54 protein-coding genes and 1 pseudogene (2 of these 55 running past the window's edge) are annotated in these 57,671 nt (G+C 35.0%); 29 read left to right on the top strand and 26 right to left on the bottom strand.

The features are described 5' to 3' along the window. Positions 1–130, bottom strand: partial view of an ATP-binding protein gene (locus AC0J6S_RS09655; RefSeq protein ID WP_474953614.1) — the 5' end (the start) only. The gene continues 1,994 nt to the left of window position 1, outside the view; the window shows 130 of its 2,124 coding nt (coding positions 1–130); its start codon is at positions 128–130; the stop codon falls past the left edge of the window. A gap of 546 nt (positions 131–676) precedes the next feature. Here AC0J6S_RS09655 and hemG point away from each other — a divergent pair. After that, a complete protein-coding gene (gene hemG / locus AC0J6S_RS09650) occupies positions 677–1,216 on the top strand; it encodes a menaquinone-dependent protoporphyrinogen IX dehydrogenase (protein WP_474953613.1) in 540 nt (179 codons plus the stop codon). Between the two features lie 54 nt (positions 1,217–1,270). Then, positions 1,271–1,762 (top strand): nuclear transport factor 2 family protein, encoded by a 492-nt coding sequence (locus tag AC0J6S_RS09645; protein WP_474953612.1) that lies wholly within the window; start codon positions 1,271–1,273, stop codon positions 1,760–1,762. 59 nt (positions 1,763–1,821) lie between these two features. Here AC0J6S_RS09645 and AC0J6S_RS09640 read toward each other — a convergent pair whose 3' ends face one another. From AC0J6S_RS09640 to AC0J6S_RS09620, 5 genes are all read right to left on the bottom strand, one after another. Further along, complete coding sequence (locus tag AC0J6S_RS09640) at positions 1,822–3,363, bottom strand: acyl-CoA carboxylase subunit beta (protein WP_474953611.1); 1,542 nt, start codon at positions 3,361–3,363, stop codon at positions 1,822–1,824. A 120-nt stretch (positions 3,364–3,483) separates the two neighbouring features. Continuing rightward, positions 3,484–4,923, bottom strand: a complete 1,440-nt coding sequence (gene accC, locus AC0J6S_RS09635; protein WP_474953610.1) for an acetyl-CoA carboxylase biotin carboxylase subunit — start codon at positions 4,921–4,923, stop codon at positions 3,484–3,486. Positions 4,924–5,028: 105 nt separating this feature from the next. Next, positions 5,029–5,514, bottom strand: coding sequence for an acyl-CoA carboxylase biotin carboxyl carrier protein subunit (locus AC0J6S_RS09630; protein WP_474953609.1), 486 nt, complete (start codon positions 5,512–5,514; stop codon positions 5,029–5,031). A gap of 100 nt (positions 5,515–5,614) precedes the next feature. Further along, entirely contained in the window at positions 5,615–7,816 is a 2,202-nt protein-coding gene (locus AC0J6S_RS09625) for a B12-binding domain-containing radical SAM protein (RefSeq protein ID WP_474953608.1), read from the bottom strand. A 103-nt stretch (positions 7,817–7,919) separates the two neighbouring features. Then, positions 7,920–9,203 (bottom strand): MFS transporter, encoded by a 1,284-nt coding sequence (locus AC0J6S_RS09620; RefSeq protein WP_474953607.1) that lies wholly within the window; start codon positions 9,201–9,203, stop codon positions 7,920–7,922. 103 nt (positions 9,204–9,306) lie between these two features. Here AC0J6S_RS09620 and bshC point away from each other — a divergent pair. Both bshC and AC0J6S_RS09610 read left to right on the top strand, forming a co-directional pair. Further along, positions 9,307–10,909 (top strand): annotated as a pseudogene (bshC, locus tag AC0J6S_RS09615) (bacillithiol biosynthesis cysteine-adding enzyme BshC). Positions 10,910–10,995: 86 nt separating this feature from the next. Next, positions 10,996–11,415, top strand: coding sequence for a nucleoside-diphosphate kinase (locus AC0J6S_RS09610; protein ID WP_474953606.1), 420 nt, complete (start codon positions 10,996–10,998; stop codon positions 11,413–11,415). Positions 11,416–11,507: 92 nt separating this feature from the next. Here AC0J6S_RS09610 and AC0J6S_RS09605 read toward each other — a convergent pair whose 3' ends face one another. The 3 genes from AC0J6S_RS09605 to AC0J6S_RS09595 are packed head-to-tail and all read right to left on the bottom strand — an operon-like array spanning position 11,508 to position 12,731. Then, positions 11,508–11,978 (bottom strand): hypothetical protein, encoded by a 471-nt coding sequence (locus AC0J6S_RS09605; protein WP_474953605.1) that lies wholly within the window; start codon positions 11,976–11,978, stop codon positions 11,508–11,510. A 35-nt stretch (positions 11,979–12,013) separates the two neighbouring features. Next, complete coding sequence (locus AC0J6S_RS09600) at positions 12,014–12,310, bottom strand: DciA family protein (protein ID WP_035673647.1); 297 nt, start codon at positions 12,308–12,310, stop codon at positions 12,014–12,016. Next, a complete protein-coding gene (locus tag AC0J6S_RS09595; RefSeq protein ID WP_474953604.1) occupies positions 12,291–12,731 on the bottom strand; it encodes a hypothetical protein in 441 nt (146 codons plus the stop codon). The genes AC0J6S_RS09600 and AC0J6S_RS09595 overlap by 20 nt, the downstream gene beginning before the upstream one ends. 285 nt (positions 12,732–13,016) lie before the next feature. Between AC0J6S_RS09595 and AC0J6S_RS09590 the strand changes: the two genes are divergently transcribed. Further along, a complete protein-coding gene (locus AC0J6S_RS09590; RefSeq protein ID WP_474953603.1) occupies positions 13,017–14,096 on the top strand; it encodes a serine hydrolase domain-containing protein in 1,080 nt (359 codons plus the stop codon). A gap of 187 nt (positions 14,097–14,283) precedes the next feature. On the opposite strand, the gene ftsY is transcribed toward AC0J6S_RS09590, so the two are convergent. From ftsY to AC0J6S_RS09535, 11 genes are all read right to left on the bottom strand, one after another. Continuing rightward, positions 14,284–15,237 (bottom strand): signal recognition particle-docking protein FtsY, encoded by a 954-nt coding sequence (gene ftsY, locus AC0J6S_RS09585; RefSeq protein WP_113666225.1) that lies wholly within the window; start codon positions 15,235–15,237, stop codon positions 14,284–14,286. A 127-nt stretch (positions 15,238–15,364) separates the two neighbouring features. Continuing rightward, positions 15,365–15,517, bottom strand: coding sequence for a DUF4295 domain-containing protein (locus AC0J6S_RS09580; RefSeq protein ID WP_072987107.1), 153 nt, complete (start codon positions 15,515–15,517; stop codon positions 15,365–15,367). Positions 15,518–15,594: 77 nt separating this feature from the next. Next, positions 15,595–15,777, bottom strand: a complete 183-nt coding sequence (gene rpmG / locus AC0J6S_RS09575; protein WP_007805817.1) for a 50S ribosomal protein L33 — start codon at positions 15,775–15,777, stop codon at positions 15,595–15,597. Positions 15,778–15,804: 27 nt separating this feature from the next. Continuing rightward, entirely contained in the window at positions 15,805–16,041 is a 237-nt protein-coding gene (gene rpmB / locus AC0J6S_RS09570; protein WP_024980263.1) for a 50S ribosomal protein L28, read from the bottom strand. Between the two features lie 72 nt (positions 16,042–16,113). Further along, positions 16,114–17,367 (bottom strand): CinA family nicotinamide mononucleotide deamidase-related protein, encoded by a 1,254-nt coding sequence (locus AC0J6S_RS09565; protein WP_474953602.1) that lies wholly within the window; start codon positions 17,365–17,367, stop codon positions 16,114–16,116. Positions 17,368–17,589: 222 nt separating this feature from the next. Continuing rightward, positions 17,590–17,934 carry an Hpt domain-containing protein gene (locus AC0J6S_RS09560; RefSeq protein WP_113634357.1) on the bottom strand — a complete coding sequence of 115 codons (345 nt, stop codon included), beginning with the start codon at positions 17,932–17,934 and terminating at the stop codon, positions 17,590–17,592. Positions 17,935–18,431: 497 nt separating this feature from the next. Beyond that, a complete protein-coding gene (locus AC0J6S_RS09555; RefSeq protein WP_474953601.1) occupies positions 18,432–19,499 on the bottom strand; it encodes a Ppx/GppA phosphatase family protein in 1,068 nt (355 codons plus the stop codon). A 454-nt stretch (positions 19,500–19,953) separates the two neighbouring features. Further along, a complete protein-coding gene (locus AC0J6S_RS09550; RefSeq protein ID WP_474953600.1) occupies positions 19,954–20,565 on the bottom strand; it encodes a fumarylacetoacetate hydrolase family protein in 612 nt (203 codons plus the stop codon). 42 nt (positions 20,566–20,607) lie between these two features. Continuing rightward, positions 20,608–21,384: a 3'-5' exonuclease gene (locus AC0J6S_RS09545; protein WP_113666230.1), complete on the bottom strand. Its 777-nt coding sequence runs from the start codon at positions 21,382–21,384 to the stop codon at positions 20,608–20,610. A 145-nt stretch (positions 21,385–21,529) separates the two neighbouring features. After that, positions 21,530–22,831, bottom strand: coding sequence for a dihydrolipoamide acetyltransferase family protein (locus AC0J6S_RS09540; protein WP_474953599.1), 1,302 nt, complete (start codon positions 22,829–22,831; stop codon positions 21,530–21,532). A gap of 83 nt (positions 22,832–22,914) precedes the next feature. Beyond that, positions 22,915–24,090, bottom strand: coding sequence for a glycosyltransferase family 2 protein (locus tag AC0J6S_RS09535; RefSeq protein ID WP_474953598.1), 1,176 nt, complete (start codon positions 24,088–24,090; stop codon positions 22,915–22,917). 225 nt (positions 24,091–24,315) lie between these two features. On the opposite strand from AC0J6S_RS09535, the gene AC0J6S_RS09530 reads away from it, so the two are divergent. The 3 genes from AC0J6S_RS09530 (at position 24,316) to AC0J6S_RS09520 (ending at position 27,976) form a co-directional block, all read left to right on the top strand. Then, positions 24,316–25,284 carry a T9SS C-terminal target domain-containing protein gene (locus tag AC0J6S_RS09530; protein WP_474953597.1) on the top strand — a complete coding sequence of 323 codons (969 nt, stop codon included), beginning with the start codon at positions 24,316–24,318 and terminating at the stop codon, positions 25,282–25,284. Positions 25,285–25,364: 80 nt separating this feature from the next. Then, on the top strand, positions 25,365–27,227 hold the full coding sequence (locus tag AC0J6S_RS09525; RefSeq protein WP_474953596.1) for an ABC-F family ATP-binding cassette domain-containing protein: 1,863 nt from the start codon (positions 25,365–25,367) through the stop codon (positions 27,225–27,227). A 197-nt stretch (positions 27,228–27,424) separates the two neighbouring features. Next, positions 27,425–27,976, top strand: coding sequence for a hypothetical protein (locus AC0J6S_RS09520; protein ID WP_474953595.1), 552 nt, complete (start codon positions 27,425–27,427; stop codon positions 27,974–27,976). A 182-nt stretch (positions 27,977–28,158) separates the two neighbouring features. Here AC0J6S_RS09520 and AC0J6S_RS09515 read toward each other — a convergent pair whose 3' ends face one another. Then, positions 28,159–29,706, bottom strand: coding sequence for an SDR family NAD(P)-dependent oxidoreductase (locus tag AC0J6S_RS09515; protein WP_474953594.1), 1,548 nt, complete (start codon positions 29,704–29,706; stop codon positions 28,159–28,161). A gap of 176 nt (positions 29,707–29,882) precedes the next feature. Between AC0J6S_RS09515 and AC0J6S_RS09510 the strand changes: the two genes are divergently transcribed. Then, positions 29,883–30,674 (top strand): O-methyltransferase, encoded by a 792-nt coding sequence (locus AC0J6S_RS09510; protein WP_474953593.1) that lies wholly within the window; start codon positions 29,883–29,885, stop codon positions 30,672–30,674. 58 nt (positions 30,675–30,732) lie between these two features. Here AC0J6S_RS09510 and AC0J6S_RS09505 read toward each other — a convergent pair whose 3' ends face one another. Next, positions 30,733–31,401 (bottom strand): hypothetical protein, encoded by a 669-nt coding sequence (locus AC0J6S_RS09505; RefSeq protein ID WP_474953592.1) that lies wholly within the window; start codon positions 31,399–31,401, stop codon positions 30,733–30,735. Between the two features lie 359 nt (positions 31,402–31,760). Between AC0J6S_RS09505 and AC0J6S_RS09500 the strand changes: the two genes are divergently transcribed. The 13 genes from AC0J6S_RS09500 (at position 31,761) to AC0J6S_RS09440 (ending at position 43,640) form a co-directional block, all read left to right on the top strand. Further along, a complete protein-coding gene (locus AC0J6S_RS09500) occupies positions 31,761–32,447 on the top strand; it encodes an ABC transporter ATP-binding protein (protein ID WP_474953591.1) in 687 nt (228 codons plus the stop codon). Positions 32,448–32,612: 165 nt separating this feature from the next. Continuing rightward, positions 32,613–33,470, top strand: a complete 858-nt coding sequence (locus AC0J6S_RS09495; RefSeq protein WP_474953590.1) for an ATP-grasp domain-containing protein — start codon at positions 32,613–32,615, stop codon at positions 33,468–33,470. A 338-nt stretch (positions 33,471–33,808) separates the two neighbouring features. Further along, positions 33,809–34,378, top strand: coding sequence for a cob(I)yrinic acid a,c-diamide adenosyltransferase (locus AC0J6S_RS09490; RefSeq protein WP_474953589.1), 570 nt, complete (start codon positions 33,809–33,811; stop codon positions 34,376–34,378). Positions 34,379–34,540: 162 nt separating this feature from the next. Further along, the gene (locus AC0J6S_RS09485; protein WP_007138072.1) at positions 34,541–34,762 is read left to right on the top strand and encodes a DUF2795 domain-containing protein; all 222 of its coding nucleotides are present in this window, start codon (positions 34,541–34,543) and stop codon (positions 34,760–34,762) included. A gap of 85 nt (positions 34,763–34,847) precedes the next feature. Next, positions 34,848–38,189, top strand: a complete 3,342-nt coding sequence (gene secA / locus AC0J6S_RS09480) for a preprotein translocase subunit SecA (protein ID WP_474953588.1) — start codon at positions 34,848–34,850, stop codon at positions 38,187–38,189. A gap of 559 nt (positions 38,190–38,748) precedes the next feature. Continuing rightward, positions 38,749–39,684: an alpha/beta hydrolase family protein gene (locus AC0J6S_RS09475; RefSeq protein ID WP_474953587.1), complete on the top strand. Its 936-nt coding sequence runs from the start codon at positions 38,749–38,751 to the stop codon at positions 39,682–39,684. Positions 39,685–39,982: 298 nt separating this feature from the next. Next, positions 39,983–40,276, top strand: a complete 294-nt coding sequence (locus tag AC0J6S_RS09470) for a Bor family protein (RefSeq protein ID WP_379858069.1) — start codon at positions 39,983–39,985, stop codon at positions 40,274–40,276. A gap of 51 nt (positions 40,277–40,327) precedes the next feature. After that, positions 40,328–40,531: a hypothetical protein gene (locus tag AC0J6S_RS09465; protein WP_474953586.1), complete on the top strand. Its 204-nt coding sequence runs from the start codon at positions 40,328–40,330 to the stop codon at positions 40,529–40,531. 370 nt (positions 40,532–40,901) lie between these two features. Further along, positions 40,902–41,102 carry a DUF4177 domain-containing protein gene (locus tag AC0J6S_RS09460; protein WP_131909291.1) on the top strand — a complete coding sequence of 67 codons (201 nt, stop codon included), beginning with the start codon at positions 40,902–40,904 and terminating at the stop codon, positions 41,100–41,102. 155 nt (positions 41,103–41,257) lie between these two features. Next, the gene (locus AC0J6S_RS09455; RefSeq protein ID WP_474953585.1) at positions 41,258–41,701 is read left to right on the top strand and encodes an RDD family protein; all 444 of its coding nucleotides are present in this window, start codon (positions 41,258–41,260) and stop codon (positions 41,699–41,701) included. A gap of 162 nt (positions 41,702–41,863) precedes the next feature. Next, positions 41,864–42,298 (top strand): hypothetical protein, encoded by a 435-nt coding sequence (locus AC0J6S_RS09450; RefSeq protein WP_474953584.1) that lies wholly within the window; start codon positions 41,864–41,866, stop codon positions 42,296–42,298. A 118-nt stretch (positions 42,299–42,416) separates the two neighbouring features. Further along, a complete protein-coding gene (locus tag AC0J6S_RS09445) occupies positions 42,417–42,908 on the top strand; it encodes a hypothetical protein (RefSeq protein ID WP_474953583.1) in 492 nt (163 codons plus the stop codon). Between the two features lie 3 nt (positions 42,909–42,911). Further along, positions 42,912–43,640, top strand: coding sequence for an LVIVD repeat-containing protein (locus AC0J6S_RS09440; RefSeq protein WP_474953582.1), 729 nt, complete (start codon positions 42,912–42,914; stop codon positions 43,638–43,640). Between the two features lie 324 nt (positions 43,641–43,964). Here the strand turns inward: AC0J6S_RS09440 and AC0J6S_RS09435 are convergent, their stop codons facing one another. From AC0J6S_RS09435 to AC0J6S_RS09425, 3 genes are all read right to left on the bottom strand, one after another. Continuing rightward, positions 43,965–44,771, bottom strand: a complete 807-nt coding sequence (locus tag AC0J6S_RS09435) for a haloacid dehalogenase type II (RefSeq protein ID WP_474953581.1) — start codon at positions 44,769–44,771, stop codon at positions 43,965–43,967. 62 nt (positions 44,772–44,833) lie between these two features. Further along, on the bottom strand, positions 44,834–45,433 hold the full coding sequence (locus AC0J6S_RS09430) for a TetR/AcrR family transcriptional regulator (protein ID WP_474953580.1): 600 nt from the start codon (positions 45,431–45,433) through the stop codon (positions 44,834–44,836). Between the two features lie 79 nt (positions 45,434–45,512). After that, the gene (locus AC0J6S_RS09425; protein ID WP_474953579.1) at positions 45,513–46,175 is read right to left on the bottom strand and encodes a TrmH family RNA methyltransferase; all 663 of its coding nucleotides are present in this window, start codon (positions 46,173–46,175) and stop codon (positions 45,513–45,515) included. A gap of 217 nt (positions 46,176–46,392) precedes the next feature. Here AC0J6S_RS09425 and AC0J6S_RS09420 point away from each other — a divergent pair, with 217 nt between their 5' ends. The 6 genes from AC0J6S_RS09420 (at position 46,393) to AC0J6S_RS09395 (ending at position 53,756) form a co-directional block, all read left to right on the top strand. Continuing rightward, positions 46,393–47,088 carry an SIR2 family NAD-dependent protein deacylase gene (locus AC0J6S_RS09420; RefSeq protein ID WP_474953578.1) on the top strand — a complete coding sequence of 232 codons (696 nt, stop codon included), beginning with the start codon at positions 46,393–46,395 and terminating at the stop codon, positions 47,086–47,088. 115 nt (positions 47,089–47,203) lie between these two features. Further along, positions 47,204–48,550: an adenylosuccinate lyase gene (gene purB / locus AC0J6S_RS09415; protein WP_474953577.1), complete on the top strand. Its 1,347-nt coding sequence runs from the start codon at positions 47,204–47,206 to the stop codon at positions 48,548–48,550. A 182-nt stretch (positions 48,551–48,732) separates the two neighbouring features. Continuing rightward, on the top strand, positions 48,733–50,973 hold the full coding sequence (locus AC0J6S_RS09410) for a cation:proton antiporter domain-containing protein (protein ID WP_474953576.1): 2,241 nt from the start codon (positions 48,733–48,735) through the stop codon (positions 50,971–50,973). Positions 50,974–51,260: 287 nt separating this feature from the next. Continuing rightward, positions 51,261–51,866, top strand: coding sequence for an NAD(P)H-dependent oxidoreductase (locus AC0J6S_RS09405; protein ID WP_474953575.1), 606 nt, complete (start codon positions 51,261–51,263; stop codon positions 51,864–51,866). A 1-nt stretch (position 51,867) separates the two neighbouring features. Continuing rightward, the gene (locus tag AC0J6S_RS09400) at positions 51,868–52,152 is read left to right on the top strand and encodes a cation:proton antiporter domain-containing protein (RefSeq protein ID WP_474953574.1); all 285 of its coding nucleotides are present in this window, start codon (positions 51,868–51,870) and stop codon (positions 52,150–52,152) included. Positions 52,153–52,193: 41 nt separating this feature from the next. Beyond that, positions 52,194–53,756: a cation:proton antiporter domain-containing protein gene (locus tag AC0J6S_RS09395; protein ID WP_474953573.1), complete on the top strand. Its 1,563-nt coding sequence runs from the start codon at positions 52,194–52,196 to the stop codon at positions 53,754–53,756. Positions 53,757–53,840: 84 nt separating this feature from the next. Here the strand turns inward: AC0J6S_RS09395 and guaB are convergent, their stop codons facing one another. Beyond that, positions 53,841–55,313: an IMP dehydrogenase gene (gene guaB, locus AC0J6S_RS09390; RefSeq protein WP_474953572.1), complete on the bottom strand. Its 1,473-nt coding sequence runs from the start codon at positions 55,311–55,313 to the stop codon at positions 53,841–53,843. A 164-nt stretch (positions 55,314–55,477) separates the two neighbouring features. Between guaB and AC0J6S_RS09385 the strand changes: the two genes are divergently transcribed. Continuing rightward, positions 55,478–57,671, top strand: partial view of a cation-translocating P-type ATPase gene (locus AC0J6S_RS09385; RefSeq protein WP_474953571.1) — the 5' portion only. 320 nt of this gene lie beyond the right edge of the window; only the first 2,194 of its 2,514 coding nucleotides appear in the window; it begins with the start codon at positions 55,478–55,480; its stop codon lies off the right edge, out of view.

Below are 57,671 nucleotides of genomic sequence, written 5' to 3'. Positions count from 1 at the left end.
TATAAAAGCGCTCTTCTTCCTTAAGGGTATAAATATAGAGTGAAGTATATAGTAAAAAAAACAAAACTGTCGTTGAAGCAATCAACAACAATAATTTAAAATAAGTATTTAGGCTACACAATCTGTTCATAAATATTAAACAAGTAAAAAAATATAATCGGAAAATCTTACGTATTGTTTTGTAGGATATATCACTTTTTTTTACAGGCGCAAGATAAACTTTTTTTATCATAAAAAAAGCCAACCGTTCAAACAAATGTAGTTTATCACCAACACGATTAAATATTCAGATATAATATTCCGTAACGTAATTCGCTATACTTTACTTTAAGATTTATCTAGTAGCCGGCATTGAAGTTTTTATCGCATTATTTGTTTTTAAAACTTTGTTTCCTCTCAACATCAATTCCAATTGATAATTATTCCAAAATCTAGAAAAAGCGTTTCTACTACCAACACTAAACTGAAGATTTAAAAGCACATGCAAACAAAATCATTAAATCGTTTCCTGCTTTTGGAAGTTCGTTTTAGCATCTCCGATTTAATTTAAAATTAGTAATTATTCGAAATTAAATTTATAAATTTAATCATCCAAAAAAAACACATTCACCTTTAAATCAAATTGTTATATGTTTAATTATTGGTATTAATTCTATTTAATTTAAAAACAAAAATCATGAAAATACTTATTCTTTATGGTACTACAGAAGGGCAAACCCGAAAAATTGCCCACTTCATCGAAGTTATTTTACAGGATTCCGGAAACCAAGTAACAATTGCTGACACCACTGCCGAACCACCAGCATCAAAAGAGTATGATGCAGTTTTAATTGGTTCTTCCATACACATGCACAAATACCAATCATCCGTAAAGCATTATATTAAAAAACATGTTGCTCATTTAAATCAAATGCCAAGTGCTTTTTTCTCAGTATCGCTTGCTGCGGCATCTGGTCTTGAGGATAAACAACGAGAAGTTGAGAAAATAACAACTCATTTTCTGGAACAAACCCGCTGGAAGCCTTTAATGACTACCCAAGTTGCAGGCGCCTTGAAATACACTGAATATGATTATTTCAAACGCCTCGTCATGAAAATGATTTCTAAAAAAGAGGGTGGTGCAACGGATACCTCACAAGATTATGAATATACTAATTGGGATGAAGTGACAAAATTTACAAATCAATTTTCAAATAAAATATCTAACAAGTCTTAATTTATATATTGTAGCTTTTAAATTCAGTTTTATTTCCTATAAACAAATCACATTATGAAAAAAAAAAATTATCCTCTTTTTTTAATATTATTAATTACTTATTCAGCCTGTTTCGCCCAAAAAAAAGTTTTAAAGGAAACGGAATATAAATACGTTCCAGATAATCTTGAATTATACAACACCATAATTGCAATGGATAGTACTTTTTTTCAAGCATATAACACTTGTAATTTAGACAAACAAGCTACCATATATTCTGACAATATCGAATTTTACCATGATAAAGGAGGCTTAATGACAGTTAAGCAAGACTTAATTGATGGGACTAAAAATAACATTTGTGGTAAAGTGACCCGGGAAGTAGTGAAAGGAAGTATTGAGGTTTATCCCATAAAAGATTTTGGAGCCATTGAAATGGGACTTCATAAATTTCATAACAATACTGACAAAGAAGGAATGTTTTCTAATTCCAGTAAATTTATCATTTTTTGGAAAAACAATAATAATATCTGGACTATCACAAAAGTGGTTAGTTTGCATCAATAGGCATTGCAATACACAAAAAAACCACCTTCATCAGGTGGTTTTTCAATTCTTATAAAATGCTACAAAGGAATATTTCCGTGTTTTCTATTAGGAGTGCTGCTTTCTTTATTTTCGAGCATACTAAACGCTTTTATCAATTTGAGTCTTGTGTCTTGCGGTAAGATTACCTCATCTACAAAACCTCGTTGTGCTGCTGTGTAGGGATTCGCAAACAAATCAGCATATTCCGCTTCCTTTTCTAAGAGTTTTGCTTCATGATCTTCGGCTTCGCTAATTTCTTTTTTAAAGATAATTTCTGAGGCACCTTTGGCTCCCATCACTGCGATTTCAGCAGTTGGCCAAGCAAAATTCATATCGGCACCAATGTGTTTCGAGTTCATTACATCATACGCACCACCATATGCTTTACGGGTAATTACGGTTACTCGCGGCACGGTTGCTTCGCTTAAAGCATATAACAGTTTCGCACCGTGAACGATAATTCCGTTCCACTCTTGATCAGTTCCCGGTAAAAAACCAGGCACATCCACCAAAACTAATAATGGAATATTAAAACAATCGCAAAAACGGGTAAATCGTGCCGCTTTTTTGGAACTGTTCACATCCAGACATCCAGCTAAGATCATCGGTTGGTTGGCTATAATTCCAATGCTTTTTCCTCCCAATCGAGCAAAACCAACTAAGATATTTTCGGCATAATTTTTATGAATTTCATAAAAGGAATCCTCGTCAATAATTCCACCAATCACCTCATGCATATCATATGGCTTGTTTGGATTATCCGGTATGATAGTCGCTAATTTAGTACGAACCTCATCATTCATTTCGTACGGTAAATTATATGCTTTTTCTTTGTTGCTCTGTGGCAAATAGCTCAATAATCTTTTTAAATCTTCCAGACACTCCACATCATTGGTAGAAGTAATATGCGCCACACCCGATTTAGTAGAATGCGTACTCGCACCACCCAATTCCTCCGACGTTACGGTTTCATTGGTTACAGTTTTCACCACATTCGGTCCTGTTACAAACATGTAACTAGTATCTTCCACCATCATTGTAAAATCAGTCATTGCCGGAGAATACACGGCTCCACCGGCGCAGGGTCCCATAATAGCGGAGATTTGCGGAATCACACCTGAAGCTTGTACGTTTCTGTAAAAAATATCAGCGTAACCGCCTAAAGACCGAACCCCTTCCTGAATACGTGCTCCTCCAGAATCATTCAGTCCAATCATGGGCGCTCCCATTTTGACTGCCATATCCATCACTTTACAGATTTTCTCGGCATGAGTTTCGGATAACGAACCTCCAAAAACCGTAAAATCCTGAGCGAAAATATACACCAATCGCCCGTTTATGGTTCCGTATCCCGTGATGACACCATCACCGTAATACAATTCTTTTTCCATTCCAAAATCAGACGTTCGGTGCGTAACCAACATCCCTATTTCTTCAAAAGAACCTTCGTCCATCAAGTAATTGACACGTTCTCTGGCAGTAAGTTTTTTATTCGAATGTTGCTTTGCTATTCTATTTTTACCTCCACCCAAATGAGCTTCTGCAATTTTATCGTTTAAAGTATTTATTTTGTCTTTCATATATGTGTTTTTTTAACCGCCAATTCGCTAATTTTTATTTGAAAACCATTTAAAAATTAATTTTCATTTAAAAAGCTGAACTTAAATTTTCTTAATTTCTTAATGGTCAGAACAACAATTTTAATTTATTAAGCGTACTATTTTTTGATCTTCAAAATATTGTTTCAAAGCTACTTTCGCAGCGATTTCGGCTTCTTGCGCGATTTGGTTTTTTAACATTTCGGCACTATAGAAATTCTTGACAAAATGTGTGTCAAATTTCCCGGAACGAAACGCTTCATGCTCAAAAACAAATTTCCCAAAAGGCAATGTTGTTTGCACACCCTCCACATGATAATCTTCAATGGCCTTAATCATAATTTGGATCGCTTCTTCACGAGTTTCTCCATAAGTGATTAATTTGGCCAACATTGGATCATAATAAATAGGGATGTCCATGCCTTGCTCAAAACCGTTATCCACACGAATTCCTTCGCCAACAGGCAATTGATAAACATCCAAATGACCTACACTTGGTAAAAAATCATTCATCGGATCTTCGGCATACACACGCAATTCCATCGCATGTCCTTTTATTTTCAAGTCTTCTTGTTTGATTGCCAATTCTTCTCCCCTTGCGACTCTGATTTGCAGTTCGACCAAATCGGTTCCGGTAATCCATTCCGTAACGGGATGTTCCACCTGCAAACGTGTATTCATCTCCAGGAAATAGAAGTTATTATTTTCGTCCAATAAAAATTCAACAGTTCCCGCTCCTAAATAATCACAGGATTTAGCCACCAAAACAGCAGCTTCACCCATTTTTTTACGCAATTCAGGCGTTAAAACCGAAGAAGGCGCTTCTTCAATTACTTTTTGGTGACGACGCTGTATGCTGCATTCTCGTTCAAATAAATACAGTACATTGCCATGACTGTCTGCCATAATTTGAATTTCGATATGCCTTGGAGAACCCACATATTTTTCGATAAAAACCGAACCATCTCCAAAAGCAGCGATTGCTTCACTGATTGCGCGATCCATTTGAGATTCGAAATCAGCTTCGCTTTCTACCACTCGCATTCCTTTTCCACCACCACCGGCAGAAGCTTTAATCAGTATTGGAAAACCAACTTCCTTGGCAATGACTTTTGCTTTTTCGACATCCGTAATGGCTTGGTCAAAACCGGGAACCATTGGGATATCGTATTGTTTAACGGAATCTTTGGCCGCTAATTTACTTCCCATGATTTTTATCGCTTTCGACTTTGGACCAATAAAAATGATGTTATTTTTTTCCGCTTCTTCAGCAAAATCAGCATTTTCACTTAAAAATCCATAACCCGGATGAATGGCATCTACGTTTAAAGATTTCGCAACCTCTATGATTTTACTTCCTAACAAATACGATTGACTTGAAGGTGCTTCTCCAATCCAAACGGCTTCATCAGCAAATTTTACGTGCGGTGCATTTCTGTCAGCAGTCGAATAAACTGCAACGGTTTTAATGCCCATTTTCTGTGCGGTTTTCATCACTCTGATAGCGATTTCCCCTCTATTGGCAACTAATATTTTTCTCATATTTTAAATAGATAAAAGAAGTGAGACCGCTTCGCTGATAGAATCAAGATAAATTATATCTGACTATTTTCTTGGTTCTTTCTTCTGACTTCTTACTTTTTCTCGTTACTCGAATTCAATTAACAACTGTCCTTTATCCACGGCGTCTCCCATAGCAACCGAAATGGTTTTGATAACGCCATCGCGGGGCGAAAGGAAACTGTTTTCCATTTTCATCGCTCCCAGAATAATTAAATTATCGTTTTCTTTTACCTCCTGCCCCACCACCACACTGATTTCCAGAATCAATCCGGGCATAGGTGCTTTTATAAAATTGACTTGTTTGGCAAGTCCTGTTTCGAATCCCATTTCTTTAATCAAAATATCCAATGGATTTGAAATGGCAACCGTATAGGTGTTGTTGTTTACCTTGACGGTGTAGTTTTTTTTAAGAAAATCAGAAGTGATGATTTCCGCTTGATAAGGAGTGTTTTCGTGCAATACATGGAATTTATTTGTTTCCATACTCACTGCGTCTAGTTGTGAAACACTTTCCTTTTCCAAATCAAAATGAAAAGTGTCGTTTACATTAACTTTATAACCAATACTCATTTGTTTCTATTTTAGAATCGTAAAAATAAGTAAAAGAAAACGTTTTCGTAAACCAAAAATTAAATTTTATGCTAATTTGTTATAGTTATATGAAATAAATTTATAAGACTAATAATCCAAACTCTCTAAGGGTTTTAATTGGTTTTGAGTACCAAAACAATTCAAAGTCTTCCAAATGTAATTCGAAATCAGCTTTAACTTCTTGAAAAGTGTAGATTTTAACCTTAGAAACGGAGATTTTCAAAAGCATTTCTACTAGCCATTCTCCTTCTTGCTTATTAGTTTGAATATTGAAACTTTCTTTTTTATCATGAAAAGTCACGGTCATCATTTCCCAGGAATTTCCTTTTTTGGATTTGGTGAAATGTTCCACAAATGGTTTTCCGCCTAACCAAACAATTTTTGCTGTAGGCTTGATGTTGAAATCATCGTCTTCTTGTAAAGCGTCAAAAATAAAATCAGGTGAAATTTTAGTCTTTGGAATTTTAAACTCAAACCAATCCTGCAACTCATAATCAAAACAGATTCCGTGCATGAAATTGAACAAGGATTTCTTGAGTCCAAAACTGAATTTATCATGATCGATTCCTGTTGAATCAGTATAATTAATATCGTTATTAGCGAAAGTTCCAATTGCTTCGGTTTCTTTTGTCACACCAAATTTCTCCGGATACAAACCAACTGGACTGTGTGCGGTCATCGCAAATTGATGCCAAAATCCCGATTGCAATACACCAACTTCAAATAATTGACGCACCATTTCGAGACTGTCCACAGTTTCCTGAATAGTTTGTGTGGGATATCCGTACATTAAATACGCATGAACCATAACGCCGGCTTCGGTAAAATTCCGAGTAACTTTTGCAACTTGTTCCACTGTTACGCCTTTGTCAATCAGTTTCAATAAGCGATCCGAAGCCACTTCCAGGCCGCCAGAAACGGCGATACAACCGGAAGCTTTTAGAAGCAAACACAAATCTTTGGTAAAACTTTTTTCAAATCGAATGTTCGTCCACCATGTCACTGCTAATTTTCTTCGAAGAATTTCGAGAGCTAAAGCGCGCATCAAAGCCGGAGGAGCCGCTTCGTCAACAAAATGAAATCCGTTCTCGCCTGTTTGGGCTATCATTTCCTCCATTCGATCGCACAATAAATTGGCAGCAACGGGTTCGTAAATTTTGATATAATCCAAAGAAATATCACAAAACGTACATTTTCCCCAGTAGCAACCGTGTGCCATGGTCAGTTTGTTCCAGCGACCATCACTCCACATTCGGTGCATTGGATTTACAATTTCGATAACCGAAATGTATTTGTCCAAAAGTAAATCTGAATAATCCGGCGTTCCCACTTGTGATTGTTTGTAATCGTGTTTTAGGGAATTATTTTTGTAAACGACTTTTCCTTCTTCCAGAAGAAAGGTTCGTTTATATAACTTCTCGACTTCGCTCGATGTGCTAGCATTTATCAATTCTTCAATTGGTGCTTCGCCATCATCTAACGTGATAAAATCGAAAAATTCAAAAACGCGAGCATCCGAAAGCGAGCGCAGTTCCGTATTCGGAAAACCGCCACCCATCGAAATCTTAATGTTTGGATAATGCTTTTTGACCCATTGAGCCGAACGAAAAGCAGAATATAAATTCCCGGGAAACGGAACAGAAATCAAGAAAAATGTAGGTTGAACGGTTTCAATTCTTTCTTTTAGAATCGAAAGTAGAACGGTATCAATGTACGTTGACTCTTGTTGTAGAGCTTCGTACAATTCGTCAAAAGAATTGGCTGAACGTCCCAAACGTTCGGCATAGCGACTGAAACCAAAATTAGCATCGACACATTCCACAATAAAATCGGAGATATCTTCGAGATATAAAGTCGCCAAATGTTTTGCTTTGTCCTGTGTTCCCATGGTTCCAAAAGCCCAATCTAATTCTTCTAATTGTGCAAACCGAGAAGCTTCAGGCAAAAAATCTTCCTGACATATTTGAAGCGCCAATGTTGGATTTTTCCCTTGCAAAAAAGCAATTACGGGATTAATGGTTTTTAGGTATTCATCTTGCAAAGCGTAAATACGTTTCGAGTTATCAGAGATTTCTACAACGGTAAATTTTAAACTTGCGGCTTTAAACAAATTTTCAAGTCCTTCTTTCGAAAACAATTTCAAAATTACTTCGATACCCAAATCCGCCTGAACAGACTCAATGTTTTTAGTATTCAGAAACCCTTTGATATATGCAGTTGCCGGATACGGTGTATTCAGTTGGGTAAAAGGCGGCGTGATTACGAATAATTTGGTTTTCAAAAGAAATAAGTTTGGTGCAAAAATAAGGGATAATTCTAGTTATTTTCACAAAACTTCAACTGGAAATTAAAATCTGTTTATAAATAATAATTTTATAGAAAAATCAAAATTTATGTTCTTTTTTGCTGACCATCAACAATGAAAATAAAGAGATACAGGCTGCCGTACTCAAGTAAAATCCAACATAGGTCAAACTATAATGCGTAGCTAACCAAATCGCAATCATGGGTGCAAAAGCGGCTCCAATTATTCCTGCCATGTTAAATGCTAAAGAAGTACCCGAATAACGCACTGATGTAGGAAACAGTTCCGATAAAAAAGTTCCTAAAGGGCCATAAGTAAATCCCATCAAAGCCATTCCAAAACACAAAAACAAAGTCACAAGTACTGAACTGCCGGAATTCAAGAAAAAAGAAAATGCAAAACCAAAAACAGCAATCGCTATTGTTGCATAAATAAGCATTTTTCTTCTGCCAATACGATCCGCAATTAAAGCTGAAACAGGAATGAAAAGTGCAAAAAACAGTACCGAAAACAATTGTTTCAATAGAAAATCTCTTTTGGAATAACCCAAATCAGAAGTTGCCCAGCTAAGTGTAAAAACCGTCATTAGATAAAAAACCAAAAAAGTAGTAATCGCCGCAAATGTGCCAAAAATCAATTGGCTTTTATAAAATTTGAGTAAAGTCAAAAATGGGATTTTAACTTCTTCATTCTCTTTTTTAGCGTTTTCAAAAGCAGGAGTTTCGGTAATCTTTAATCGGATATAAAAACCTACGACAACCAATAATGAACTCGCTATAAACGGAATCCTCCAGCCATAATCGAGAAAATCTTCGGAGGTCATTGTATCGGTCAAAATCAAGAAAGTACCACCCGAAAGCAATAAACCTATTGGCGCTCCAAGTTGTGGAAACATTCCGTACCAAGCTCTTTCATTGGGTGGAGCATTTTCGATAGCCAATAATACCGCTCCACCCCATTCACCACCCAAACCAACTCCTTGACCAAAGCGACACAACATCAATAATAAAGGAGCTGCAATACCAATACTGGCATAACTTGGTAAAAAACCAATACAAACTGTTGAAATCCCCATCGTTAATAACGCTATCACTAAGGTGGTTTTACGTCCAATTTTATCTCCATAATGACCAAAGACCGCAGAACCTAAAGGCCTGGAAAGAAAAGCGATTGAAAATGTCGCTAGGGATAACAAAACGGAATTAGTACTATCTGTTGAAGGAAAAAACAATTGAGGAAAAACTAAAACTGCAGCATTAGCATAAATATAAAAATCAAAAAATTCTATAGTTGTTCCAATTAAACTGCCAAAAAGAACATGTTTTAATGAGTTTTCATTCGATTGTTTTAAATTATCTTTCATAAAATTGTTAATTTTTTTCATAAAAATGACACTATTTTTCGAAAGTAACAAATATTATAGTTCCAATTATTATTGGTAAATTAGCAACATATAAAACTTTATTATGCCAACCGACTGTATCAGCTATCAGAATTCAGGATATTTCTCTTCTTTGATGAACGATTATTTAGATCAAAAAAACAACAAACATACAATCCTTATACAACCGATTTCCAACACTTGAGAACTTTGAAGCACAAATCCAAGAAAAGCAAGTAAACTTCAATGAGAACGCTACTCATAAAAGACAAATATTAGTTTCCACGTTAGAAAAACAATATTCAAAAGTTGAAACTTCAGTTTTGACCAAACAAAATATTGACGCTTTAAATAACCCGAATACATTTACTGTTACAACAGGACATCAGTTGAATTTGTTCAGCGGACCATTATATTTTTTGTATAAAATCATTTCGACAATTAATCTAACAACCGAATTAAAAGCAAAATATCCAACGTATAATTTCGTACCCATTTACTGGATGGCGACCGAAGACCATGACTTCGAAGAAATCAATTATTTCAATTTTAAAGGTAAAAAATTCCGCTGGAACAAAGAAAGCACAGGTCCTGTTGGGCGCTTGTCTACTGAAGGTTTAGCTGAATTTCTTGAAGTATATACGTTGGAATTAGGCTCCAGTACAAATGCAGATACGCTAAAAAAACTGTTTGAAGATTCCTATCTCAATCACGATAATTTAGCCGATGCTACTAGATTTTTGGCAAATGCTTTGTTTGGAACTTACGGCTTAGTAATTCTGGATGGTGATGATCAAGATTTAAAACGAACTTTTATTCCTTTTGTAAAAGAAGAATTACTGCAAAAATCCTCCCATAAATTAGTTTTGGAAACTGCAGAAAAATTAAAAGAGTATACGGTTCAGGTAAATCCTCGTGAAATCAATTTGTTTTATATCGAAGATGATTTACGAGAACGCATCATCCTTGAAAACGATAGATACAAAGTAAACCATGCGAAAATCGAGTTTTCTGAAACAGAAATTCTACAATTATTAGAAAATAATCCGGAGAAATTCAGTCCCAATGTCATTATGCGTCCGTTGTATCAGGAAGTGATATTGCCCAATTTATGTTACATCGGCGGAGGCGGAGAAATTGCGTATTGGTTAGAACTAAAATCCTTTTTTGCTGCTGCAAAAGTAACTTTTCCAATCCTTTTACTGAGAAACTCTGTACTATTGGCAACTGAAAAACAAGCTAAAAAAGCAGACAAATTACAATTAAATTGGGCAGATTTATTTTCAAAACAGGCAAATTTAGTAACGACTAAAACCAAAGAATTATCAGATTTCCCAGTAGCTTTAACGCATCTTAAAGTCCAATTGCAAAAACAATTTCAGGAGCTTTATGATGTAGCGAATAAAACGGACGAATCTTTCCTTGGAGCTTTAAAAGCGCAGGAAGCAAAACAAACCAAAGGATTAGAAAATCTGGAAAAACGTTTACTGAAAGCACAAAAAAGAAAATTAAGTGATATTTTACAACGCATCACTACGTTGCAAAACGAGTTATTCCCCAACCAAAGTTTACAGGAACGACAAACTAATTTTTCGGAATTTTATTTGGAATACGGCGAAAATCTGATTCCAACATTGGTCAAACAGCTCAAACCGTTGGATAATAAATTTGATATTATTGTACTTTAATCAGATTACGGTTATTTGAATGGCGAATTTGTAAAAATAATCGATAAAAAAATACTATTTTTGCACAAAATTTAAAAAAATTAAAGATGGTTACTAATAGAACATTTACAATGATTAAGCCTGATGCTGTTGCTAACGGACACATCGGAAACATACTTGCAATGATTACTACTGCAGGTTTTAAAATCGTTTCTTTGAAACTAACGCAATTAACTGTTGCTGATGCACAAGCTTTTTACGAAGTTCACGCTGCAAGACCTTTCTACGGTGAATTAGTTGAGTTCATGTCAAGAGGACCAATTGTTGCTGCTATTTTAGAAAAAGATAACGCTGTTGAAGATTTCAGAACTTTAATTGGTGCTACAAATCCAGCTGATGCTGCTGAAGGAACTATCCGTAAAGCATACGCAACTTCTATTGGTGAAAATGCAGTTCACGGTTCTGATAGCGATGAGAATGCAGCTATCGAAGGTGCTTTCCATTTTGCCGGAAGAGAGCAATTCTAGTATTATTTAAAGTCTCAGTGGCCGTTTTCAGTCACAGAAATGCATAAAAAATCCTGTTTGTTTTACACAAACAGGATTTTTTTATTCCATATTTATCTAAATAGTTCAGAGCTTTCTCCCGTAAAACTAGGATTTCTTTCTCCAAGATCAATTAGTTTCTCTTTCAAAATCGACTTTAACTGCTCAAAATTACTGTGATAAAAACTAGAAATACTACCTACTCTTTTTCCGTTCTTAAGAATAAAAATAGATTCATAAACACCCCCCTTTGCTGATTCTACTGTGGTTATAAACCCATCTAATGTTTTTAAATCATAGCCTACAGATCTTCCTACTCCAAAATAACGTTTTACAATTATAGTATTACCATCAATTTCAACTTTATTTGCTCTGGTTCTAAAAACTGCCAGCCAAAAAAAGACGACAAATAATAAAAGTAAAAATGGTAAAACCATACCCGCTACCGGAGATGTAGCTGCAAAATAAATACACAAAAGTGGCAATATCGTAATATTTAAAACTAAAAAAATTACTATAAATTTAAATTTAGATTGTACACGCATCTGAACACAAATTTAATTATCGGCTTGTAACAAGTCTATCGTAAAACAACATCCTTCACCACATCGCGTCTTAATTCCTCATTAATCATCGCGACGATTTTAGACCTCCCATGACTTAATTCTTCCCGCAAAACAGAGGAAGTTAATTCAACATACAGTGTACTTCCTTTCAAAACTACATTGTTCGTATAACTGTTCACACCATTCCCCATAAGATTTTTCCAGGCATCTTTCACGTCAATTTGATCCATTCCGGGTTGCAGTTTATTCACTTGGATAATTTGTTTCAAAACATCCCCTATCGTACTCTGATTATTTAGTCGTTTTGCCATCGCCCATTAAATTTATTGATGTTGCTTTCTTGTAATGATATTCTATATTTTCTTTGTTCAGTAATACTAATTCTTCCGCTGACACTGCAATCAACTCCTCACTCCACTTCATGTACGGCGTAGAATAATCTAAAAATACTTTGTCATCCGCAAATCGAACCATTACGTTTTCATACGCATCATTCACTAAAAAAGTACCGTCTAATTGTGGCATCACCTTTTTACGAATCCCCTTATTATTCTTTATTTCAAAATAATCATACACTTCATTCATCTTGTATTCTTTGTCCTTTATCGAATCAAAAATAACCTTCTCCACTTCCCAATATCCATTTATTTTAGAAATGTCTTCTGGCATCACCTTTTGCTGACAAGCCACGAAAAGAAATACTAAAAATAGAATGCTAACTGTTTTTTTCATAATATTAATTATTTTAAGGAGCTGTTTCCTGCTTTTCACTGCAATCTTTTTATTCGCTGAAAAAGCGTCTAAAAAGGATTTACGCTGCAAACGAAGTTCACTGAACTCCTCTGAAAATAAAAGTACAGTGAAGTAATCAGGGCTAGAAAATTCGAGATAAATCACGTTTAATCTAAATACAAAGTTACTCTTATTAAATTCAAAGAAAACAAAAAAAATGGAAACGCATTGATCTATTTTCTATATTTTTGGTCTTAAATGAATTAGCAATAAATCAATAGCAAAATGTTAAAAACAATCTGTAGTCTCCTCATCTTATTATTATTTTGTAATAGCTGCAGTTCGGATACTGCCGAACCAACTCCTACTCCCACTCCTGCAGAAACACTCTATTTCCCGCCTTTGACAGGTTCAATTTGGGAAACAAAATCTATTGCAAGTTTAGGTTGGAAACAAACCGCCGTTCAACCATTATTAGATTATTTGCAACTCAAAAATTCAAAATCTTTCATCATTCTTGTCAATGGCAGAATTGTAATGGAAAATTATTTCAACGGTCATGACGCCAATGCTTTTTGGTATTGGGCAAGCGCTGGCAAAACACTGACCTCAACAGTAACAGGCATTGCACAACAAGAAAACCTAATTAACATCAACAATAAAGTTTCACAATACATAGGGACTGGCTGGACAAGTTTACCTTTAGCTAAAGAAAACTTGATTACAAACAAGCACCTGCTTAACATGACTTCTGGATTAGATGATAGCACGGGTGATGTTGATTCTGTAAACCTAAAATACAAATCCGACGCAGGAAAACGTTGGGCGTACCATAATGTATATGTAAAATTACAGGATGTGATTGCTCAAGCCAGCGGGCAAACGTGGAATGCTTATTTCAACACCAAATTAAAAGATAAAATCGGAATGGATGGCGCGTGGTTTCAATTAGGCAATAATTCTGTTTATGGAAGTAACACTCGCTCCATGGCGCGTTTCGGATTATTAATCTACAACAAAGGAAAATGGGAAAACAACACGATAGTGAATGAAAACTATTTAAATGAAGCAACAAACACTTCACAAACTATAAACCTGGGATACGGCTATTTATGGTGGCTGAATGGAAAATCAAGTTACCATTTGCCACAAAGTCAACTACAGTTCAACGGTAGTTTAATACCTACAGCACCAGCCGATATGTACATGGCGTTAGGTAAAAACGATCAAAAAATTTATGTCATTCCAGGCAAGAAAATGGTCGTTATCCGAATGGGAGATGTTGCAAATCCAAATAATCCAACGTTTGCTTTATCAGATTTTGATGAAGTTTTATGGCAAAAAATCAGTGCTTTGTATCAATAAAATTACTTAGTTTTCAAACGTCTCATAAACCCTAAAACAAAGAAAACCAACCCTATTATTAATAAAAAATAATAGAACCCAAGACTCTTATCTCGAATAAGATTTGCTAATAAAAAAGAAATGATGCTTACTAAATAAAGATACATCGGAGGTATATTTTTCAACGAAGAGAAATCCATTCTAATTATTATTTAAAAAAACTATCTACGAACTCATACTTATTAAAAACCTGTAAATCTTCAATTCCCTCACCTACACCAATATATTTTACAGGAATTTGAAATTGATCAGAGATTCCAATTACCACACCACCTTTTGCAGTTCCGTCTAGTTTAGTAACAGCCAAACAAGTAACTTCAGTAGCCGCTGTAAATTGTTTCGCTTGTTCAAAAGCATTCTGACCGGTTGATCCATCCAAAACCAATAACACATCATGTGGTGCATCACCAACGACTTTTTGCATCACTCGTTTCACTTTGGTCAACTCGTTCATTAAATTAATTTTATTATGCAAACGACCTGCGGTATCAATAATTACAATGTCTGCATTTTGAGCCACAGCTGATTGCAAGGTATCAAAAGCTACCGATGCGGGATCACTTCCCATATCCTGACGAACAATAGGAACACCTACTCTATCCGCCCAAATTTGCAACTGATCGATTGCTGCTGCTCGAAAAGTATCCGCTGCACCAAGAACCACATTATAGCCTTGTTTTTTAAATTGATAGGCTAATTTACCAATGGTAGTAGTTTTTCCAACTCCATTTACCCCAACCACCATTAAAACATAAGGCTTGGTCTGAATTGGAATTAAAAATTCGCTAGCTTCACCTGTATTTGTCTCTGATAATAAAGCAGCAATTTCTTCTCTGAGAATTTGATTGAGTTCTTCTATTCCAAGATATTTATCTGAGGCCACACGACTTTCAATTCGTTTAATAATTTTCAGGGTTGTATTCACACCAACATCTGAGGCCACTAAGATTTCCTCTAAATTATCTAAGACTTCGTCATCCACTTTTGACTTTCCGGCAACAGCTTTCGTTAACTTCGAAAAGAAATTTGTTTTTGATTTTTCAAGACCTTTGTCTAATGTTTCTTTTTTCTCTGATGAAAATATTCTTTTGAAAAAACTCATTGTGTAAATAGTATTAAGAATGAAGTATTTAAGCCCAAAGAACTAATACGTTTTCTAACGGTAAATATAGAAAATAAAAAAGCTACTTCCGAATGAAAGTAGCTTTTCTATATAATATGAATGTTGATTATTTCTTTTTCAAGAATTCATCAACTGATTCCGGTGTCATAATAGATTCTACGAATGTATATGCACCTGTTTTTGGAGATTTCACCATTTTGATGGCTTTTGACAATCTCTTGGAAGCTGTTTGTAACGATGCTACGGTTTTCTTTGCCATGGTTCAAATGTTATTAAAATTAGAATAAAAATTTTCAAATGTTAATCACTTGAGACTTTTATTAAAATCACTTATTATTATTTAATTTCTTTGTGAACAGTTACACGTTTCAAGATTGGATTAAATTTTTTAATCTCTAATCTGTCTGGTGTATTTTTTTTGTTCTTTGTTGTAATGTATCTTGAAGTTCCTGCAACACCTGTAGTCTTGTGTTCAGTACATTCTAAAATTACCTGGATTCTATTACCTTTCTTTGCCATCTTGCTATTTTTTTATTTTGGAATGGATTATTTAATAAATCCTTCTGACTGCGCTTTTTTCAAAACTGCAGCAATTCCATTTTTATTAATTGTTTTTATCGTAGATGCAGCTACTCTTAGAGTAATCCATCTATCTTCTTCTGGAAGATAAAAACGCTTTTTAACTAAGTTTACAGAAAATTTTCTCTTAGTTTTGTTCATAGCGTGAGAAACGTTATTTCCTACCATCGCTCTTTTACCTGTAAGGTCACAAACTCTTGACATTATACTTATCTTTTATCGTTATTCAAAATCAGGGTGCAAAGAAAAGAAAAATAAACCTATTAAGCAACAAATTTACCGCACATTTTTCAAAATTTCTTTCTGTAATAGTTCTAAACTTTTAATTACCGCTCTATCTATCACTTTTTCACGGGGTTGGCCAAAATTAAATTCTTCAACAATAATTCTATCTGGCGTGGCCAAAGCAATAAAAACAGCTCCAATTTCCGCATTTGAGTCTCCTTTTAATGGTCCTGCATTTCCTGTTGTTGCAATTGCATAATCTGTTTTCATCATCTTTTTTACATTCAAAGCCATCTCTGAAACCACCTCTTTACTCACAACTGAATACTCATCTATAAGATTTTTTGAAACACCCAAAACATCAATTTTAGTAGCTGTGGCATAAGAAACAACACTTCCTTTAAAATATCCAGAAGCTCCTGATACAGCTGTTAATATTGATGCAATTTTCCCACCAGTACAACTCTCGGCAGTCGAAATCGTTTTATTTTGTTTTAAAAGCATTTTACCCACTTCCACTTCTATGGTTTCATCATCATCAAAACCAACGATAATATCATGAATTATGGCATCCAGAGAATTTACATTTTCTTCGAGAGCAGCTTCTAATTTTTCTTTATCGGCACCACGGGCAGAAAGGCGCAAACGAACTCTTCCCGGTGCAGGTAAATAGGCCAATTTTATAAATGCAGGAAGATTGTTTTCCCAGTCTTCAATTCGTTCCGCTACCAGACTTTCGCCCTGACCATACGTGAGAATTGTTTTATGTATAATATACGGTCGTTTGTATTCTCTAACTACTTTTGGAATGATTTCATTTTCAACCAAATATTTCATTTCATAAGGAACTCCGGGAAGCGAAATAAAAACGGTATTTTCTTTCTTCATCCACATTCCTGGTGCTGTACCCACCTTATTGTGAAGCACCGTACATTTTGAAGGAACCAGTGCCTGATCTTTATTAATTTGGGATGCCGTTCTATTCATCACACGCTCTATAAGCTCAATTACGTGCTTTTCGACTGCTTCATCAATGACTAATTCATCTTCAAAATAATCGCAGAAAGTCTTCTTGGTTACATCATCTTTTGTTGGCCCTAAACCACCAGTGATAATCACTAAATCTACTTTGTTTTGAAGTGCTGCAAACGTATCTAAGATATGCTTTTTATCATCACTAATCGATATCATCTCATTGATTTCAACACCAATCTTATCTAATGATTTGGCAATAAAACCAGAATTCGTATCGACAATTTGACCTATTAAAATTTCGTCACCAATGGTGACTATGGTTGCTTTCATTTTTTCTATGATATTTTTTTTTGAGATAGCATTCCGAATAGAAAATGCATAAAATAGCACATTCCGTTTTTTTTTGCGTGGGGGATAAAAGTGAAAATCCCCCAATTTTTCGGGAGATTACTTCACCTAATAATTATTTCCATAAGAGTTCAATGAACTTCGTTTGTAACGAATAGCCAGACCACGCTGTTACAATAGTGCAAGCTTAGCCACGTCTCAATATTACAAATCGAAATCTTTTTTGATCTCCTTGATAGCGTCGTTAACTTGGTTTTTTACGCTCTTAAAAGTTTCTTTGATGTCTTTCTTTTTACCTTCGGCTTTTGTCCAGGCTTCGACTTGAAGAATCTCCTCAAAAGCCACGTTTAAACCCATTAAATCAAGCGTTGGTTTTATCTTGTGCGCATAAGCATAAGCATGCTTGTGGTCTTTCTTCTTAATTCCTTCCTTGATTTGTAGTAAATCATCAGGAACTTCGGTAACGAATAAAGTCAGAATTTCATTTACAAATTCCGGGTCGTTGTCTGAAAGTGCGTACACTTTTGAAAGGTTGTAATTTATAGCCATTATTTCTTTATATTCTTAAATTGTAGTCTTCCTAAAAATCGTTCTAAAATATCATTTAACTAAACATATTGGACTCATTATTTATTTTTTACTATAATAACAGTACCAATTAGGCCATAAAAAATTAACAAAAAAAACTTTTTATCAGACTTTTTCTAACCTACATCCTTTGCTTGTATTATTTTTATTTAGCTCTAAGACAGCTGCCATAACTGCTAAATATTTTATTCTTCAAGTCTAAAACCATTATAATTTAGAGTCTTAATCGTGAAAGCCGACATAGTCCCTGTAATCTAATTCCTGTTTTCAATGAATATTTTGCGATTATACAATAATTTTGAATCGAAAACATTAACACAATAAAAATCGACCCTCAACCATAGTTGCTTTCTTTTAATTAAAAACCAGTCTAAAAAATTGAAGCACAATCTTTTACCATAAGATTGTGCTTATTATAACATCTTAGAAACAATTAATTAAAACTAATTTAAATATTATTAATAGACCTGTTTTACTCTTTTAGATTTGTCCGTTATATAAGAAACCAACCACGCAACTTTTCCTTCTTTTGCAAAGTATAATTTTTTATCATTAATATTTGGTAATGCCTCTAAACAAGCTTGAAGGATATTACTACCTGATATTAAATGCTTTTGTGAGTACGTTTTTAGAACTGTCTCAACTTCCTTATCAGTTTTTGCCATCTCCTCAAATATTTTGAAGTTGTTTTTTAATAGTGCGTCGTAGTAAATTACATTCTCTAATTTAAACTCGTTAAAATTCTTTTTCGCAGCGCCGTTAACTAGAGTGTAAAAAGCCCAAACAGCTCCTCCAGACATGAAGACCTTTTCTTTCTCCAAAACTAAAGGACTAGTAGCATACATTAGGTCTATTTGTTTTCTTAGCACAGGTAAAAAACCAAATGATTTTTCATTGTATTCACCCAATGTTAAATCCTTTGTTTTTTTCAATACCGTTTCTGTTAAAGTAACTGTACCATAATTAAGACTTACCGGAAAAAACACAAAAACATTCCCGTTTCTAACATCAACATAACCTCCTTTGGTATTTCCTCCTCCTATGTCTAATACCATAGAATTTAAATAATCAACAGGCGGAACACATCCTTTAAGTAACATTCTCGCCTCTGTTTGCGCATCAATAAAATCTAAATCTTTGTCAGTTGAAGATTTTATCTTATCAATTAATTCATTAGTGTTTTTAGCCATAGCCACACCAGATGATCCAACTAGAAAAATATTCTCATCCAAAACATTAAACTCTTTTTTTATTTTCATGTAATTTGACAAAACAACTGCGGCGGCATTATCTATATCTTCTTTCGCTAAATTACCATCGATAGCAATCCCCTTTGCAATCCCAATATTTTCAGTCCAAAATCCCTTAATAACGTAGCTGCCTTTTTTGATATTATCTACATCTAAAACTGACATTTTTATTCCTTTACTTCCTATTTCAATTCCAGCAAATAATTGAGCATTGCTAGATAAACTAAACATGACAAAAGTCAATAACATAATTCCTTTTAAAAGAGTGTTTTTCATAATTTTATTTTTGTTTTAACTCATGTATTCCCACATGATTATGAAATATTTCGACAAAAGTAATTTATTTTTTGCAATAATTATTTTTTGAAAAAAAATAAATTAATAAATTTTTAACAAAATTAAAACAATATTTATACCTGATTAACTATCTGTCAAATACTAAATTAAAATATTTTTTTACTAGAGCTTAGAAATTGACTCTATTCTCGCAAAAAAGAATTTAAATAATTATTTGATCTCTTTTTCTTAGTTGCATTTTTTTACTAACTATTCTAATCAATTAGTTTGATTTTTTGATACAAGATATACTTATGCTACTAATCCTAAAAAGTTAATATTATTCCTTTTAATGCTTCCCCGAGATATTTCTAATACAAACAAATTCGCCATTTGAATTACGAAATCTAACCAATACAAGCAATTGTATATCTATTTCAAAAAGCATATGATGCTATTTAACTTGAATTCTAAATAGTTGTTGTCCTTCTAAAAACCCTTCTAAAACGTCATCTGGCTTAACGGCAGCGACTCCTTCAGGGGTTCCCGTAAAAATAATATCACCAATTTTTAGCGTAAAAAACTGAGAAACATACGAAATAAGCTCATCAATTTTCCACAGCATAAAACTAGAATTGCTTATTTGTACCGTTTTATTATTGTTGGTTAATTCAAAAGTAATATTTTCTAATGAACTAAATTGATTTTTTGGCAAAAATTCACCTATAACTGCCGAGCCGTCAAATGCTTTGGCTTTTTCCCAGGGCAATCCTTTTGATTTTAATTTATCCTGCACATCACGAGCAGTAAAATCGATTCCGACACTAATTTCGTCATAATATTTATGTGCAAATTTAGGCTCAATGTATTTACCCACTTTGCTTATTTTGACAATAATTTCAATTTCATGGTGCACATCTTCCGAAAATTCCGGAATTACAAATGGATGTTGTTTCAATAAAACTGCCGAATCCGGCTTCATGAAAACCACAGGTTCGGTAGGCCGTTCGTTATGCAATTCCTCTATATGATTGGTGTAATTCCTACCGATGCAGATTATTTTCATTTCTTATTAATTAAAAAATTTAATGATTAAAAGATTCAAAAATTAGCTTAATTTATTATTCAGTTTTCGAAGTTTAATCGCCGTTAAAACTTTTTTGGTGTACAACGGAAAATCAGCATTTTGAATCCAACTGAAATAACCGGGTTCTGTTTCCAAAATTTTATCAACCTTCACTCCTTTGTGTTTTCCAAAAGTAAAAATTTCTTCATTGTCTTTGTCAAAAGCAATCATTCCTGCAAAATCAGCGATTTTTTTTCGGGTTGTAAATTCCGATAATGATTTCATGTCATTTTCCAGCTCCGGATAACGATCCAATTGCGCTTTCAAAATTTCATAAGTCGCCATGGTATCTGCTTCTGCGGAATGCGCATTTTCAAGCGTTTTTCCACAATAAAACTTGTGTGCTGCGCCCAATGTTCGCTCTTCCATTTTATGAAAAACAGTTTGTACATCAACCGAAACTCTGTTTTTCATGTCAAAATCTACTCCGGCACGTAACATTTCTTCGGCCAACAACGGAATATCAAAACGATCTGAATTAAATCCAGCCAAATCACTGTCTTTAATCATATTGTAAACTTGCGCCGCCAATTCATTAAAAGTTGGTTCATTCGCTACTTTTTCATCGGTGATACCATGAACAGCCGTTGTTTGAGCGGGAATTGGAATCGTAGGATTCACTAACCAGGTTTTGCTTTCTTTGTTTCCGTTTGGAAAAACTTTGAATATTGAGATTTCTACAATTCTGTCTTTACCGATGTCAATTCCTGTGGTTTCAAGATCGAAAAAGCAAATTGGTTTATTGAGTTTAAGTTCCATTTTTAAATTTTGTGTGGTTACAAATATAGAAATTTGGGTTTAATTTCGTTTAAAGTTCAACGTTTAAAGTTCCATAAAACCTCAAAAAAAGAAAACCCGATTGATTTTTAAAAATCAATCGGGCTTTTATTGTAATTATAAAATTTTAAACATCTCTGTTTACATCAAAAGCTTCTAAATATTCAGCGACTCTTTTTACAAAACTACCTCCTAACGCGCCATCAACAACTCTATGGTCATAGCTGTGCGACAAGAACATTTTCTGGCGAATCCCGATAAAATCTCCTTCGGGAGTTTCGATTACCGCCGGCATTTTACGGATTGCTCCAAGGGCCAAAATACCCACTTGCGGCTGATTCAAAATTGGCGTTCCAAAAACACTTCCAAAAGTTCCTACATTCGTAACCGTATAGGTTCCGCCTTGTGTATCGTCCGGTTTTAGTTTACCCGCTTTAGCACGACCTCCTAAATCGTTTACCGCTTTGGCCATTCCTACTAAGTTCAATTGATCCGCATTTTTAATAACCGGAACAATTAAGTTTCCGTTAGGTAACGAAGCTGCCATTCCAAGGTTGATATTTTTCTTTTTGATGATATAATCACCATCAACAGAAATATTCATTCCAGGATAATCTTTCAGCGCTTTTGCAACCGCTTCCATGAAAATTGGGGTGTAGGTCAACTTCTCTCCTTCTCTCTTTTCGAAAGCATTTTTATTTTTTTCTCTCCATTTTACAATATTAGTCACATCCACTTCGATAAACGACTGAACGTGAGCTGAAGTTTGTACCGAAGCTACCATGTAACCCGCAATCAGCTTGCGCATTCTGTCCATTTCTATAATCTCATCACCACCACTTACAGAAACTGGAGCTGCTTTTTGCGCTACTGGAACTGCTATTTGTTTTTGAACTGCTGCAACAGGAGCCGAAACTACAGGTTGATTTGTTCTATTTTTTACGTATTCTAAAATATCATTTTTAGTTACTCTTCCTTCTTTTCCTGTGCCGGAAATTGCTGCTAATTCAGCAACAGAAACTCCTTCTTCTTTAGCGATATTTTTCACCAAAGGCGATAAGAATTTTTCAGAATCAGAGAAATCTACCGGAGCTGCAACACTTTCTTTGGCGGCATCCACTGTTTTTGTCACTTCAGCAATTACCTCAGGAGCAACTGCTTCTTTCACAATTGACACCAGTTCTACACCTTCGGTCTCAATAATTGCAATCGTTTGACCAACCTGAACCAAATCATCTTTTCCAAACAATTGTTCGACCAAAATTCCGGAAACTTCGCTAGGCACTTCACTGTCTACTTTATCAGTAGCAATTTCAAGTACAGCTTCGTCAGCTTCAATCTTGTCTCCCACTTCTTTTAACCAGTTTGTTATAGTTGCTTCTGCAACGCTTTCTCCCATTTTTGGAAGTTTTAATTCAAATCTTGCCATATTGTTAACCTAAAAGGTGATATTGATTTTCAGTTTGCGAAATTACTAAATATTTCAAATATAAATTACATTAAATGCAAATTTTACTCTATTTCTATAATCTCACCTCTCTCGTTACTATTATTACTTCCTATTAAAAAATTAGCGTTTTTTGGTATAATTTTAAAGGTAAATCCTTTATTTCTTGCAGATTCGAGAATTGCGATACATTCTTTAAAAGAAATGAATTCGTTATCCAAAATAATTTCTGCACCTGATTTGCTTTTAACAGAAGACGAAATTACCATTTTTTCTGTTTTTAAATCGTGAAACCGGAGTTTATTTTGCAAAACAAGACGCAGTTTATCTGCTAATTTTTCGTTTGCCGAATACAAAAGATATGATTTTGGAGCCGTTTTTATGGTAGATTTCCCTTGAAACATTTTTACCAAAGAAAAAAATACAATTCCTGACTTCATAAAAATCGAGAATAAAACGGATCCCGAACCATCGGGACTAAAATGCTTTTTATAAAAGAAATTCATCGCTTCCTGAAACCGCTTCATATACGTTTCATCCTTAACGGTGCTTTCTCCTTTATAATGAATTACGGTCGTTTCATGGAAATAAAAATTGGATTTCCCTTCTTTCAAAACTCGATACGACAAATCGACATCATCGGAATACATAAAACAATCTTCGTCAAATCCGCCCACTTCCAGGTATAAATCTCTTCTCATGAACATAAAAGCGCCCACGAGAATGTCTACTTTTCCAGTTTCATTTTCACTTAAATGCTGCGCATAATATTTCCCGAATATTCTAAATTTAAGGACTAATTTATACAAACCCGTAACCTTTGTAAATGCGACCCATGGCGTTGGAACACCACGTTTGCTTTCTGGTAGAAAATTCCCGGCTCCATCAATGAGTTTACAACCCAAAATCCCAAAATCCGATTGTTTTTGGGCAAAAGCCAATACTTTTGTAAACGTATCTTCGCCAACAACGGTATCGGGATTCAGAATACAAATGTATTCGCCTTGAGCTTGAGCAACTCCTATATTATTCCCTTTTGGAAAACCAAGATTTTCATTGTTTTGAATGAGTTTTACGTTTGGGAAACGCTGTTTCATCATTTCACAACTGTCATCGGAAGAATTATTATCGATCACAATGATTTCGCCGTCAATGGTTTCTAAAGCGTTTTGAACACTTAAAACACATTGTTCCAGAAAGAAACGGACATTATAATTGAGAATGATGACGGATAGTTGCATTCTTCAAAGATATATTTTAAGATGTAAAGACACAAAAACATATTTCCTTTTAGCGCCGATAAAGCCTATATCCTTTGAGAGGAACGAACAAAGATAAAGGCGTAAGCGGGAACGATACCTGCAAATAATCACAATCCCGACACTTCCGGACGCTCCAGATTCAGATTTTAATCGATAGAATCCATTACTTTTGAAAAACATTAACGCTTATATATATTTATTGCATTGAAAAAGATATTTTTATTAGTTCTCTTGTTTACCATTTGTTCTTCGCATGCTCAAATTTCGGGTTGCACGGATCCGCTTTCTAAAAACTACAATTCTCTTGCAACTATTAATGACGGAAGCTGCGCCTATGTTTCGGTAAAAATAAAGCCAAAATATTCCGTTAAGCTGAATGCGCTTTTAAAAGAAACGTCCAGCTTAATACATAGTGATTCGCTGTTATGGACGAGTAATGATAATACCGAAACGGTTCTTTATGGCATGAATACAAAAGGTGTCATTCAAAATAAAATACAGCTTAAAAATGTCACCAATACCGACTGGGAGGAAATTTCGCAAGACAGCGACTATTTTTATATTGGCGATTTTGGAAACAATCTCACCGGAAACCGGAAAGATTTGCAGATTTTAAGAATTGAAAAAAAATCGCTTAATTCAGAGAAACAAAAAATTGATACCCTTTCGTTTTCCTATTCCAATCAAAAGGATTTCAAGACCAACAAAGCGAATGCTACTAATTTTGATTGTGAGGCATTTATTGTTTCGGGAGAAAATATTTACTTGTTTACCAAACAATGGAAAGAGAGAAAAACCAGTATATACCAGATTCCGAAGCTTCCCGGCAAACATATTGCACAACTCAAAGAATCCTATGATGTGGATGGATTAGTAACCTCAGCAACGTTTCTACCCGAAAAAAAGCTACTCGTTTTGGCTGGCTACAGCAGATTTTTATCCCCTTTTGTGTATCTGTTTTACGATTACAATGGTTCGGATTTCTTTTCTGGGAATAAGAGAAAAATCAACATTTCCTTGCCTTTACATCAGGTAGAAGGCATCACTACTCAGGATGGACTTCACTATTATTTAACCAATGAAAATTTCTCCAGAAGACCACTTATTAATGTCCCGCAGCAGTTACATCAATTTGATTTAAGCGCATTTTTAGCCAATTATCTGAAACAATAATTGTTAATGAAAACTTAGATTCAACTAAACTATTGGCAAATCGTCATTTAATAGCTTACTTTTGCAAAAAATTTAGCCCTGTGAATTATCTTTCTGTAGAAAATATCTCGAAATCTTTTGGTGAACGTACTCTTTTTAAAGACATCTCGTTCGGAATCAATAAAGATCAAAAAATTGCCTTCATAGCCAAAAACGGTTCTGGAAAAACGACTATTATGAGTATCATTAATGGTTTGGAAGAATCAGATACCGGACAAGTCGTATTGAGAAAAGGAATCAAAATGGCGTTTCTTTCGCAAAACAATAATTTGCAGGAAGAATTGACGATTGAAGAAAGCATTTTCGCGTCGGATAATGAGACGTTGAAAGTGATTGAAGCCTACGAAAAAGCATTAGAAAATCCGGAAGATGAAGAAGCCTACCAAAAAGCTTTTGACGGAATGGATCAACACAATGCGTGGGATTTTGAAACGCAATACAAGCAAATTTTGTTCAAACTTAAGTTGGAAGATTTCAAACTGAAAGTAAAAAATCTTTCGGGTGGACAGAAAAAAAGGTTGTCACTAGCGATCATTTTGATCAATCGTCCTGATTTATTAATTCTGGATGAACCTACGAATCACTTGGATTTAGAGATGATCGAATGGCTGGAAAGCTATTTTACCAAAGAAAATATTACGTTGTTTATGGTGACGCACGACCGTTTCTTTCTAGAGCGTGTTTGTAATGAAATCATCGAATTAGACAATGGAAAACTATACCAATACAAAGGAAATTACTCGTATTATTTAGAGAAAAAAGAAGAACGCATCGCATCTGAAAATTCAAGTGTGGATAAAGCGCAGAATCTTTTTGTAAAAGAATTGGAATGGATGCGTCGTCAGCCAAAAGCGAGAACGACAAAATCGAAATCGCGTCAGGATGATTTTTATGACATAAAGGAAAAAGCACAAAGTCGCCGTCGCGAAAATAAAGTAGAGCTTGAAATTAATATGGAACGCATGGGAAGCAAGATCATCGAGCTTCACAAAATCTCTAAAAAATTCAAGGATCATGTAATCATGGATAATTTCAGTTTTGATTTTCAACGTGGCGAACGCATTGGAATCATCGGAAAAAACGGAACCGGAAAATCGACATTTTTGAATTTATTGACCGGAACTTTGCCACTTGATGGTGGAAAAGTAGTGATTGGTGAAACAATAAAAGTGGGTTACTACACACAAAGCGGAATCAACCCAAAACCAGGTCAGCGTGTAATTGATGTGATTAAGGAATACGGAGAATTTATTCCGTTGATGAAAGGAAAATTAATTTCGGCTTCGCAATTGTTAGAGCGTTTCTTATTTGATGCTAAAAAACAATATGATTTTGTGGACCGATTGAGTGGTGGAGAATTGAAACGTTTGTACTTGTGTACAGTTTTAATTCAGAATCCGAACTTCCTGATTTTGGATGAGCCGACGAATGATTTGGATATCGTTACGTTAAATGTTTTGGAAAGCTTTCTTTTGGATTATCCTGGTTGTTTGGTAGTAGTATCTCACGATAGGTATTTCATGGATAAAATTGTGGATCACTTGTTCATTTTTAGAGGTGATGGTGTAGTTGAAGATTTCCCTGGAAACTATTCTGATTTTAGAGCCTACGAAGACAGTACAGACGTAGCGCAAAAAGAAGAAAACAAAGCCGAAAAGAAAGACTGGAAACAAAACAATCCAACGGGAAACCTGACGTTCAACGAACAAAAAGAATTCCAGAAAACAGAAAAAGAAATCAAGGATTTAGAGCTTCAGAAAGTGAATATCGAACAATTATTCTCAGATGGGAAAATTGCAGAGGCTGACATTGAAAAGAAAGCGAACGAATTGAGAAACATTATCAATAAAATTGAAGAAAAAGAGGAAAGATGGTTTGAGCTGAGTGCTAAGATAGAAGGATAGCCCCCTAACCCCCGAAGGGGGAATAGAAGCACACATTTTATACAATTTACAACCCCAACACTTTTAGTGGTAACGCTAAAAATGTTGGGGTTTGTTTTTTCGAAAATACTATTTCAAATTAGTGAAAAAATTTCAAAAGTTAAAAAATTATTTCGATGGTTTGTAAGAATAATTGAATACATTTAAAAAAAAATAGGATGAAATTAAATTCTTTTGAAACAACAAAATATATCGGAATTTTAATTCTGGCAACTTTACTTACTTTCTTTTTTCACGAAATGTTCCATTGGATATCCTATGAATTATTGGGATATAAAGCCGGATTTACACTTAATGGCGCTGCTTTAAAAGATTCAACAATTGAATTATCTAAAATTCAACAAATAACCACAAGTGCTTCAGGACCTATATTTACAATCATTCAAGGGATCACGTTTTTCTTTATCCTTAAAAAGTATAAAAATGTAATGCTTTATCCATTTCTATTTTTACCCTTTATTATGAGATTAGGAGCGGGTTGGGCAAATCGATTCCAACCAAATGACGAAGGAAGAATTAGTCTGGCTTTAGATTTAAATTTATACACGCTTTCAGCAATCGTGGTTATTTTTCTTTTATTCTTAGTTTTCCGAATTTCAAAGCAAAATAAATTTTCATTTTCATTAAACCTTTTGACATTTACAATCTCTACGATATTAATGTTTAGTCTTGCTTATTTAGATTCAAAATATAAATTCAGAATTATATAAAAGCGGGGAATACTTCCCTGCTCTTCGAAGTATACGATAGTTCTTACTTAGGCTGTGCAAATGTCTCTGACTTTGCGCCCACAATAGTAATCATAAAAAAACCACAACAGAATCTAATTCTGTTGTGGTTTTTCTATATTTATATGATTTTTTAATTCCCCCTTCGGGGGTTAGGGGGCTTTCTACCAAGGAATCGGATTGTAATCTTTCAAGAACTTTCCACACCAATGCTTTCCGGTATTGATACAGTCAAACAAAGGATCCATAACTCGTGCCGCACCATCTACAATGTCGAGTGGCGGCTGAAAATCTTCTTCTTCCTGTTTTCTTTTGGCTAATTCTGCAGGATCTTCATCGGTTACCCAACCGGTATCAACAGCATTCATAAAAATGCCGTCTTTTGCCAAAGTTCCAGAAGAAGTATGTGTCAGCATATTCAGGGCGGCTTTGGCCATATTTGTATGCGGATGACGATCTTCCTTGAAAAAGCGGTGAAACTTCCCTTCCATTGCCGACACATTGATGATGTGTTTTTTTCCGGTGTTCTCTTTCTTCATTACTTCCGAAAGGCGGTTACATAACACAAAAGGCGCCACTGAATTCACTAACTGCACTTCAATCATCTCCGTGGTTTCTATTTGTCCCAATCGCAAACGCCAGCTGTTAGTTTTTCGTAAATCCACTTGTTGCAAATCGGCATCAAGTTCTCCTTCAGGAAAAACTTCATTTGCCACGAGCGCATTGTCAAACGAATACGGAATCTGAGACAATTTGGCGGAAGCCCGCAACCCAATTCCAGGTTCTGGTCCGTGCCAAGTCACCGGCATATTTTGATTAGAGGAAGCGCCCGCTGTCAATACTTTTAATTCATCCAAACAATTGGTATGATCCAGCAATAATTCTTGCGCTTGCTGCGGCAAAGAAGAAATAGAACGCTCTTCATTTTCCATTAAATGGGTGTAGAATCCTGCAGGACGTCTCACGGTTTGGGCCGCATTATTGATTAGAATATCCAAACGCTCGTACTTTTGCTCTATAAAGTTGCAAAAAATCTCCACACTGGGAATGTGACGTAAATCCAATCCGTGAATTTTCAAACGATGTCCCCAATCCATAAAATCGTCTTCCTTAGAAAAACGCAAAGCCGAATCCACCGGAAAACGAGTCGTTGCAATAACGGTTGCTCCACCACGCAACAACATCAACGTAATGTGATACCCAATTTTTAAGCGAGAACCTGTAATTACGGCCACTTGCCCCTTTACATCTGCGGTTTGAAAACGTTTGGCATAATTAAAATCACCACAATCCGTGCACATCGTATCATAAAAATGGTGCATTTTAGTAAACTCGGTTTTACAAACGTAACAGTTTCGGGGAGTTTCCAGTTCTAATTGTTCTTTGTTCACAAGATCATTGTAAGCCAATAATTTTGGCGCCATAAAAACACTCGCTTCACGCGCATGCCGAATTCCGGTTTCTTTTCGGGCAGTTCGGTCGCGTTTTTCCATTTTGCGTTTAGCAGCCACTTTTCCGTCTTTCTTTCTGCGGGAAAGCTCATCACGGTCGGGTCTGGAAAACATTCCTGCCGCCTTGATTAAAGCCGTTCGTTGTTCTTTTGGGATATCAAATATCTGGTCGGTATCAGTATTCAATTGTGCCAAAATAGCGATGCATCGGTCAATTTCTTCCGCGCTTATGGCACTTTTATGTTCTATTTGTTCAATCATTATCGTAAAAATGGATATTATTCTTCTTCAAATTCCACGGGCGCAAAGATAGCCTTTTTAAAGTCGGAAAGTTTCAAAGTCATAAAGTCGAAAATCCAAGCGTGAAGATGATACTATTGCATTTTGACTTTCGGCTAATATCTTACTATCTTCGCGCCTACTTTGCAATTATCTTTATGTTATTCCAAATAAAATCGTATTTACAATTCCTTTGGCACTCAAAAAACGAGCACGCAGTCCATTCCCCGTTTGTGTTTAGTTTATTGACAAAATGTTTCTATGATAAAAAATCAAAACCGGAATATACTGTTTTAAAAAGGTACAGAAATTCGCTTTTAGCAAACAATAATACAATTGAAGTCACTGATTTTGGTGCGGGTTCGAAAGTTTTTAAATCGAATACCAGAAGTATCACTAAGATTGCAAAAATGGCCGGAATTTCCCCAAAACGTGCCGAATTATTATTCAGAATTACCCATTATTTTCAGCCGGACAGTATTTTAGAAATTGGAACTTCATTAGGATTAGCGACTGCTGCCCTTTCTATAGGGTCCCGAAGCGTCGGGATAAAAGCAAAAATCACAACGCTGGAAGGTTGTCCCAACACAATGGCAATTGCAAAAAGTCAATTACAATTGTTCCATTTCGATAATGTAAATCCAATCGTAACTGAATTTAGTAGTTTTTTGGGTGACATCCAACTTCAAACTTCAAACTTCAAACTTATCTATTTTGACGGCAATCACTCCAAGAAAGCAACGCTAGACTATTTCGAATTATTGCTACCTACGATTACCAACGAAACCGTTTGGATATTCGATGACATTCATTGGTCACAGGAAATGGAAGAAGCATGGAAAATAATCAAAAAACATCCCAATGTGACCGTAACTATTGATACGTTTCAGTGGGGATTGGTATTTTTCAGAAGAGAGCAACCCAAAGAGCATTTTATCATTAGAATATAACGTAAAAAAAATGACAGCCATCTCTGGCTGTCATTTTTAATAGAGAATAACTAATTCCTTATTCTTTAGCTCTTTTCATTTCTTCTGATTTAGCTCCCATTCTGTTCAGTGTATACATTGGAGCAAATTTCACTTTAAGACCCGCAATTTTTTTGTTGTCTTCTGCTGATAAACCTTCTTTTTCAACAGTGTTTTTTCTGCTGTCCAATGCTTCATACATCAATTTGATTTCATCCCAGTCTTCACGAGAATATTTATCTTTATTATTTTCAACAGTATGTACAAATTGTTGGTATACATTATGGATATTGGCTGCATTTACCCAACTAAAGTTCATATCTTCACCCATTTTTCCTTCACCAAATAAGGTATTTCTCATTTGTTGTTTCGTGTTTGGTGCAGTTACTTGTGCCGCCGCATTTTCAGCTTCAATTTTAGCTTTCAAAGCTTCATATTTTACTCTACTTGCATCAAGACGAGCTTGTGCTTCTGTATTGTCTTTCAGGTCCGCAATAGCTGCTTCAGCTTCTCCACTTCTTAGTTGGTACGATGCTTCAATTCCTTCCCAATTTTCTCTTGCATCTTCGGCTGTTACATTACCTAATGAATCTACATACATTACATAAGTATCAACTTTCTTCTCTGCCTGTTCCGCTTTTTCATCTTTACAAGATGTAAATCCAATAGCTATTACCGCTAATCCTAAAACTAATTTTGTATTTTTCATAATATCAATTTGATTAAAAATTATTAAACAAATGTAAATAACATTACACAATAATCAATATTTAACCAATAATTATATAACTTATTTAAATAATTGTGAAATAAAAAATATAAAAGTGTGAATTATACAAATTGAGATTGAAATTGTGTAAAAAAACAAATGCGTCTTTTATATATAAATAAATACAAATTTCGCGCTTACAAGAAGAACATTCTTAAAGCGTCAAAATTTCAATGTAGATAAAGTGTAACAAAATTTAAAAAATGACTACTTATTGATAATTCAAAAGTTTTTGTACTTTTAAGATCTAATTTAATAGCAGCCTTCGCACAGTTGAAGGTCAAAAATCATATATTCTAATGGCAAACCCGCTAATCAAAATAACCAATATCAAACGAGATTTTGTTCTTGGAAATGAAATCGTTTATGTTCTTAAAGGCATTGATTTAGAAATAAATAAAGGAGAATATGTAGCATTAATGGGGCCCTCAGGATCAGGAAAATCGACTTTGATGAATCTCTTAGGCTGCTTGGATACACCAACTTCCGGAAGTTATATTCTAAATGGAAAAGACGTCAGCCAGATGAAAGATGATGAATTAGCTGAAATTCGAAACAAAGAAATAGGATTCGTTTTTCAGACTTTCAACCTTTTACCCCGAACAACTGCATTAGACAATGTGGCTTTACCAATGATTTACGCCGGTTTTTCTAAATCCGAACGAAACAAACGCGCCACCGAAGTTCTAGAACAAGTAAATCTTGGCGACAGAATGGACCACCAGCCCAATCAGCTTTCAGGAGGACAACGCCAGCGTGTAGCCATTGCCCGCGCTTTGGTCAACAAACCATCTATCATTCTTGCCGATGAGCCTACCGGAAATCTGGACAGCAAAACATCGCTTGAAATCATGAAACTTTTTGGAGACATCCACGCTAATGGCAACACCGTAATTCTGGTGACGCACGAGGAGGAAATCGCCGAGTACGCGCACAGAGTCATCCGTTTGCGTGACGGACTTATCGAAAGCGACACTACAAAATAATTTTCTTTTCAGGAGCTTATTCCGGCTATCCGTTACAATCTTTTCTTACAAGCTTCCCGCCTACAAAAGGCTGAAAGCTTGTAGAAAAGGATTTCCACTGTTATCCGGGCTAGGAAATCCAAATTACATTTGCGTCTACAATTCCAAAAAACACCTTTCCAAAAAATGAAAATCGCTATACTAACCTGCGAAAAACTTCCCGACTTAAATCCCGAAGATCAAAAAATTATTCCGGCTTTGGCCAAACATAATATTGAAGCCACCGCGGCTTTCTGGAGTGACAAAAGCATCAATTGGACTGATTTTGATTATTTAATTTTTCGCAATACATGGGACTACTTCGAGAAAGAAACCGAGTTTAAAATTTGGCTCGACCAAATAGAAAAACTAGGAATTAAAACGCTGAATCCTATTGAAATCATCAAGCAAAACATCCATAAGTTCTATTTGCGTGACATGGAGCAGCAAGGAATTACCATTTTGCCAACCGTTTTCATTGACAAAACAAACACTCTCAATCTGGCAGAACTGATTCCCGCACATTGGAACAAAGCGGTTATAAAACCAGCATTTTCTGCAGGTTCCTATCTTACCGAAGTTTTCGAAATTTCCGAAATTCAAGCAATAAGCGAGAAATATAAAAGTATCGCTGCTGAGAAAGAGTTGCTTTTACAGGAATTCATGCCCGAGATTCAAACATTGGGTGAAACTTCTTTCATCTTTTTTAACAAAAAATTCTCTCACGCAGTGAACAAAAAACCTGTTGAGGGAGATTTCAGAGTACAATCACTTTTTGGAGGGAAATATACTTTGGTTTATCCCAGCACTGAAATGATTCAGAAAGCCCAAAAAGTAATCGATACTTTTCAGGAAGAACTTTTATACGCCCGTGTAGATGGAATTCTGATTGACAACGAACTTTATCTAATGGAAATTGAATGCATTGAACCCGATCTATATTTCAATTTGAGTGAAAACGCAATGGAATGGTTTGTTGCAGAAATAGTGGAATTAGTAGCTTAATTTTATATACTTAAAAACAGCATTGATTAACTCTTATGTTTGAATTCATGAGCAGTTAAACGAGTTTAATATCGTACTATTGAATGTATGCACTACCATTAAACATATAAGTCATGTAAGCATTAAACCTTAAGTGACCTTATTAATATTTAAGTTACATAAACTCAACTAAAATTAAACTTATATGACTTATATGGTAAAAAAATGCGACATTGTTTTATTCTTATTGCTTAGTTACATTTGCAGCTTGAATTCAATAATTATATTTTAGATTTATGTTTTTATTCACAACAATAAATCTGCAATCTAAAATCGTTAATCACCAACCTAAAATCAAAATGAAAGTATATACAAAAACTGGGGATAAGGGAACAACAGCACTTTTTGGTGGTACCAGAGTTCCAAAAGACCATGCCCGCATAGAAAGTTATGGAACCGTTGACGAATTGAACTCCCATATTGGTCTGATTCGCGATCAGGAAATGAATGTGCATTATAAAGAAATTCTTATCGAAATACAGGATCGTTTGTTTACTGTTGGCGCTATTTTAGCAACGCCGCCGGAAAAAGAAGTGATGAAAAACGGGGAACTTCGTTTGAAAAACTTGGGAATTATAGAATCTGATATTGAGCTATTAGAAAATGAAATTGATGCTATGGAAGAAGCATTACCGCCAATGACTCATTTTGTACTTCCAGGCGGACATACTACCGTGTCATATTGTCATATTGCACGTTGTGTTTGTAGAAGAGCAGAGCGTTTAGCGGTCCATTTAAACCACAATGAACCCGTTGCCGAAATCGCAATCAAGTACTTAAACCGACTTTCTGACTACCTTTTTGTGTTGGCACGAAAGTTGTCTCATGATTTGAACGCTGCCGAGGTTCAATGGATTCCAAGGAAATAGTTAGCAGTTTACAGTTGTAGTTTTTAGTACGAAAACTTTAAACTTTAAACCTAAAACTTTAAACTAAATAAAACGTTCTTAACTTTAACTAAAAATATATCATTTTTTACTTGTATCTTTCAGTAAAAAATATATTTTTGCACAAAACTAAATCGACAACAGATGTATTGGACATTAGAATTAGCATCCTATCTAAGTGATGCACCGTGGCCTGCTAACAAAGACGAACTTATTGACTACGCTATTAGAGCAGGAGCTCCATTAGAAGTAGTAGAAAACCTTCAATCTATTGAGGATGAAGGCGAGATATATGAATCAATGGAAGAAATATGGCCAGATTATCCTACGGACGAAGATTATCTTTGGAATGAGGATGAATATTAAAAGGTAAACCAATTAAAAAGTCTCAAAAGAGGCTTTTTTTTGGTTTAAATTTACAGAATTACACAATTAGAAATAAAAACATATCATGAGTTTCATAAACAGTATTATTAAAGTCTTTGTTGGCGATAAGTCACAAAAAGATGTCAAAGCTTTACAACCTTATCTCAACAAAATAAAAACTTTCGAAGAACCTCTTAAAGTATTATCACACGATGAACTAAGAGGTAGAACGATCTTTTTTAAAGACAAAATAAAAGAAGCTCGTTTGGAAAAAGACGCGAAAATTGCAGCTCTGAAACAAGAAGTGGAAAGCATTGTAGATATTGACCAAAGAGAAGATATCTATGTAGCCATTGACGCTCTTGAAAAAGAAGCCTACGATATTTCGGAAAAAACATTGATGGAAATTCTACCGGAAGCTTTTGCAGTGGTTAAAGAAACAGCAAGACGTTTCAAAGACAACACGCAAATCGTGGTAACGGCAACTTCAAAAGACCGTGAATTATCCGCAACAAAAAGTTACATCACTTTAGATGGTGATACTGCTATCTGGGCGAATTCATGGAGTGCTGCAGGAAAAGAAATTACTTGGGACATGATTCACTATGACGTACAATTAATTGGCGGAATGGTTTTGCATGAAGGAAAAGTAGCTGAAATGCAAACTGGTGAAGGAAAAACATTGGTAGCAACTTTACCGCTTTACTTAAATGCGTTGACTGGAAACGGAGTGCATTTAGTAACTGTGAATGATTATTTGGCAAAAAGAGATAGTACCTGGAAAGCGCCTTTATTCGAATTTCATGGGATGACTGTGGAATGTATTGACAACTACCAACCCAGTTCAGAAGGAAGAAAAAAAGCCTACGATGCAGATATCACTTACGGAACCAATAATGAATTTGGTTTTGACTATTTGAGAGATAATATGGCGCATTCGCCTGAGGATTTAGTGCAGCGAAAACACAATTTTGCGATTGTCGATGAGGTCGATTCTGTATTAATTGATGATGCCAGAACTCCTTTGATTATTTCAGGTCCGGTTCCGCAAGGAGACCGTCATGAATTCATGGAAATGAAACCAAAAATTGAAAACTTAGTAAGTATTCAGAGACAATTGGCTAATGGTTTCTTATCTGAAGCAAAAAAGTTAATCAAGGAAGGAAAAACTAAAGAAGGTGGCGTTCAATTATTAAGAGCCTACAGAGCGTTACCAAAGAATAAAGCATTGATTAAATTTTTAAGTGAAGAAGGAATCAAACAATTGCTTCAGAAAACTGAAAATCAATATCTGGAGAACAACAAAAAAGAAATGCACAAGATTGATGAGGCATTGTATTTTGTTATTGAAGAAAAAAACAATCAGGTAGAATTGACTGACAATGGAATTCAATACCTTTCTGGAGATACTGATGCCGACTTTTTTGTACTTCCAGACATTGGAACTGAAATCGCCGCTATCGAAAAGAAAAAATTAGATAAAGACACAGAAGCTGAAGAAAAAGAAAAATTGTTTCAGGATTTCGGTGTAAAAAGCGAGCGTATTCATACATTAACACAACTTTTGAAAGCCTACGCATTATTCGAAAAAGATGTGGAATATGTAATCATGGACAACAAGATCATGATTGTTGACGAGCAAACTGGTCGTATCATGGACGGTCGTCGTTATTCTGACGGATTGCACCAAGCGATTGAAGCCAAAGAAAATGTAAAAATCGAAGCTGCAACTCAAACATTTGCAACCGTAACGTTACAGAATTACTTCAGAATGTACAACAAACTGGGAGGAATGACTGGAACGGCCTCTACGGAAGCAGGCGAGTTATGGCAAATATATAAATTAGACGTTGTAGAAATTCCTACGAACAGAGGAATGGCAAGATTAGACAAAGAGGATTTTATTTATAAAACCACTCGTGAAAAATTCAATGCCGTAATCGAAGACGTAACTGAATTGTCTAAAGCAGGAAGACCGGTTCTTATTGGTACGACTTCTGTAGAGATTTCAGAATTATTAAGCCGAATGTTGAAAATGAGAGGTGTTGCACACAATGTCTTGAATGCAAAAATGCACAAACAAGAAGCACAAATTGTTGAAGAAGCCGGAAAACCTGGAGTGGTAACTATTGCAACCAACATGGCTGGTCGTGGAACCGATATTAAATTATCTGCCGAAGTAAAAGCCGCTGGTGGATTAGCAATTGTAGGTACGGAACGTCATGATTCCCGTCGTGTAGACCGTCAGTTACGTGGTCGTGCAGGACGTCAAGGTGATCCTGGAAGTTCTCAGTTTTATGTTTCTCTTGAAGACAACTTAATGCGTTTGTTTGGTTCTGAAAGAGTGGCTAAAGTGATGGACAGAATGGGATTGCAGGAAGGCGAAGTGATTCAACATTCTATGATGACTAAATCTATCGAACGTGCTCAGAAAAAAGTAGAAGAAAACAACTTTGGAGTTCGTAAGCGTTTATTGGAATATGATGATGTTATGAATGCACAACGTGAAGTAGTATACAAACGTCGTCGTCATGCCTTGTTCGGAGAGCGATTGAAATTGGATATTGCCAACATGCTTTATGACACCTGCGAACTTATCATTGGACAAAACAAAGCGACTAACAATTTCAAAAACTTTGAGTTTGAATTGATTCGCTATTTCTCGATCACATCACCGGTTACCGAAAGTGAGTTCACGAAGTTGAGTGAAATGGAGTTAACAGGAAAAGTGTACAAAGCAACTTTAGACTATTATACAGAGAAAACGGAAAGAAGCGCCAGAGAAGCTTTCCCAATCATAAAAAGTGTTTACGAAGATAAAAACAACCAATTTGAGCGCATTGTTGTTCCGTTTACGGATGGAATAAAATCGTTGAATGTGGTTACTGATTTGAAAACCGCTTATGAAACTCAAGGCGCGCAATTAGTGGCTGATTTCGAGAAAAACATCACTTTAGCAATTGTAGATGAAGCTTGGAAAAAACACTTGCGTAAAATGGACGAATTGAAACAATCGGTTCAATTAGCAGTTCACGAACAAAAAGATCCATTGCTAATTTACAAACTGGAAGCCTTCAATTTGTTTAGAGCCATGATTGACAATGTCAATAAAGAGGTAATTTCATTCTTGTTCAAAGGGGATTTACCGGCACAGGAAAACCAACAAATTCAAGAAGCAAAAGAAGTTGCTCCGGTAGAAGATTACACGACTTCAAAAGACGAAATCGTAAGTAGCGAAGCTGCAAACCGTGAGGCTGGAGAAACGCAACAACGTCAAGTTACCGAAACTATCGTGAGAGATATGCCAAAAATTAATCGCAATGATAACGTAACGATTCAAAACGTGGCCAACGGACAAATACAAGAAATGAAATACAAAAAAGCCGAAAGCCTAATTGCTTCAGGACAATGGGTTATCGTGAACTAATAACCGTTTCAATTTACTATTACATTCCCCAATTACGAAAGTAGGTGGGGAATTTTTTTTACCCTGAATTTTTATCCTGAATTCATTTCAGGATCTCATTTTCAGGATCTTTTTATTTTATTCAATCATTTTCAGGATTTATTCTGAATTTATTTCAGGAGCCATTCCCGCCCTACGTTGCAAGCTATTTGGTTTCAAACCCTTTTTCTAGCCGCTGTCAGGAGCTTCTTTTAGTCGCTCTGCCAGCACCAGAAAAAGGTGGTTTTCAACCGGCATAGGCTTTCCTCTGCTGTCGGGGCTAGGGATTTTGCCTTAAATAACTCCGTTTACGTTTTCCCGTACTCGTCCTGTAATCAAAAAATATATCTTTGAGAATAAATAAATTGTTGTTTTATTTTTTATAAGTATTTTCAGCGATTTATTTATATATTTGAACATAGAAAAATCTGACGTTTATCAGACCTATCAATCCAATTATGGTGTGATAAGTCTTATAACTTCAGGCCTATATGAAAGTTACTAGCAAGCGTAGCGCACCGCAAAAAAAGAATAGACAATTATGAATAGACTTATTTTAATAATTTTAACTTTTTCACTTTTTTCTATTAATTGTAATGGACAGAAAGTATCTATCCCAAAAATTGAAAAAATTTTTCTTGACGTAACCGATAAAACAAAAAATTGTTACACAATAATTTATCCGCCAAAACTTCCTTGGAAAGGATACATTTTTCTAATTCCAGGTTTTGGTGAAACAGCAGAAAACGTTTTACAACAAACTGACTTACCTAATAAAATAGCATTAAACGGAATTTTGACAATTATTCCGACCTTCCAAGACGGTGTTTTATCTTTTGGTGTAGACAGTTTAAGCCAACAAACTTTTGACAGAATTCTTAAAGATGTAACCTCTAAACACAAACTTATTGACCAAAAATTTTATGTTGGTGGATTTTCAATCGGTGGTAGTTGTGTGATTAAATATGCTGAAAATGCAGAAATTAAACCAACAGCAGTTTTTGCGATTGACCCACCACTCGACTTTGAAAGATTTTATAGTTCCGCAAAAAGAGATATTCGACTTTCAAAAGATAATGAAGCCAATCAAGAGAATGTTTATATGATAGACAGACTTGAAAAAGAAACTGGTGGAAGTCCCGCAACAAACCTTACCGAATATTACAATATTTCGCCTTACTCATTTTCAGACACAACTCAAAGAGCAATTAAAAAATTGATAAAAATGCCTTTGAGAATTTACACAGAACCTGACATAAATTGGTGGTTAAAAGAACGCAGTGCGGACTTTACGGGTATAAATGCGACAGAATGTTCCGCAATGATTAATGAACTAAATAGACTTGGAAATCAAAGTGCAGAATTAATAACAACACAAAATAAAGGTTATAGAAAACCTGACGATAGAAGACATCCGCATTCTTGGAGTATTGTGGATAATGAGGAATTAATAAAATGGTTACTAAAACAGAAATAACGCCAGCTGGGTAAGAGCATATTTAAAAAATGGCAGGTTTAGTGCTAAATTGAAACTTTCTGCATCAAAGAACGTTAAGCACCAAATAGAAACATCGGTTTTCAAAGGCCGCCACTTCATAAATATGCAAAACGCTGTGGGCTAGTTAAACCGAATTGAGGTTAAAAACACTCTGAAACGAAGTTTGAAAAACTTGCTTGTTAAGTTCTGAAATCGGAAAAGCATATAAACCGAAGTAAAATAATGCCTAAAAAAAGCTCAAAGTGAGTAAACAATAATAATTTTTAAAATGATTAGAATGAAAAGAACATTCAAAGTTTTGTCAATTGCTTTCGCAATGTCAATTATGTTAACGTCTTGTTTTTCATACACAAGCGTAGTTGGTAAAGGTGCACAAGGTAACTCTCAAGTTACTAAATGGAATCATTATGTAATTGGTGGGTTAGCACCAGTTGGAGTTTCAGACTCTAAAGAAATGGCTGGAGAAGCAACAGATTACACAGTATTTACAAGACAGAGTTTTGTAAACGGTTTAATTGCTGCAATCACTTTCAGTATTTACACTCCAACTACAACAACTGTAACAAAATAACAGAACTTAGGGCGATAATAGTAAAATATTATCGCCTAACTTTAAAATAAAATGAGAAAAACAATATTTTACGCATCGATAATTACAATATTGTATTTGATTTACATCATAACAAACATTTTTGTTTATCATTACGAAAAACTCAACAATTATGGAAATGGATTCTTAATTGGAAAATTATTATTGTTATTAATTTTCGGTTTTGTAGTTTACAAAACAAATCCATTTAAAAAAAAAAGTGAAGAGAGAAATTAAGACAACCCTAATAAGTAGCCCCACAACAGTTATAGTTTCGTTGCATGCACAGCACAAACAATGAAACTCCATTTGAACAGAACACAGCTCCGCAAAGTATCTTTGAAATCAAATTAATTTTTCGTAAATGCTCCGCAAATGTCTCTGACTTTGCGCAATTTTTATAAATGGAGATTATAGTAAAAACGTCAAAAAGTGGCTGACTTTCAAAGGTAATTTAGTGAAAAAATCCTTGAATTTATTACAAATGAATCGTGTATATTGTTTGAGTTATTTTTGAAAAATAAGAGAAAGCATTTTTTTTGTAATAAAAACCAGCTATATTTACATGGAAAGTTAGAACACTATTAACATTACCAAAAAAACCATTATGAAAGAATACAAAGTAGAAAGTTTAATTTATTACTCTAAATTGACTTTAGATTCAAAGCACATTGCTAATGACTCAAAAAAAGAAATTCAGCAATTACTAGATAAATATGCCTCAAAAGGATACAGATTAACTACCTCAACATCAACAAATTTTGGTTCTGCCATTTATATTCATTTGTATTTTGAGAAAGATATTTAATCAAAGTCAGCCAACAATACTCTTTCCCAATCAAAAAACCCGTTTAGAAAAAATTCTTGAGAACATTCACATGGGCAAGAATTTGAAACCCGGCCGTTACAAATATGCGAACCGTTTCGGCATATTAAAAAAACAATACCTTAATATTAAAAGAAATGAACATAACGCAAATACATGGATATAAATTAGCTTCAAAAGGAAAAAGATTAATCGCTTCATTAATAGAAAGTGTAATATTTACTCTTTTAGGCATAAGTGTTTACTTAATGTTAGGAAAATCAATTTCAGAATATTGGAATAGTGATTTTGAATTAACAGAAATTATTTATGCTGCAATCACTGGATTAATTATTGGAGCTATATTTTATCCCCTATTTGTTGGTAATCTTGGACATAGAATTTTTAATCTCAAAGTAATTTCAGAAGAAACTGGCGAAGATTATAATAAAGCGGAAAAAGGAGCAATTAGAGAATGTTTGAAATATGCTTTTGCATATTTTGTTATTCCAGTAATATGGTTATTGTGGGATGAAAAAAATCAAAATTTGTATGACAAATTAACAAAAACTTTAGTAGTTGAAAAAAACAAAAACGAATAAAAATCAACTTTGTAAAGTATCCCTAAAAAACATATAATTTTTTCCTAAATGCTGCGCAAATGTCTTTGACTTTGCGCAATTTTTATAATATTAAAATTTCATAAAGAAGCTGAATTTCATCGACACATAAAACTACTAAAGCATTAACAAGAACCGAGAAAAATGAAAAAAATACACTTCAATCAATTGACATTTAAAAACTGGACATCACTTTTAATGTTAATCTCATTGGTTTTTATTGTTATGGGTAGCTTTGAAATTATTGACTTTGAATATAAAAGAACGAATAAAATTTTGGCTTCCATTGGTTTCTTTATCCAAGCAGCCTATTACAGTAAAATGTTTTGGTACAAAAATTATGTTGAATGGAATAAACGGGGAATGACCATCAAAATAAATAGATTTATCAGTAAGTCTATAACATTTAAAAATGTCAAGAAATTAGAATTAGACACTACTAATTTAAAAATCATTCAGAAATCCGGAACCGACAAAATATTCGAAATCAATAACATTCCTAGTACCGATTTGGAAAAACTCGTGAAAATAATTACACAAAATAGCGGACTTGAAAACACCGAATTTTCTACAAATTGAAAATTAAATAATTACGCTTGCTCAAAGCTAATGTCTCATTGCATGTGCAACACAAACAATAACAGCTTCATAACGCAACCAAATCCTCTTTTTGCTATCTTTATAAAAACATTTCCCAATGAAAAAAATAGTACTTCTCCTGCTGGTTTCATTTTTATTCATTTCCTGCTGGCCAACATCGGATAACGGTGAATTTGCTCAACAACAATACAAACCGGTGATTATTGCCCGCAGCGCTCTGGAAAGTTCGATTGCTTTTCAAAATGCGCAACCCATTATTAAATCGGGGAAAATCTATATCAAGGACGATTTGATGTTTATCAATGATGTCAATAAAGGTTTTCATGTTTATGATTACACGGATCCTAAGAAACCAATCCGACTCCATTTTATAAAAGCTCCGGGCGCTACTGACTTAGCCATCAAAGGAAATACGGTGTACATCAACCAAGCAGTAGATTTGGTTACTGCCACTTTCAATCCTACCACCAAAATTTTTACAGTCACTAACAGAAATAGAAATGTGTTCCCGCAAAAGCAAGCTCCAAACGGCTTATATGGCTACACTAAAGAAAATGAAATAATAATCGATTGGACTTTAATCAAGTAACATATGAAAAAAATTATATCCTTCGTATTACTAGTGCTTATAATGGGTTGCTCGGACAGTGACAGCGCACAAAACGGCGATATAGGCCAAGGCGGTTCTCTTGCAGTTTTTGCCATCAAAGGAAATTATTTATACGGCGTAGACCAAATGAAATTGAATGTATTCTCGCTAATCGATTCTGAAAAGCCCGTAAAAGTCAATGAAATCCCAATAGGTTTTGATATTGAAACCTTGTTTTCATACGGCGATAATTTATTTATTGGATCTAGAAATGGAATGTTTATTTACTCAATCACCAATCCTGAAAACCCAACAAAGTTGTCCAGTGTGCAACACTTTACCGCTTGCGATCCGGTCATTGCCAATAGTACACACTCCTATGTGACATTGAACTCGAACGCAACTTGTGGTAATAATACTAACGTTTTGCAGGTTTATGACACCAAAGATCTTGTAAACCCAAAATTAATTCACAGCAGAACACTGTCACAACCAAAAGGCATCAGTTTTTACACTGCTGATTATTTATTGGTTTGCGATGATGTTATCAAAATATTTAACATTCAAAATCCTGCTGAACCTATTTTGGTGCATGCCATTGACAAAAATTGTTTTGATTTAATTGTACGCGACAACACCTTATTTGCCATTGGGAACAAAGGCGTATATCGTTATAAAATGAATCCAAATGACATAAAAGACATACAACTGGAGAGTGAAACAACGTTTTAATGTTCTTTTTGTGACTTTAAAGATTTCTAAATCTACAAAATGATACTTACAAGGTTTTGAAAACTTTGCTGGATTATAAACGGTAGTGAAAATCAGTACTTAGATAATCGAACCGGGTTTCGGATTTACAAAGCGATAAGCACCAAGTGAAAAGAAAACACTAAATCCCCTTGCAATACAAAAGATAATGTCCATAAAAGTTTAAACTACTGCAAACTATTACACAAAACAAAGGAGGTAGAACAGCAAATAGCGTCACCTCCTTTATTACGGTACTAAAAAAAACTTTTAAGTAATTTTCTAAGATTTCAGTTTTCAAGTCTCCTACAATTTTATTAATTGTTTTGCAATTAACAAAAGATTCTTTTCATTTATTTCCGGTGGATTTGCCAGAGCGAATAACTGTTGTCCAGGCCTGCTCACAAATGCCGTTTGCCAGCCAGCCCAATTTGCCCCAGCAACATCCCAACCATGAGCTGCAATAAGCATACAGTCCTTAGATTCAAATCCCATTTTTCTTGCAGCCCAACTGTAAGCATCATAATGCGGTTTGAATTTACCCACGTCTTCAATACTTAATCGATCATCAAACAAATCATAGATACCAGCATTTTTCAATTGGGATTCAACTGCTTTATTGGATGAATTGGTAAACGAAACTAACGTATACCCTTCTTTTTTCAATAGCATCAACGCTTCTCTTACTTCAGGATGCGCTGGTAAAGATAAAATTGGTTTAATTGCTTCGCCAGCTTGTTCATCGCTAATAACAACACCATTATTAAGACCGACCATCTTTAGCGCTGCACCTCCTATTTTGCCAAAATCATGATATTGATTTCCTACTGTAGTTACTAATGAATACTGTAACATTGTTGTAAACCAGAGCGATACTAAATCAGGTCTACCTCCTAAAGCATTTCCTATACTTTTTTTCATCGCATTCAGGTCTAATAATGTTTCATTAACATCAAAGAATAATACTTTCGGACGCTGGTATTTTTGCTCATCCTTAACTCCAATTAAATTCCCTTTTGCAGTAAAAATAAGACTCGGAGCCACAATTCCTACTCCACCCACAGCTATCGCCTTATTAATAAAATTTCGTCTGCTTTTTTTAAATTCTTTCATTCTTACTTATTTAAATTATATTTTAAAAACATACCTAATAGTATGTTTTTACTTTAAAAAAATTATCTTAAAAGATCTATATAGCGCTCTACTGCTAAAAGATAATCCTCTAAAACAACATCATTATTGTACAATTTCCGAATTCCTCTAACACCTTCAAATGCACTGATTAAAAAAACTGCGACAGAAGAAGTATTTACTTCACTAGCAATCAAGTTATCTGCTTTTGCTTTTTCTAAAAGCTGAATTAGTGCTAATTTCCATTCTTCAATAATTTTTTTTAATGCCAATTGATACGCTACTTCAGTATCTGAAATTTCATTGATGAGATTATTCATTGGACAACCAGATTGTTTCTCTTCAATTGAAAAATTTTTAATTCGTTCGCAAAAAACAGTTTTTAAAATCGAAAATGGATCTCCTACTTCTAGCAAAGGAAGAACCATATTGTCATAAACTCTACTGTGAATCCTATTACTGATAACCGCTAGACCTAACTCCTTTTTGTCTTTAAAATGATGGTAAAAAGCTCCTTTTGTAAGCTTTGTCTCCTTCATCACCCTGTCAACACTAATAGCGTTAAAACCATTTTTATAAAACAATACAAATGCTTTATCGATAATTAATTGTCTGGTCAACTCCGATTTAATTTCTTGCTTCATATTACGAATTTACTAAAACATTCCTACTGGTATGTTATTATCTAAAATAAATAACTTTACTATAACATTATAAAAAAAACTATTTCACGTTTTCAGCAAAATACCTTTCTTCAATTCGCTTGATGTCTTTGATGGAATTTTTGGCCCAAGCCAAACGCTTTTCTAAAATTTCATTTTCAGATAAATGCCAGTCAATATTTGAATTGCGCAATCGATTCGTCAAGTTTTGAATGATGATCGCCGCCGAAACCGATATATTCAAACTTTCGGTAAAACCTACCATTGGGATTTTAAGAAAACCATCGGCACGTTTCAAAATTTCTTCTGATAATCCGTCTCTTTCTGTTCCAAAAAATAAAGCACACGGTTTCATGATATCAAAATCTTCCATCAAACAATCATTCTCATGTGGTGTGGTAGCAATGATTTGGTAACCTTTACTTTTCAACGTATCAACACAATTAGTAATGCTATCGAATGTATTGATGTCGACCCATTTTTGGGCACCCATCGCAATTTCCTTATCGATACTTTTTCCGTAACGCTGCTCGATAACGTTCAATTCCTGAATTCCAAAAATTTCACAGCTTCGCATTACCGCACTAGTATTGTGCATTTGAAAAATATCTTCGACAGCAATGGTAAAATGTTTGGTTCTGTTTTCCAATACTTTCTGAAATTTTTCTTTTCGGTTATCAGTCAATATATTTTCAAGAAAGGCGAGATACTCTAAATCAATCATTGGTGATTATTTTTTTGCAAAAATAGTAAAAAAGACTAGTTTTATACCTTCAAAGATAGATTCTGGAGACAACTTTTGGGATTGGTCTTTAGCAATTGAATTATGAATGTTTACGGAATTCGCGTGAGGGATAGAGGCGATATCCTTTTTGGGCTTTTTAGCCAAAAAGATAAAGCCGAAAGCCCGACCCTTGTGGTCACGCCCAAATTAATCTAAAATGAAAAAGAAACTTGTCGTCTTGACTGGAGCAGGAATCAGTGCCGAAAGTGGCATCAAAACTTTTCGTGACAGTGACGGACTTTGGGAAGGTCTTAACGTCAATGATGTCGCCACTCCGGAAGGTTGGCATAAAAACCCGGCTTTAGTCTTGGATTTTTATAATCAAAGACGAAAACAACTCAAAGAAGTTGCACCTAATTTGGGTCATCAAATTCTGGCTGAATTAGAAAATGATTTTGAAGTTTTCATCATTACTCAAAATGTGGATGATTTACACGAACGTGCCGGAAGTTCTAATGTGTTGCATTTGCACGGCGAATTATTGAAAGTCCGAAGTACTAAAAATCCAAATTACATTCTGGATTGGCAGGAGGATTTGAATTTTGGTGATTTCGATGAAAATAAAAATCAACTAAGACCGCATATCGTTTGGTTTGGCGAGGAAGTTCCTGCGCTTGATGAAGCAATAACACTTGCTCAAAGTGCGGATTATTTTGCGGTGATTGGGACATCCTTACAGGTGTATCCTGCGGCAGGATTAATCGATTTTATAAGTCGAGAAACGCCTATTTTTTATATTGATCCAAAACCGATAAAAATCCCAAATCTTAGAAACCCATTGGAAGTGATTCCTGAAGTGGCTTCAAAAGGAGTTGCATTTTTGAAAGAAAAACTGCTCAATGATTTGCAATAACAGAGACAATGACTATGGCAAAAAATCAATTGTGATTGCAATAAAAATCTAAACTTATAACCCATAACTTATAACTTATAACTATTTTTGTGCCTTTCGAACAAACAACTAAACAATGACTACTTTAAACGAATTGAATGCTATATCGCCAATCGACGGAAGATATAGAAACAAGACTATTTCACTGGCTCCATTTTTCTCGGAAGAAGCCTTAATCAAATACCGTGTATTGGTTGAAATTGAATATTTCATTGCTTTATGCGAAGTGCCTTTGCCTCAACTAACAACCGTAAACCCAGATGTATTTGAAAGTTTACGTAACATTTATAAAAACTTCTCTACTGAAGATGCGCTTTGGATCAAAGAAACCGAAAAAGTAACGAACCACGATGTAAAAGCGGTCGAATACTTCATCAAAGATGCTTTTGAAAAATTAGGATTATCAGAACATAAAGAGTTTATCCACTTTGGATTGACTTCCCAAGACATTAATAACACGGCGATTCCGCTTTCGACAAAAGAAGCTTTCGAGAAAGTATACATGCCTTCACTGATTACTTTGACTTCTAAATTAAAAGATTTAAGTATCGAATGGAAGGATATTCCAATGCTTGCGCGTACACACGGACAACCTGCTTCTCCAACGCGTTTGGGTAAAGAAATTGGTGTTTTTGTAGAACGTCTGGAAGAGCAAATGCGTTTGTTATTTAATATTCCTTTTGCGGCTAAATTTGGTGGTGCAACCGGAAATTACAATGCACATCACGTGGCCTATCCTCAAATTGACTGGAGAAAATTCGGCGGTAAATTTGTAGAGGAAAACCTTGGTTTACACCACTCCTTCCCTACTACACAAATTGAACATTACGACCATTTCGCTGCATTTTTTGATGCGTTGAAAAGAATAAATACCATCATCATTGATTTAGACCGAGACATTTGGACGTACGTTTCAATGGAATATTTCAAACAAAAAATCAAAGCGGGAGAAATAGGTTCTTCGGCAATGCCACATAAAGTAAACCCTATTGATTTTGAAAATTCAGAAGGGAATTTAGGAATTGCCAATGCGATTTTTGAACATTTATCGGCTAAATTACCTCTGTCAAGATTACAGCGTGATTTGACGGATAGTACTGTCTTGAGAAATATTGGTGTACCAATTGGACATACGTTAATCGCTTTTGAAGCTACTTTGAAAGGATTGAACAAATTGTTATTGAACGAAGAAAAATTCCACGAAGATTTAGAGAAAAACTGGGCTGTTGTTGCCGAAGCTATCCAAACCATCTTGCGTCGTGAAGGATATCCAAATCCGTATGAAGCGTTGAAAGGATTGACCAGAACCAACGAAGCGATTGATAAAAAAGCAATTCACGGTTTTATAGCAACTTTAGAAGTTTCGGATGAAATCAAAGCAGAATTGATGCAAATCACTCCAAGCAATTTCTTAGGAATATAGTTTAACAAAATTATTCGATTTTATAAAATCCCGTTGAAAAGGTACACTAACTTCTTTTCAACGGGATTTTTGTTGCTAAAAAAATCATAAAAGCTGTTTTAAGCATTAATTATACTTTCAAAATTAAAGTTTTTTTATATCTTACCAACATACACAAAACCTTAAAAAACAAATATACGCCTATGGATGCCGCAGAAACAGTAGCAAACGCCACACACCATTTACAACCCTTAATCAGTGATTTAGGATTAATCCTAATGACCGCCGCGGTGGCCGTTTTGTTATTTAAAAAAATCAAACAACCTTTAGTTCTCGGCTATTTAATAGCTGGATTTTTGGCTGGCAACCATTTTGATTTTTTTCCATCTATAAAAGATATAAAAAGCGTAGAAGTCTGGGCCGAGATTGGAGTAATCTTTTTATTATTCAGTTTAGGACTGGAATTCAGTTTTAAGAAATTGATGAAAGTTGGCGGAACCGCATCAATTACCGCCATAACCCAAATCCTTGCAATGGTTTCCATCGGTTATTTAGTAGGCCAATGGATTGGCTGGAAACCTATGGACAGTATCTTTTTAGGAGTAATCCTTTCCATTTCCTCTACTACAATTATCTTGAAAACCTTTGATGAACTCGGAGTAAAAACCCAAAAATTTGCTGGAATTGTTCTTGGTTCGCTTATTGTCCAAGATATCGTTGCCATTTTGATGATGGTTTTGCTTTCTACAATTGCGGTGAGCCAACAGTTTTCAGGAACTGAACTGTTATTGTCTGTTTTTAAATTGATCTTTTTCTTGACGATATGGTTTGTAGGCGGTATCTTTTTTATCCCAACATTACTTAAAAAAGCAAAGAGCCTTTTGACCGACGAAATGCTGCTAATCATCTCACTTGCTTTGTGCTTGATGATGGTTATTCTTGCTGCTAATGTTGGTTTTTCTCCTGCTTTAGGCGCATTCATCATGGGTTCCATCATTGCCGAAACAACGCAGGCAGAACATATTGAACATTTAGTTAAACCCGTAAAAGATCTTTTTGGAGCTGTTTTTTTCGTATCGGTTGGTATGTTAATTAACCCAGATACGTTGTACGAATATGCGTTCCCTGTTGCTATTTTGACTTTCGTGGTGATTTTGGGACAATCCATCAGTTCTACGATTGGTGCTTTACTTTCAGGGCAGCCACTGAAACAATCGGTGCAAACTGGAATGAGTTTATCACAAATTGGGGAATTCTCTTTTATAATTGCCACGCTGGGAATGACCTTGAATGTAACTAGTGATTTTCTATATCCCATTGTAGTGGCAGTATCAGCAGTAACTACGTTTACTACGCCTTTTATGGTGAAATTCGCCACCCCGTTTTCTGAATACTTAGAAAAGCAATTGCCTCGAAAATGGACTAAAAGAATTGAACGTTACAGTGCCAATGCGCAATCTATAAAATTGGTCAGCAACTGGCAGATAGTCGTACGCGCTTTTCTGACCCAAGTAGTCATCCATTCCGTAATTATTGTTGCAGTTATTTTACTTTCGTCGAAATTCATTTTACCATTAGTAAAAGACTCCCAATTTGGAAATATAATTGCCGCATTAATTACCTTGGTTATATTATCTCCTTTTTTATGGGCACTTTCTTTGAGACGCGTTGCTGCAAAAGAAGTGGCTATTTTAAGAGAAGAACGCAAATATCGCGGACCTATTTTAATGATGATTTTATTGCGAATGGTGTTGACTCTTTTTTATATTGGATTTTTATTAAATATATTTTTCTCTCCAATAATTGCTTTTATTGCTTTGATAGCAGCGGTTGTTGTTTATTTTGTTTTTCCAAAAAAATTAAACGCGCAGTACCATAAAATAGAAGATCATTTCTTAAAAAATCTTAATGCCCGAGAAATCAAAAAAGCGATTAGAAGCAGAAGTGATTTGACGCCGTGGGATGGACACATGACCACTTTTGACATTGCTCCAACATCTAATATTGCTGGAAAAACATTAGAAGAGTTGCGAATTCGAGAAGAATTAGGCATTAATATTGCCTTCATCAAACGTGGGGAAATCATGATTAATATTCCAAATAAAAGCGAACGTTTATTTCCCGGTGATGAAATTTGTGTCATTGGAACAGACAACCAAGTCAAGGAATTTAAATCGTATTTGCATCAAAATGAAATAGAAATCCCAGAAAAAGTTACGGACACCGATATTATTTTAAAACAATTAGAATTAAAAGAAGAAGAGTTTATTGGTAAAAACATCAGAGATTCCCAATTGCGTGAAAAAACAAAAGGTTTGATTGTAGGAATTGAAAGAAGTGGAAAACGAATTCTGAATCCTGAATCCAATATGATTTTAGAAAAAAATGATATTCTTTGGGTAGTGGGAAGCAAAAAATTACTAACCACATTTTTCAAAAATTAGACACTAAATAAAGTTTCTAAAATTATAATTAGAAATCAATTTTGGTAAAATAATTGCTTACCAATATCTATTTAATTAAATCCTGTCAGAATAAAAGTTACGATTTTGTTTTGACAGGATTTTCTGTTTTTTAACGATAAAAATAAAAAATAGCTTCTGAAAAAATTATAGCATTACAATTAACCAATATTTTATATCTTTCAGTATGTTTTTAAATTTCATACAATTCTAAAAATCAAATAGATAATACGCATTAACTCAAAAAAGAAACAGCAAAAATAATTTTCATGTCAAAAAACAAAATCTTAATCTTATTTTCCCATCCGCTTTTTGAGAAATCGCAAGCTAATAAAGCTTTGGTGGAAAATATTCCCGATTCAGAAAACATAACTTTTCATGATTTATATGAAGAATATCCCGATTTTGATATTGATGTAAAAAAAGAGCAAGCGTTATTAAGTCAACACGATGTTATAATTTGGCATCATCCCATGTACTGGTATAGCTGTCCGCCATTAATGAAACAATGGATTGATATGGTTCTGGAACACAATTGGGCGTATGGCAAAAAAGGGACTGCGTTACAGGATAAAATTATTTTTCAGGTAATTACAACTGGCGGTGACAAAGAAAACTATTGCGAAACAGGCAGTGACAGATACACTGTTCTAGAATTATTAGAACCGTTCAATCAAACGGCAAAAGTGTGTAATATGACTTATTTACCCCCTTTTGTGGTACATGGTACACACAACATGACTAAGGAGGATTACGAAAAAAACGGATTGGTTTACGGTTATTTTCTGGACTATTTAGAAAATAATGATTTAGAGAGCGATAAAATTTTGCAATACCGTTATTTGAACGAATGGTTTGCTACAATACTAACATAAGATGGATACCAATTTTTTATTACAAGCAATCATTTATTTAACAGCGGCGGTGATTTGTGTCCCCATTGCTAAAAAATTAGGGTTGAGTTCTATTTTAGGTTATTTATTAGCCGGAATCGTAATTGGTCCTTATGTACTTGGGTTTATTGGTCAGGAGGGTCAGGATATCATGCATTTTGCTGAATTTGGTGTAGTGATGATGCTGTTTTTGATTGGCTTAGAACTGGAACCCAACAAGTTTTGGAAAATGCGAAAATTCATTCTTGGGATGGGTTCGGCCAAATAATAGGAACTACGCTCATTCTCTTTCTAGGATCTCTATTTTTTATGGACTGGAAATGGGAAACTACTTTGGCTATTTCATTGGCTTTGACATTATCCTCTACGGCTATTGTATTACAAACTTTAAAGGAAAAAGGATTATCAAACACTTCCGTTGGACGTTCCTCCTTTGCAGTTTTACTTTTTCAGGATATTGCAGTAATCCCAATTTTAGCTTTTCTACCGCTTTTGTCAACTGTAAATATCGAAACAACAAATGAAGCACAACAATCCTTAATCAGTGGTTTTTCCAGTTGGCTGCAAACATTAATTGTTATAGGAAGTATTTCGACCATTTATTTTGCGGGACGTTTTCTATTTGTTCCCTTATTGCACATCATTGCAAAAACAAGGTTGCAAGAATTGTTTACAGCATCCGCATTATTACTGGTTGTAGGCGTTTCTTATGCTATGCAATTAGTTGGCTTAAGCCCTGCACTTGGGGCGTTTATGGCAGGAGTAGTATTGGCTAACTCCGAATTTCGCCATGAATTAGAAGGTGATATTGCACCGTTCAAAGGGTTGCTCTTGGGATTGTTTTTCCTTGGCGTAGGCGCATCGATAAACTTTCAACTGATTATTGAAAATCCACTTTTCATTTTTGCTTTTGGAGCCATCCTGACTCTTGTGAAATTCGCAGTTTTATTTGTAATCAGCAGATTTCATAAAAAAAATACCGATCAAAATTTATTGTTTGCTTTTGGCTTAAGCCAAGCTGGAGAATTTGGCTTTGTAATTATGAGTTTTTGTATGCAATTGAATATTGTCCCTAACATGTTGGCCAATCAAATAATGGCAGTAATCGCAATGAGTATGGTAGCAACTCCTTTTTTATTATTGATAAATGAGCGGTTAATCTATCCTAATTCAAGGTATAAAGATAAAATAACCGAAACAAAAAAGGATAATGATTTCATAGACGAAGACAACCCTGTAATTATTGCTGGTTTTGGTCATTTTGGAAGTACGGTTGGACGTTTGTTACGAGCCAATAAAGTAAAAGCAACCATTCTGGATTATGATTCTGATCGAATTGATTTATTGCGAAAAATGGGGTTCAAGGTATATTATGGTGATGCCACACGACTGGAATTATTGAAAGCCGCAGGTTGCGAAAATGCTAAAATTTTTATTGCTGCTATAGATAATCCTACAGTGAATTTACAAGTGATTGAAACTTTGAAAAAGCATTTTCCAAACTTAAAAATTCTAACTCGTGCCCGAAATAGAAACGATGCTTATGAATTAATTGATCATAAAGTTGAACATATTTATCGGGAAACATTATATAGTGCCGTTAATATGGGTGTTGATGCATTAGTAGAATTGGGTCATCGAAAATATACAGCGACCAGACAAGGGCAGCAATTTATAAAATATGATGAAATTACCACTAGAAAATTGGCCGAAAAACGTCATGATAAAATGGCTTACATGATAACCGTAAAAGAAGAAATTGAACTTCAGGAACAACTGCTGAAGAGTGATATTTACTCTCAAGTGGCTGCGACCAATCACAGTTGGGACAGCGAGCATTTGAAGAAAAACCTATCGGAATCCTCAGAATAAAAACTTTTACAAAAGTAAGAAGGCATAATTAAAACCGATAACGGAATTAATTATGCCTTTTTTATTGTTTTAAAAAACTAAAAGTTATCTTGAATAATTAGGAGCTTCTTTTGTAATGGTTACATTATGAGGGTGACTTTCATTGATTCCGCTGGCTGTTATGCGAACAAAGCGTCCTGTTTCCTGTAAAGTTGGAACATCCTTTGAACCACAATACCCCATTCCGGCACGAAGACCACCAATGAATTGTTGCATGCTTTCGTTCAATTCTCCTTTGTAAGGCACACGTCCTACAATTCCTTCGGGAACCAGTTTTTTCACATCATCTTCAACATCTTGAAAATAACGGTCTTTTGAACCTTCCTGCATCGCTTCAACAGAACCCATTCCACGATAAGACTTGAATTTTCTTCCTTCAAAAATGATTGTTTCACCTGGAGATTCCATAGTTCCAGCTAATAACGAACCCAGCATCACACAGTCAGCACCAGCAGCAATCGCTTTTGGGATATCACCAGTATACCGAATGCCTCCATCAGCGATAACTGGAACTCCAGTCCCTTTGATAGCCGCAGCCACTTCAAGAACAGCAGAAAACTGAGGAAAACCGACACCTGCAACAATACGAGTCGTACAAATAGAACCTGGACCGATTCCTACTTTTACACCATCTGCTCCATTTTCAACTAAAAACTTAGCTGCCTCCGGAGTTGCAATATTTCCCACGATAACATCTATTTGAGGGAATTTACTTTTCACTTCTTTCAATACATTGACAACACCTTGAGTATGTCCGTGAGCGGTATCAATAATAATAGCGTCAACACCGGCGTTCACTAATGCTTCGGCTCTTTGAACAGCATCACCTGTAACACCAATCGCTGCAGCAACACGTAATCGACCATAAACATCTTTATTGGCAATTGGTTTTTGGGTTAATTTGGTAATATCTCTAAAGGTAATCAAACCCACTAATTTGTAAGCTGCGTTTACAACAGGTAATTTTTCGATTTTATGTCCTTGCAAAACTACTTCTGCTTGTTCCAGAGAAGTTCCTTCAGCCACGGTAACCAAGTTCTCAGTGGTCATTACCTCAACAATAGGTCTTAAACTATTTTTTTCGAAACGTAAATCTCTATTGGTAACGATTCCTTTTAATATTTGGTTTTCATCTACAATTGGAATACCACCAATACCATATTCTTTCATGGCATTTTTGGCATCGGCAACAGTCGAAGTTAATGGCAAAGTAACCGGATCGATAATCATTCCGGATTCTGCACGCTTTACTTTTCTAACTTTCGCAGCTTGTTGCTCGATAGTCATGTTTTTATGTAAAACGCCTATTCCTCCCTCTTGAGCCATAGCAATTGCCATAGCACTTTCAGTAACGGTATCCATAGCAGCGGATACGATAGGAACATTAAGCGTTATATTTCTTGAAAATTTGGATTGAATACTCACTTCGCGTGGAAGCACATTTGAGTAGTTGGGAACTAATAGAACATCATCGTAGGTTAATCCTTCACCGATAATCTTAGAGTTGTGTGCGATCATTGCAATTGTAGTTGGAGTTTAATTGCGTGCAAATATAGATAATTTTAAGCAAAAAATTGCTATAATTTTACAATAAATAATTAAATTGCAGTTCAATGTCAATTCTTTGGTTCCAAAATACCCCTTGCTCTCCAACCCAGAAAATCCATTTCATTTATTTTGCTATGACAGAAACTCAACAAGAATTAAAAGGACTTTCAAATGATGCAGTTTTACTTTCGAGAACGAAAAATGGTTCAAACTCTATAGTAAATCAGAAAAAAAATCAGTTCTTGAAATCCCTGTTCGAAATGGTAAAAGAACCAATGTTTCTACTTTTACTAACCGCAACCAGTATTTATTTTATTACCGGAGATTACGGAAACGGAATTTTCATGAGTGCAGCAATTGTGCTGGTTTCCACCATTTCATTGTATCAGGAATCCAAAAGCAGAATGGCAATTGAAGCTTTAAAAAAATTATCCCAACCCAAAAGCAAAGTCATACGCAATGGAGAAATAACAGAAATTCCAAGCGAGGAAATTGTTGTTGGCGACCTGATCCAAACTGAAGAAGGAACTTTTATTCCTGCCGATGGCGTTATTCTTCAATCCAATGATTTTTCAGTAAACGAATCTATTCTTACCGGGGAATCGCTGGCTGTTTTTAAAAATGAAACTGCTGAAAATAACACCGTATTTCTTGGAACCATTGTAACAGGTGGTTTGGCAATTTGCAAAGTAACCGCTATTGGCAACAAAACCCAACTAGGAAAAATAGGTAAAAGCCTGGAGGCTATTGTCGAAGAAAAAACACCTTTGCAAAAGCAAATGGGGAATTTTGTCAAAAAAATGTCACTTGTTGGTTTAGTGATTTTTGGCTTTGTCTGGGTTATCAATTATTACAATTCAAATAATGTTTTAGACAGCTTATTGAATGCACTTACTTTGGCTATGAGTATCATTCCTGAAGAAATTCCGGTTGCTTTCACCACCTTCATGGCGCTTGGTTCTTGGCGATTAATGAAGATGGGGATCATCGTAAAACAGACAAAAACGGTCGAAACTTTAGGAAGTGCAAACGTAATTTGCACCGATAAAACGGGAACAATTACTGAGAACAAAATGAGTCTGGCGCAATGGTACACGTTATCTGATGATACTATTAAAGGAAGCAACAGTGATGAAACTAATAATAATAATAGTGACATCGAATTACTGACTCTCGCCATGTGGGCCAGCGAACCCATTCCCTTTGACGCGATGGAAATTGCATTGCATGAAGCGTATTCAAAGTTAAAAATAGCAGATGAACGACCTAATTTTAAATTGGTACACGAATATCCATTAGATGGCAAGCCACCGATGATGACCCATGTTTTCGAAAATCAAGATGGAACGAGATATATTGCTGCCAAGGGTGCTCCCGAAGCATTGATCGCAACTTCAAATATATCCGAAAAGGAAAAACAACAAATTTTATCCGCAATGACCAAAATGGCTTTGCAGGGATATCGGGTATTGGGCGTTGGTTTAGCTGAATTTTCAGGCACTGATTATCCTAAAAAGCAACAGGAATTCTCCTTTATTTTTAAAGGATTAGTTGCGTTTTACGATCCTCCAAAAGCGAATATCAAAGCAGTATTCGAAACTTTTTATAAAGCCGGAATTCAAGTCAAAATCGTTACAGGCGATAATGCCGAAACAACCGCTACAATTGCCAAACAAATTGGTTTTCGAAATGCCGATAAAACGCTCAATGGTGACGAATTAATGGCCATGGACGATGTTACACTAAAAGAAAAAGTAATGGAAACGTCCATTTTTACGAGAATGTTTCCCGAGGCCAAACTCAAGATTATAAAAGCACTAAAAGACAATAATCAAATTGTAGCTATGACTGGTGACGGTGTGAATGATGGACCCGCTTTGAAATCAGCACACATTGGAATCGCCATGGGAAAAAAGGGAACTGAAATTGCGAAGGAAGCTGCCAATCTTATTCTCATTGATGATGATTTTTCAAAAATGATTGATGCCATTGCCATGGGCAGAAAAATATATTACAACCTAAAAAAAGCGATACAATACATCATTTCCATTCACATTCCAATCATAATGATTGTTTTTATTCCTTTGGCACTGGGTTGGATTTACCCCAATATTTTTTCACCGGTTCATGTCATCTTTCTGGAGATAATCATGGGACCAACATGCTCTATAATTTACGAAAATGAACCTATGGAACGGAATTTAATGTTAGTACAACCCAGACCCTTTACCAATACTTTTTTCAAACTTAAAGAAGTTACCATCAGTATAATTCAAGGACTTGTCATTACCGCGGGGCTTTTGTTTGTTTACCAATATTGTGTAGCCA

This window comes from Flavobacterium sp. TS_SC_5, from assembly GCF_056156265.1.
This window is presented reverse-complemented; position numbering and strand designations above follow the sequence as displayed.

Excerpts from the sequence above, each read along its gene's own strand:
- AC0J6S_RS09465 (WP_474953586.1), top strand. The coding sequence starts at position 40,328 with ATGAGAAAAACAATATTTTACGCATCGATAATTACAATATTGTATTTG.
- AC0J6S_RS09430 (WP_474953580.1), bottom strand. The coding sequence starts at position 45,433 with ATGAAGCAAGAAATTAAATCGGAGTTGACCAGACAATTAATTATCGAT.
- AC0J6S_RS09600 (WP_035673647.1), bottom strand. The coding sequence starts at position 12,310 with ATGGCAAAACGACTAAATAATCAGAGTACGATAGGGGATGTTTTGAAA.
- AC0J6S_RS09470 (WP_379858069.1), top strand. The coding sequence starts at position 39,983 with ATGAAAAGAACATTCAAAGTTTTGTCAATTGCTTTCGCAATGTCAATT.
- guaB (WP_474953572.1), bottom strand. The coding sequence starts at position 55,313 with ATGATCGCACACAACTCTAAGATTATCGGTGAAGGATTAACCTACGAT.
- AC0J6S_RS09630 (WP_474953609.1), bottom strand. The coding sequence starts at position 5,514 with ATGAGTATTGGTTATAAAGTTAATGTAAACGACACTTTTCATTTTGAT.
- AC0J6S_RS09605 (WP_474953605.1), bottom strand. The coding sequence starts at position 11,978 with ATGCGTGTACAATCTAAATTTAAATTTATAGTAATTTTTTTAGTTTTA.
- accC (WP_474953610.1), bottom strand. The coding sequence starts at position 4,923 with ATGAGAAAAATATTAGTTGCCAATAGAGGGGAAATCGCTATCAGAGTG.
- AC0J6S_RS09400 (WP_474953574.1), top strand. The coding sequence starts at position 51,868 with ATGGATACCAATTTTTTATTACAAGCAATCATTTATTTAACAGCGGCG.
- AC0J6S_RS09455 (WP_474953585.1), top strand. The coding sequence starts at position 41,258 with ATGAACATAACGCAAATACATGGATATAAATTAGCTTCAAAAGGAAAA.
- AC0J6S_RS09410 (WP_474953576.1), top strand. The coding sequence starts at position 48,733 with ATGGATGCCGCAGAAACAGTAGCAAACGCCACACACCATTTACAACCC.
- AC0J6S_RS09580 (WP_072987107.1), bottom strand. The coding sequence starts at position 15,517 with ATGGCAAAGAAAACCGTAGCATCGTTACAAACAGCTTCCAAGAGATTG.
- AC0J6S_RS09490 (WP_474953589.1), top strand. The coding sequence starts at position 33,809 with ATGAAAGTATATACAAAAACTGGGGATAAGGGAACAACAGCACTTTTT.
- AC0J6S_RS09510 (WP_474953593.1), top strand. The coding sequence starts at position 29,883 with ATGTTATTCCAAATAAAATCGTATTTACAATTCCTTTGGCACTCAAAA.
- AC0J6S_RS09545 (WP_113666230.1), bottom strand. The coding sequence starts at position 21,384 with ATGGAACTTAAACTCAATAAACCAATTTGCTTTTTCGATCTTGAAACC.
- purB (WP_474953577.1), top strand. The coding sequence starts at position 47,204 with ATGACTACTTTAAACGAATTGAATGCTATATCGCCAATCGACGGAAGA.
- AC0J6S_RS09440 (WP_474953582.1), top strand. The coding sequence starts at position 42,912 with ATGAAAAAAATTATATCCTTCGTATTACTAGTGCTTATAATGGGTTGC.
- AC0J6S_RS09640 (WP_474953611.1), bottom strand. The coding sequence starts at position 3,363 with ATGAAAGACAAAATAAATACTTTAAACGATAAAATTGCAGAAGCTCAT.
- AC0J6S_RS09420 (WP_474953578.1), top strand. The coding sequence starts at position 46,393 with ATGAAAAAGAAACTTGTCGTCTTGACTGGAGCAGGAATCAGTGCCGAA.
- AC0J6S_RS09475 (WP_474953587.1), top strand. The coding sequence starts at position 38,749 with ATGAATAGACTTATTTTAATAATTTTAACTTTTTCACTTTTTTCTATT.
- AC0J6S_RS09610 (WP_474953606.1), top strand. The coding sequence starts at position 10,996 with ATGGTTACTAATAGAACATTTACAATGATTAAGCCTGATGCTGTTGCT.
- AC0J6S_RS09555 (WP_474953601.1), bottom strand. The coding sequence starts at position 19,499 with ATGAAAAACACTCTTTTAAAAGGAATTATGTTATTGACTTTTGTCATG.
- AC0J6S_RS09425 (WP_474953579.1), bottom strand. The coding sequence starts at position 46,175 with ATGATTGATTTAGAGTATCTCGCCTTTCTTGAAAATATATTGACTGAT.
- AC0J6S_RS09560 (WP_113634357.1), bottom strand. The coding sequence starts at position 17,934 with ATGGCTATAAATTACAACCTTTCAAAAGTGTACGCACTTTCAGACAAC.
- AC0J6S_RS09550 (WP_474953600.1), bottom strand. The coding sequence starts at position 20,565 with ATGAAAATAATCTGCATCGGTAGGAATTACACCAATCATATAGAGGAA.
- AC0J6S_RS09620 (WP_474953607.1), bottom strand. The coding sequence starts at position 9,203 with ATGAAAGATAATTTAAAACAATCGAATGAAAACTCATTAAAACATGTT.
- AC0J6S_RS09595 (WP_474953604.1), bottom strand. The coding sequence starts at position 12,731 with ATGAAAAAAACAGTTAGCATTCTATTTTTAGTATTTCTTTTCGTGGCT.
- AC0J6S_RS09435 (WP_474953581.1), bottom strand. The coding sequence starts at position 44,771 with ATGAAAGAATTTAAAAAAAGCAGACGAAATTTTATTAATAAGGCGATA.
- AC0J6S_RS09505 (WP_474953592.1), bottom strand. The coding sequence starts at position 31,401 with ATGAAAAATACAAAATTAGTTTTAGGATTAGCGGTAATAGCTATTGGA.
- AC0J6S_RS09500 (WP_474953591.1), top strand. The coding sequence starts at position 31,761 with ATGGCAAACCCGCTAATCAAAATAACCAATATCAAACGAGATTTTGTT.
- hemG (WP_474953613.1), top strand. The coding sequence starts at position 677 with ATGAAAATACTTATTCTTTATGGTACTACAGAAGGGCAAACCCGAAAA.
- AC0J6S_RS09515 (WP_474953594.1), bottom strand. The coding sequence starts at position 29,706 with ATGATTGAACAAATAGAACATAAAAGTGCCATAAGCGCGGAAGAAATT.
- AC0J6S_RS09395 (WP_474953573.1), top strand. The coding sequence starts at position 52,194 with ATGGACTGGAAATGGGAAACTACTTTGGCTATTTCATTGGCTTTGACA.
- AC0J6S_RS09405 (WP_474953575.1), top strand. The coding sequence starts at position 51,261 with ATGTCAAAAAACAAAATCTTAATCTTATTTTCCCATCCGCTTTTTGAG.
- AC0J6S_RS09445 (WP_474953583.1), top strand. The coding sequence starts at position 42,417 with ATGAAAAAAATAGTACTTCTCCTGCTGGTTTCATTTTTATTCATTTCC.
- AC0J6S_RS09485 (WP_007138072.1), top strand. The coding sequence starts at position 34,541 with ATGTATTGGACATTAGAATTAGCATCCTATCTAAGTGATGCACCGTGG.
- AC0J6S_RS09535 (WP_474953598.1), bottom strand. The coding sequence starts at position 24,090 with ATGCAACTATCCGTCATCATTCTCAATTATAATGTCCGTTTCTTTCTG.
- AC0J6S_RS09450 (WP_474953584.1), top strand. The coding sequence starts at position 41,864 with ATGAAAAAAATACACTTCAATCAATTGACATTTAAAAACTGGACATCA.
- AC0J6S_RS09460 (WP_131909291.1), top strand. The coding sequence starts at position 40,902 with ATGAAAGAATACAAAGTAGAAAGTTTAATTTATTACTCTAAATTGACT.
- AC0J6S_RS09645 (WP_474953612.1), top strand. The coding sequence starts at position 1,271 with ATGAAAAAAAAAAATTATCCTCTTTTTTTAATATTATTAATTACTTAT.
- AC0J6S_RS09540 (WP_474953599.1), bottom strand. The coding sequence starts at position 22,831 with ATGGCAAGATTTGAATTAAAACTTCCAAAAATGGGAGAAAGCGTTGCA.
- secA (WP_474953588.1), top strand. The coding sequence starts at position 34,848 with ATGAGTTTCATAAACAGTATTATTAAAGTCTTTGTTGGCGATAAGTCA.
- AC0J6S_RS09590 (WP_474953603.1), top strand. The coding sequence starts at position 13,017 with ATGTTAAAAACAATCTGTAGTCTCCTCATCTTATTATTATTTTGTAAT.
- AC0J6S_RS09495 (WP_474953590.1), top strand. The coding sequence starts at position 32,613 with ATGAAAATCGCTATACTAACCTGCGAAAAACTTCCCGACTTAAATCCC.
- rpmG (WP_007805817.1), bottom strand. The coding sequence starts at position 15,777 with ATGGCAAAGAAAGGTAATAGAATCCAGGTAATTTTAGAATGTACTGAA.
- rpmB (WP_024980263.1), bottom strand. The coding sequence starts at position 16,041 with ATGTCAAGAGTTTGTGACCTTACAGGTAAAAGAGCGATGGTAGGAAAT.
- AC0J6S_RS09520 (WP_474953595.1), top strand. The coding sequence starts at position 27,425 with ATGAAATTAAATTCTTTTGAAACAACAAAATATATCGGAATTTTAATT.
- AC0J6S_RS09565 (WP_474953602.1), bottom strand. The coding sequence starts at position 17,367 with ATGAAAGCAACCATAGTCACCATTGGTGACGAAATTTTAATAGGTCAA.
- ftsY (WP_113666225.1), bottom strand. The coding sequence starts at position 15,237 with ATGAGTTTTTTCAAAAGAATATTTTCATCAGAGAAAAAAGAAACATTA.